The 57,458-nt window shown below is 26.6% G+C and carries 64 protein-coding genes, 1 tRNA gene and 1 other RNA gene (1 of these 66 running past the window's edge); 40 read left to right on the top strand and 26 right to left on the bottom strand.

Annotated features, from left to right (window positions below; translation table 11 throughout):
* From N3D74_01210 to N3D74_01195, 4 genes are all read left to right on the top strand, one after another.
* Positions 1-228, top strand: the 3' end of a protein-coding gene (locus N3D74_01210) for a folate family ECF transporter S component (GenBank protein MCX8094798.1). It extends 300 nt beyond the left edge of the window; 228 of the gene's 528 nt are visible here — the last part of the coding sequence; its start codon lies off the left edge, out of view; it ends in the stop codon at positions 226-228.
* A 14-nt stretch (positions 229-242) separates the two neighbouring features.
* Entirely contained in the window at positions 243-1,472 is a 1,230-nt protein-coding gene (locus N3D74_01205) for a 2,3-bisphosphoglycerate-independent phosphoglycerate mutase (GenBank protein MCX8094797.1), read from the top strand.
* A gap of 376 nt (positions 1,473-1,848) precedes the next feature.
* Positions 1,849-3,003: an alanine--glyoxylate aminotransferase family protein gene (locus tag N3D74_01200; protein MCX8094796.1), complete on the top strand. Its 1,155-nt coding sequence runs from the start codon at positions 1,849-1,851 to the stop codon at positions 3,001-3,003.
* 31 nt (positions 3,004-3,034) lie between these two features.
* A complete protein-coding gene (locus N3D74_01195; GenBank protein MCX8094795.1) occupies positions 3,035-3,484 on the top strand; it encodes a nucleoside deaminase in 450 nt (149 codons plus the stop codon).
* Here N3D74_01195 and N3D74_01190 read toward each other — a convergent pair.
* Entirely contained in the window at positions 3,481-4,410 is a 930-nt protein-coding gene (locus tag N3D74_01190) for a hypothetical protein (GenBank protein ID MCX8094794.1), read from the bottom strand. The genes N3D74_01195 and N3D74_01190 overlap by 4 nt on opposite strands.
* 8 nt (positions 4,411-4,418) lie before the next feature.
* Positions 4,419-5,819, bottom strand: a complete 1,401-nt coding sequence (locus N3D74_01185) for an MATE family efflux transporter (GenBank protein ID MCX8094793.1) — start codon at positions 5,817-5,819, stop codon at positions 4,419-4,421.
* A gap of 126 nt (positions 5,820-5,945) precedes the next feature.
* On the opposite strand from N3D74_01185, the gene N3D74_01180 reads away from it, so the two are divergent.
* The 4 genes from N3D74_01180 to N3D74_01165 are packed head-to-tail and all read left to right on the top strand — an operon-like array spanning position 5,946 to position 9,579.
* Complete coding sequence (locus N3D74_01180) at positions 5,946-6,578, top strand: TetR/AcrR family transcriptional regulator (GenBank protein MCX8094792.1); 633 nt, start codon at positions 5,946-5,948, stop codon at positions 6,576-6,578.
* A gap of 54 nt (positions 6,579-6,632) precedes the next feature.
* On the top strand, positions 6,633-7,496 hold the full coding sequence (locus N3D74_01175; GenBank protein MCX8094791.1) for an ABC transporter ATP-binding protein: 864 nt from the start codon (positions 6,633-6,635) through the stop codon (positions 7,494-7,496).
* Complete coding sequence (locus tag N3D74_01170; protein MCX8094790.1) at positions 7,493-8,530, top strand: ABC transporter permease; 1,038 nt, start codon at positions 7,493-7,495, stop codon at positions 8,528-8,530. Before N3D74_01175 ends, N3D74_01170 begins: the two co-directional genes overlap by 4 nt.
* A complete protein-coding gene (locus tag N3D74_01165) occupies positions 8,527-9,579 on the top strand; it encodes an ABC transporter permease (protein ID MCX8094789.1) in 1,053 nt (350 codons plus the stop codon). Before N3D74_01170 ends, N3D74_01165 begins: the two co-directional genes overlap by 4 nt.
* Before the next feature lie 8 nt (positions 9,580-9,587).
* Here N3D74_01165 and N3D74_01160 read toward each other — a convergent pair whose 3' ends face one another.
* The 5 genes from N3D74_01160 to ssrS form a co-directional block, all read right to left on the bottom strand.
* Positions 9,588-11,816 (bottom strand): DEAD/DEAH box helicase, encoded by a 2,229-nt coding sequence (locus tag N3D74_01160; GenBank protein ID MCX8094788.1) that lies wholly within the window; start codon positions 11,814-11,816, stop codon positions 9,588-9,590.
* A complete protein-coding gene (locus N3D74_01155; GenBank protein ID MCX8094787.1) occupies positions 11,795-12,505 on the bottom strand; it encodes a hypothetical protein in 711 nt (236 codons plus the stop codon). Before N3D74_01155 ends, N3D74_01160 begins: the two co-directional genes overlap by 22 nt.
* Positions 12,506-13,330, bottom strand: coding sequence for a DUF4388 domain-containing protein (locus tag N3D74_01150; protein MCX8094786.1), 825 nt, complete (start codon positions 13,328-13,330; stop codon positions 12,506-12,508).
* A gap of 44 nt (positions 13,331-13,374) precedes the next feature.
* A complete protein-coding gene (locus N3D74_01145) occupies positions 13,375-13,824 on the bottom strand; it encodes a SoxR reducing system RseC family protein (protein ID MCX8094785.1) in 450 nt (149 codons plus the stop codon).
* Between the two features lie 4 nt (positions 13,825-13,828).
* Positions 13,829-13,996, bottom strand: a non-coding RNA gene (gene ssrS, locus N3D74_01140) — 6S RNA.
* An 83-nt stretch (positions 13,997-14,079) separates the two neighbouring features.
* Here ssrS and N3D74_01135 point away from each other — a divergent pair.
* Positions 14,080-14,814: a class I SAM-dependent methyltransferase gene (locus tag N3D74_01135; protein MCX8094784.1), complete on the top strand. Its 735-nt coding sequence runs from the start codon at positions 14,080-14,082 to the stop codon at positions 14,812-14,814.
* Here the strand turns inward: N3D74_01135 and N3D74_01130 are convergent.
* Genes N3D74_01130 through N3D74_01100 form a run of 7 tightly spaced genes read right to left on the bottom strand, consistent with a single transcriptional unit; the run spans position 14,775 to position 22,216 of the window.
* Positions 14,775-16,955, bottom strand: a complete 2,181-nt coding sequence (locus tag N3D74_01130) for a DNA internalization-related competence protein ComEC/Rec2 (GenBank protein ID MCX8094783.1) — start codon at positions 16,953-16,955, stop codon at positions 14,775-14,777. The genes N3D74_01135 and N3D74_01130 overlap by 40 nt on opposite strands.
* On the bottom strand, positions 16,952-17,521 hold the full coding sequence (locus tag N3D74_01125) for a helix-hairpin-helix domain-containing protein (protein ID MCX8094782.1): 570 nt from the start codon (positions 17,519-17,521) through the stop codon (positions 16,952-16,954). The genes N3D74_01130 and N3D74_01125 overlap by 4 nt, the downstream gene beginning before the upstream one ends.
* A gap of 19 nt (positions 17,522-17,540) precedes the next feature.
* On the bottom strand, positions 17,541-18,461 hold the full coding sequence (gene argF, locus N3D74_01120; GenBank protein MCX8094781.1) for an ornithine carbamoyltransferase: 921 nt from the start codon (positions 18,459-18,461) through the stop codon (positions 17,541-17,543).
* 12 nt (positions 18,462-18,473) lie between these two features.
* Positions 18,474-20,051: a M2 family metallopeptidase gene (locus tag N3D74_01115; protein ID MCX8094780.1), complete on the bottom strand. Its 1,578-nt coding sequence runs from the start codon at positions 20,049-20,051 to the stop codon at positions 18,474-18,476.
* Between the two features lie 28 nt (positions 20,052-20,079).
* The gene (locus tag N3D74_01110; GenBank protein MCX8094779.1) at positions 20,080-20,604 is read right to left on the bottom strand and encodes a chromate transporter; all 525 of its coding nucleotides are present in this window, start codon (positions 20,602-20,604) and stop codon (positions 20,080-20,082) included.
* Positions 20,601-21,125, bottom strand: a complete 525-nt coding sequence (locus tag N3D74_01105) for a chromate transporter (protein MCX8094778.1) — start codon at positions 21,123-21,125, stop codon at positions 20,601-20,603. Before N3D74_01105 ends, N3D74_01110 begins: the two co-directional genes overlap by 4 nt.
* Positions 21,122-22,216, bottom strand: a complete 1,095-nt coding sequence (locus N3D74_01100; GenBank protein MCX8094777.1) for an alanine racemase — start codon at positions 22,214-22,216, stop codon at positions 21,122-21,124. Before N3D74_01100 ends, N3D74_01105 begins: the two co-directional genes overlap by 4 nt.
* A gap of 119 nt (positions 22,217-22,335) precedes the next feature.
* Here N3D74_01100 and N3D74_01095 point away from each other — a divergent pair, with 119 nt between their 5' ends.
* From N3D74_01095 to N3D74_01050, 10 genes are all read left to right on the top strand, one after another.
* Entirely contained in the window at positions 22,336-23,262 is a 927-nt protein-coding gene (locus tag N3D74_01095) for a branched-chain amino acid transaminase (GenBank protein MCX8094776.1), read from the top strand.
* Between the two features lie 16 nt (positions 23,263-23,278).
* Positions 23,279-24,283: a tRNA (adenosine(37)-N6)-threonylcarbamoyltransferase complex transferase subunit TsaD gene (gene tsaD / locus N3D74_01090; GenBank protein ID MCX8094775.1), complete on the top strand. Its 1,005-nt coding sequence runs from the start codon at positions 23,279-23,281 to the stop codon at positions 24,281-24,283.
* A gap of 49 nt (positions 24,284-24,332) precedes the next feature.
* Positions 24,333-25,682, top strand: a complete 1,350-nt coding sequence (locus N3D74_01085; protein ID MCX8094774.1) for an aspartate aminotransferase family protein — start codon at positions 24,333-24,335, stop codon at positions 25,680-25,682.
* A gap of 71 nt (positions 25,683-25,753) precedes the next feature.
* On the top strand, positions 25,754-26,356 hold the full coding sequence (locus N3D74_01080; protein MCX8094773.1) for a PAS domain S-box protein: 603 nt from the start codon (positions 25,754-25,756) through the stop codon (positions 26,354-26,356).
* A 745-nt stretch (positions 26,357-27,101) separates the two neighbouring features.
* Entirely contained in the window at positions 27,102-28,139 is a 1,038-nt protein-coding gene (locus tag N3D74_01075; GenBank protein MCX8094772.1) for an L-erythro-3,5-diaminohexanoate dehydrogenase, read from the top strand.
* Between the two features lies 1 nt (position 28,140).
* The gene (gene ablA / locus N3D74_01070; protein ID MCX8094771.1) at positions 28,141-29,421 is read left to right on the top strand and encodes a lysine 2,3-aminomutase; all 1,281 of its coding nucleotides are present in this window, start codon (positions 28,141-28,143) and stop codon (positions 29,419-29,421) included.
* Positions 29,390-30,370: a hypothetical protein gene (locus tag N3D74_01065; GenBank protein ID MCX8094770.1), complete on the top strand. Its 981-nt coding sequence runs from the start codon at positions 29,390-29,392 to the stop codon at positions 30,368-30,370. Before ablA ends, N3D74_01065 begins: the two co-directional genes overlap by 32 nt.
* Positions 30,371-30,372: 2 nt before the next feature.
* Positions 30,373-31,911, top strand: a complete 1,539-nt coding sequence (locus N3D74_01060; protein MCX8094769.1) for a lysine 5,6-aminomutase subunit alpha — start codon at positions 30,373-30,375, stop codon at positions 31,909-31,911.
* Positions 31,912-31,920: 9 nt separating this feature from the next.
* Positions 31,921-32,682, top strand: coding sequence for a cobalamin-dependent protein (locus N3D74_01055; GenBank protein MCX8094768.1), 762 nt, complete (start codon positions 31,921-31,923; stop codon positions 32,680-32,682).
* A 2-nt stretch (positions 32,683-32,684) separates the two neighbouring features.
* Entirely contained in the window at positions 32,685-33,503 is an 819-nt protein-coding gene (locus N3D74_01050; GenBank protein MCX8094767.1) for a 3-keto-5-aminohexanoate cleavage protein, read from the top strand.
* Between the two features lies 1 nt (position 33,504).
* Here N3D74_01050 and N3D74_01045 read toward each other — a convergent pair whose 3' ends face one another.
* Positions 33,505-34,152: a 3-oxoacid CoA-transferase subunit B gene (locus N3D74_01045; protein ID MCX8094766.1), complete on the bottom strand. Its 648-nt coding sequence runs from the start codon at positions 34,150-34,152 to the stop codon at positions 33,505-33,507.
* 1 nt (position 34,153) lies between these two features.
* Positions 34,154-34,816: a CoA transferase subunit A gene (locus N3D74_01040; protein ID MCX8094765.1), complete on the bottom strand. Its 663-nt coding sequence runs from the start codon at positions 34,814-34,816 to the stop codon at positions 34,154-34,156.
* Between the two features lie 95 nt (positions 34,817-34,911).
* On the opposite strand from N3D74_01040, the gene alaS reads away from it, so the two are divergent.
* The 15 genes from alaS to N3D74_00965 all read left to right on the top strand — a co-directional run bounded on the left by alaS (position 34,912) and on the right by N3D74_00965 (position 47,877).
* Positions 34,912-37,512, top strand: coding sequence for an alanine--tRNA ligase (alaS, locus tag N3D74_01035; GenBank protein MCX8094764.1), 2,601 nt, complete (start codon positions 34,912-34,914; stop codon positions 37,510-37,512).
* 12 nt (positions 37,513-37,524) lie between these two features.
* Positions 37,525-37,944 carry a Holliday junction resolvase RuvX gene (gene ruvX / locus N3D74_01030; GenBank protein MCX8094763.1) on the top strand — a complete coding sequence of 140 codons (420 nt, stop codon included), beginning with the start codon at positions 37,525-37,527 and terminating at the stop codon, positions 37,942-37,944.
* Positions 37,941-38,927 carry an endolytic transglycosylase MltG gene (gene mltG, locus N3D74_01025; protein MCX8094762.1) on the top strand — a complete coding sequence of 329 codons (987 nt, stop codon included), beginning with the start codon at positions 37,941-37,943 and terminating at the stop codon, positions 38,925-38,927. The genes ruvX and mltG overlap by 4 nt, the downstream gene beginning before the upstream one ends.
* Positions 38,924-39,538, top strand: coding sequence for a uridine kinase (gene udk / locus N3D74_01020; GenBank protein ID MCX8094761.1), 615 nt, complete (start codon positions 38,924-38,926; stop codon positions 39,536-39,538). The genes mltG and udk overlap by 4 nt, the downstream gene beginning before the upstream one ends.
* A gap of 5 nt (positions 39,539-39,543) precedes the next feature.
* A complete protein-coding gene (locus N3D74_01015) occupies positions 39,544-39,780 on the top strand; it encodes a hypothetical protein (protein MCX8094760.1) in 237 nt (78 codons plus the stop codon).
* A complete protein-coding gene (locus tag N3D74_01010) occupies positions 39,773-40,270 on the top strand; it encodes a YqeG family HAD IIIA-type phosphatase (protein ID MCX8094759.1) in 498 nt (165 codons plus the stop codon). The genes N3D74_01015 and N3D74_01010 overlap by 8 nt, the downstream gene beginning before the upstream one ends.
* A 7-nt stretch (positions 40,271-40,277) precedes the next feature.
* Complete coding sequence (locus N3D74_01005; GenBank protein MCX8094758.1) at positions 40,278-41,993, top strand: ATPase, T2SS/T4P/T4SS family; 1,716 nt, start codon at positions 40,278-40,280, stop codon at positions 41,991-41,993.
* Positions 41,990-43,075 (top strand): type IV pilus twitching motility protein PilT, encoded by a 1,086-nt coding sequence (locus N3D74_01000; protein ID MCX8094757.1) that lies wholly within the window; start codon positions 41,990-41,992, stop codon positions 43,073-43,075. Before N3D74_01005 ends, N3D74_01000 begins: the two co-directional genes overlap by 4 nt.
* The gene (locus N3D74_00995; protein MCX8094756.1) at positions 43,056-44,273 is read left to right on the top strand and encodes a type II secretion system F family protein; all 1,218 of its coding nucleotides are present in this window, start codon (positions 43,056-43,058) and stop codon (positions 44,271-44,273) included. Before N3D74_01000 ends, N3D74_00995 begins: the two co-directional genes overlap by 20 nt.
* Before the next feature lie 6 nt (positions 44,274-44,279).
* Entirely contained in the window at positions 44,280-45,053 is a 774-nt protein-coding gene (locus tag N3D74_00990; GenBank protein MCX8094755.1) for a hypothetical protein, read from the top strand.
* Positions 45,054-45,142: 89 nt separating this feature from the next.
* On the top strand, positions 45,143-45,550 hold the full coding sequence (nikR, locus tag N3D74_00985) for a nickel-responsive transcriptional regulator NikR (GenBank protein MCX8094754.1): 408 nt from the start codon (positions 45,143-45,145) through the stop codon (positions 45,548-45,550).
* An 8-nt stretch (positions 45,551-45,558) separates the two neighbouring features.
* Positions 45,559-46,188: an energy-coupling factor ABC transporter permease gene (locus tag N3D74_00980; protein MCX8094753.1), complete on the top strand. Its 630-nt coding sequence runs from the start codon at positions 45,559-45,561 to the stop codon at positions 46,186-46,188.
* A gap of 2 nt (positions 46,189-46,190) precedes the next feature.
* Positions 46,191-46,466 carry a PDGLE domain-containing protein gene (locus N3D74_00975; protein ID MCX8094752.1) on the top strand — a complete coding sequence of 92 codons (276 nt, stop codon included), beginning with the start codon at positions 46,191-46,193 and terminating at the stop codon, positions 46,464-46,466.
* Complete coding sequence (locus N3D74_00970; GenBank protein MCX8094751.1) at positions 46,463-47,176, top strand: energy-coupling factor transporter transmembrane protein EcfT; 714 nt, start codon at positions 46,463-46,465, stop codon at positions 47,174-47,176. The genes N3D74_00975 and N3D74_00970 overlap by 4 nt, the downstream gene beginning before the upstream one ends.
* Positions 47,173-47,877 (top strand): energy-coupling factor ABC transporter ATP-binding protein, encoded by a 705-nt coding sequence (locus N3D74_00965; GenBank protein ID MCX8094750.1) that lies wholly within the window; start codon positions 47,173-47,175, stop codon positions 47,875-47,877. The genes N3D74_00970 and N3D74_00965 overlap by 4 nt, the downstream gene beginning before the upstream one ends.
* A gap of 3 nt (positions 47,878-47,880) precedes the next feature.
* On the opposite strand, the gene N3D74_00960 is transcribed toward N3D74_00965, so the two are convergent.
* Both N3D74_00960 and N3D74_00955 read right to left on the bottom strand, forming a co-directional pair.
* Positions 47,881-48,201, bottom strand: a complete 321-nt coding sequence (locus tag N3D74_00960) for a YbjQ family protein (GenBank protein MCX8094749.1) — start codon at positions 48,199-48,201, stop codon at positions 47,881-47,883.
* 10 nt (positions 48,202-48,211) lie between these two features.
* The gene (locus tag N3D74_00955; GenBank protein MCX8094748.1) at positions 48,212-48,427 is read right to left on the bottom strand and encodes a hypothetical protein; all 216 of its coding nucleotides are present in this window, start codon (positions 48,425-48,427) and stop codon (positions 48,212-48,214) included.
* A 59-nt stretch (positions 48,428-48,486) separates the two neighbouring features.
* On the opposite strand from N3D74_00955, the gene N3D74_00950 reads away from it, so the two are divergent.
* Positions 48,487-49,032 carry a DUF6512 family protein gene (locus N3D74_00950; GenBank protein ID MCX8094747.1) on the top strand — a complete coding sequence of 182 codons (546 nt, stop codon included), beginning with the start codon at positions 48,487-48,489 and terminating at the stop codon, positions 49,030-49,032.
* On the opposite strand, the gene N3D74_00945 is transcribed toward N3D74_00950, so the two are convergent.
* From N3D74_00945 to N3D74_00930, 4 genes are all read right to left on the bottom strand, one after another.
* The gene (locus N3D74_00945) at positions 49,029-49,229 is read right to left on the bottom strand and encodes a copper amine oxidase N-terminal domain-containing protein (protein MCX8094746.1); all 201 of its coding nucleotides are present in this window, start codon (positions 49,227-49,229) and stop codon (positions 49,029-49,031) included. The genes N3D74_00950 and N3D74_00945 overlap by 4 nt on opposite strands.
* Positions 49,230-49,240: 11 nt before the next feature.
* Positions 49,241-49,408 (bottom strand): hypothetical protein, encoded by a 168-nt coding sequence (locus tag N3D74_00940; GenBank protein MCX8094745.1) that lies wholly within the window; start codon positions 49,406-49,408, stop codon positions 49,241-49,243.
* 231 nt (positions 49,409-49,639) lie between these two features.
* On the bottom strand, positions 49,640-49,816 hold the full coding sequence (locus N3D74_00935) for a hypothetical protein (GenBank protein MCX8094744.1): 177 nt from the start codon (positions 49,814-49,816) through the stop codon (positions 49,640-49,642).
* A gap of 128 nt (positions 49,817-49,944) precedes the next feature.
* Complete coding sequence (locus N3D74_00930) at positions 49,945-50,622, bottom strand: peroxiredoxin (protein ID MCX8094743.1); 678 nt, start codon at positions 50,620-50,622, stop codon at positions 49,945-49,947.
* Between the two features lie 80 nt (positions 50,623-50,702).
* On the opposite strand from N3D74_00930, the gene N3D74_00925 reads away from it, so the two are divergent.
* From N3D74_00925 to N3D74_00915, 3 genes are read left to right on the top strand one after another with little or no spacing between them, the layout of a single operon-like run.
* A complete protein-coding gene (locus N3D74_00925; protein ID MCX8094742.1) occupies positions 50,703-51,572 on the top strand; it encodes a UTP--glucose-1-phosphate uridylyltransferase in 870 nt (289 codons plus the stop codon).
* Between the two features lie 41 nt (positions 51,573-51,613).
* Positions 51,614-52,639 carry a cobalamin-dependent protein gene (locus N3D74_00920; GenBank protein MCX8094741.1) on the top strand — a complete coding sequence of 342 codons (1,026 nt, stop codon included), beginning with the start codon at positions 51,614-51,616 and terminating at the stop codon, positions 52,637-52,639.
* Position 52,640: 1 nt separating this feature from the next.
* Positions 52,641-53,552 carry a GGDEF domain-containing protein gene (locus N3D74_00915; GenBank protein MCX8094740.1) on the top strand — a complete coding sequence of 304 codons (912 nt, stop codon included), beginning with the start codon at positions 52,641-52,643 and terminating at the stop codon, positions 53,550-53,552.
* On the opposite strand, the gene ppcA is transcribed toward N3D74_00915, so the two are convergent.
* The 3 genes from ppcA to N3D74_00900 all read right to left on the bottom strand — a co-directional run bounded on the left by ppcA (position 53,549) and on the right by N3D74_00900 (position 56,118).
* The gene (gene ppcA / locus N3D74_00910) at positions 53,549-54,988 is read right to left on the bottom strand and encodes a phosphoenolpyruvate carboxylase (GenBank protein ID MCX8094739.1); all 1,440 of its coding nucleotides are present in this window, start codon (positions 54,986-54,988) and stop codon (positions 53,549-53,551) included. The two genes, N3D74_00915 and ppcA, sit on opposite strands and share 4 nt — an antisense overlap.
* 71 nt (positions 54,989-55,059) lie before the next feature.
* Positions 55,060-55,392, bottom strand: a complete 333-nt coding sequence (locus N3D74_00905; protein MCX8094738.1) for a hypothetical protein — start codon at positions 55,390-55,392, stop codon at positions 55,060-55,062.
* Between the two features lie 54 nt (positions 55,393-55,446).
* Positions 55,447-56,118: a M48 family metallopeptidase gene (locus N3D74_00900; protein ID MCX8094737.1), complete on the bottom strand. Its 672-nt coding sequence runs from the start codon at positions 56,116-56,118 to the stop codon at positions 55,447-55,449.
* Positions 56,119-56,160: 42 nt separating this feature from the next.
* Here N3D74_00900 and N3D74_00895 point away from each other — a divergent pair, with 42 nt between their 5' ends.
* Positions 56,161-56,652 (top strand): MGMT family protein, encoded by a 492-nt coding sequence (locus tag N3D74_00895; GenBank protein ID MCX8094736.1) that lies wholly within the window; start codon positions 56,161-56,163, stop codon positions 56,650-56,652.
* 248 nt (positions 56,653-56,900) lie between these two features.
* Positions 56,901-57,050, top strand: coding sequence for a hypothetical protein (locus tag N3D74_00890; GenBank protein MCX8094735.1), 150 nt, complete (start codon positions 56,901-56,903; stop codon positions 57,048-57,050).
* Positions 57,051-57,259: 209 nt separating this feature from the next.
* On the opposite strand, the gene N3D74_00885 is transcribed toward N3D74_00890, so the two are convergent.
* Positions 57,260-57,334, bottom strand: a tRNA-Asn gene (locus tag N3D74_00885).
* Positions 57,335-57,458 lie beyond the last annotated feature (124 nt).

Genomic DNA, 57,458 nt, shown 5'->3' with positions numbered 1-57,458 from the left:
ATAAATAAGAAGAAATTAATAAATATAATTTTTATATTTGCAATAACAAAATTAATAACATCCACCATTATTATATATTTTATTAATTTATTATTTAAGCTTCCTTTATATGTTCTTATTCCTCCAAGAATAATAAGTTTATTAATTGAGGTTCCTGTATATACAATTATCACTTATCCTTTATTATTACAATTAAAAAATATTTTTAATATAAGTACTGAAAATTAAAATGGAGATTTAAAATGGATAGAATTGAAATTTTAAAAGAATTGATTGAAGAAAATAATACAAAAATTTTACTTATTGTTCTTGATGGTTTAGGTGATATACCAAGCAAAAATGGAAAAACACCGCTTGAAAGTGCAAATACACCAAATTTAGATAAATTAGCTAAAGAGAGCGCACTAGGTATGCAAATACCTGTTTTACCAGGAATAACACCAGGAAGTGGACCTGGACATCTTGCTCTTTTTGGATACAATCCTCTTAAATATGAAATTGGAAGAGGAATTCTTGAAGCACTCGGGGTAGGCTTAGATGTTACTGAAAATGATATTTGTATTAGGGCAAATTATGCTAAAGTAGATGAAAAAGACGGAAAACTTATTGTTATTGATAGAAGAGCTGGAAGATTGTCAACTGAAGAAAATATTTTATTAACGGAAAAAATAACTAAAAATATAAGTGAAATTAATGGAGTAAAGATTTTTATGAAACCTGGAATGGAATATAGATCAGCAATAGTATTAAGGTTCCCATACAAAGTTAATGAAGAGATGTGTAAAATTTTAGAAACTGACCCACAAAAAGAGTACAAAGAGATAATTTCTCCAGAACCGATGAATGAAAGTTCAAAACCTACCTCAGAAGTTTTAAAAGAATTTTTAAGAAGAATAAGAGAATTGCTAAGAGAAGAAAAAGGGAATTTCCTTCTTTTAAGGGGTTATTCATCTCCTCCAGATATTCCAAAGTTTAATGAGATTTATAAATTAAGAGCACTCTCAATTGCGACATATCCAATGTATAAAGGGTTAACAAAACTTCTTGGAATGGAAGTTATTAATTTTAATGGATATTCAATAAAAGATGAAGTTGATGTTTTAAAAGAGAATTATAAAAATTATGATTTTATTTATTTCCATATTAAAAAAACAGATTCTTATGGAGAAGATGGAAATTTTGAAAACAAAGTTAAAGTAATAGAAGAGTTTGATAGTTATCTTCCAGAAATTTTATCATTAAATTTTGATGTAATATGTATAACAGGAGATCATTCAACACCAGTTCCAATGAAATCTCACTCATTCCATCCAGTACCTGTTTTATTAAATTCACCATTTATCTTTAAAGGTTTTTCAGAAAGATTTACTGAAAAAGAATCTTTAAGAGGAGAATTAGGTATAATTAAGGGAGAAGATATAATGTCACTTTTACTGGCCCACTCGAGAAGACTAAAAAAATTTGGTGCATAAATTTATTTAATGTAATAGAAATAAAAAGAGATTTTTATAATTATTACATAAAAAATTTATGAATAGAATTAAAAATTAGTTTGTTTGGAAGAAATTTATAAATGAGGAACTTTATTTCTTAATTTACAGTTTAGGATTTACTCAATGGTTTTGTAAAATTAAGTAATGAAGATTTTGTTATGCTTTTAATAAAGAAGAGATATTTGATTTCTTTTGTGATTAGTTTAATATTAAAACAGAAGAATGAGAAGTTATTTTCTTGGGTATCAATTTATTAAATACATTAAAAAATTTTTAAACTTTGATTCCATCATAACACTAAATAATAGAAAAATTGAGTTTTATTTAAATAATTTTTTAAAAAAGGAGGGATAATATGATAGACAAAGAATTTTTAATGATACCTGGCCCAACACCACTTCCACCAAAAGTTGTTGCTGCAATGACACAACCTATGATTAATCATAGAGGACCTAAATTTAAAAAAATATTTCTTGAATCAATTGAACTATTGAAAAAGATGTTAAATTGTGATGATGAAGTGTATATGTTTGGGTCGTCTGGAAGTGGAGCAATGGAACTTGCAGTACAAAATTTTTCATTAAGAGGTGATAAAGTTTTAGTAATTGATACAGGATTTTTTGGACAGAGGTTTTATGAAATTTGTTTATCTTACGAGAGAGATCCAATTAGATTAAAATTTCCATCTGGAAAAAGTGCAAATATAAATGAGATCCTTGAAGTTGTTAATAAAAATAAGGATATAAAAACAATTTTTATAACACACAACGAAACCTCAACTGGTATTATAAATGATATTAAAAATATTTCTAAAAAATTAAAAGAGAAAACAGATGCTTTAATTGTTGTTGATGCAGTAAGTTCAATAGGAATTTCTGAGATAAATATGAAAGATTGGGAACTTGATGTTGTGGTTGCAGCATCTCAAAAGGGACTTATGTCACCACCAGGCATTGGAATTGTTGCTGTAAATAAAAGAGCCCTTGAATTTACTTTGAATAATAAAACAGATTCATATTATTTTAATATTAAAGAACTTAAAAAGAGACATGATTTAGGAGAACCATTTACAACATTTCCAGTTTCAGTTTTATTTGGCTTAAGAGAAGCATTAAATATACTTTTTGAAGAAGGGCTTCAAAATGTCTATCAAAGACATGAAAATTTTAAATATCTTATAAGAGAGTCACTCAAACTAACAAACTTAAAATTTCTTGCAAACGATGAAGATTCATCTCCTTGTGTTACTGCTATTCTTCTTCCAGAAAATATAAATGGAGAAAATTTTGTAAATAGATTAAGAGAAAGATATAATATTGAACTTGCAGGAATGTTTGGAGATCTAAAAGGTAAAGGTTTTAGAATTGGACATATGGGATTTATGAATTCAAATGATTTGCTTGTGACTATTTCTGGAATTGAATGTACCTTGAAAGATTTTAATTATAATTTTAATTTTGGTGAAGCAACAAAAAGATTTCTTGATTTAAGAAGAGAAATGAATATTTAAAACAATAATAAATTTATAATAAAATTAAAATATGAGAAAGAATCTTGATCAATTTATGGAAATTGCAATTCAAGAGGCAAAAAAGGGTTTAGAAGAAGGTGGAATACCAATTGGTTCAGTTTTAGTGAGTAAAGATGGAAAAATTTTAGGAAAAGGTCATAATAGAAGAGTTCAAGATAATGATCCACTTGCACATGCTGAAATTGTTGCAATAAGAAACGCAGGAAGAATAAAAAGTTATAAAGACAAAATTTTATACACAACTCTTATGCCATGTTATTTATGTTCTGGTGCAATTGTTCAATTTGGAATTAAAAAAGTAATTGTTGGAGAATCAGAAACTTTTTCTGGAGATAGAAAATTTCTTGAAGAACATGGAGTTGAAGTTATTGATTTAGATCTTGATGAATGTAAAGAGTTAATGAAAAAATTTATTAATGAAAAACCTGAATTATGGCTTGAAGATATAGGAGAACTTTAAGAACTATTTTTATTTTTTGTTAAATATAAAAGAATATTCAAAGGTATCAACATAGTTGGCCAAGGTATTTGACCTAATATAACTATTAAACTACTTTTAGGATCTAGAAATTGGAGTGAAAGAACAGTTGCTATTGCAATATTATTGAATGTCTTTGAATTAGAAATTGCTATTCTATCTGGAATTTTTAAAAAGAAAGGTGCAAAAAAGTTTATAATTTGAAATAAAATAAATTCAGAATATAAAATTAAAATATATTTTATAACTAATAAAGGATTATTTCTAATATATTGAGCTGTAATTGAAATAATTCCAAGAGATAGAAGAGTAACAAAAATCAAAGTAATTATTTTGCTATTGTTTCCTATAAAATTTGTAAAACCTTTAAAATATTTTTTTATCGGAAATGATAATATCAATGGGATGAAAATTAATCTTGAGATTGTTATAAAAACTTGAAAATAATCTAATTTTATTACTTTTCTAAAAAGTATAAAAAAGAAAATTGGAATTAATATTGGTGCTAAAATATGAGTTAAGATAGTTATTAAAACAGAGAGAAGAGTGTTTCCATTTGATAAGTCTGTCATCGCAGATGCAGCAACACCAGTTGGAACAAGAGCTAAAAGCATAAGCGCACTTAAAAAATAGTAATCTGAGGTGAATGATCTATATACAAGATAAATAATTATTGGTGTTATGATTGAATTTATTAAAAGAATATATAAGACTAAAAGAGGTTTTTTTATATAGATTCTTATACAATTAAAATCAACTTTCAAAAATGTTATTAAAAGAATAATCATTAAAAAATATGTAATATATTTGGAAAAAATTTCAAAATATGGAAATAAAATTCCAAAAATTACAACTAAAATCAAAAAATAGGAACTATACTTCTCTATTAAATTTATTAAACTCTTCATAATTATTTTTAAACCAAAACCTCAACTTTTTCTTCAATGACCTTCTTTTTCCAACCACCTTTTAGAAATAGAAATGTTGCAACAAGAGCAGTTATAAAATTACTTAAAGTCATTCCAATCCATACACCTGTTGAATTCATTTTTAGTGTAAAACCAAAAATATAACTTAAAGGAACTCTTAATCCCCATAATCTTAAAAATGCAATAATCATATTTGGAGTGTTATGTCCAGATGCTTGAAATGCTGACATAATACCTCTTATCACTCCAAACAATGGAATTGCTGGTGCAAAATAAAGCATAAATCTTCCACCTTCTTCAATAATTTCTATCTCATTAGGAATAAATAACATCACTAATTGTTTTCTAAATAAAACTAACACAAAAGTCTCTATACATAAAACAATAAACATAAAAAACATTCCCCTTTTCGCTGCAAAAGATGCTCTATCAATTCTATCTGCACCAAGCGATTGTCCAATTATTGTTGTAAGACCTGTAGCAAGCCCATCAATTGCAATAAAAGAAAATGAGAGTAGTCTATCGCCTATTCCATATGCTGCAATTGCAACTCTTGCATGTTGTAATCTTCCAATAATTCCAGTTAAAACAACAAAACCAAATGCTTCAGCGCTTTGCCCTATTGCAGCAGGAAGACCAATCTTAAATATTTTTTTAATCCAAATAAAATCTGGTTTTAAATATTCTTTTTTAACATGAATTCCCCTTTTTCCACTCATAAGATAGTACATTGCAATTGCAGATGCAATAAACATTGAAAATATTGTTGCAACAGCTGCACCAACTATTCCCATTTTAGGGAATGGGCCAAGACCAAAAATTAAAACTGGGTCTAAAAAAATATTTAAAATATTTGTAAAGACAGAGACATACATAGGAGTGAGGGTATCTCCATAAGAAACCATAACTGCTCTAAAAATTCCATTTAAAAACATAAAAGGAAAACCTAAAAAAATAACTTTAAGATAAGTATTTGCAACTAAGGTCAACTCTTTTGCATTTGTTAACACATTTATTAAAAATGGGATAAAAAAGAATCCAAATATTCCAAGAAGTGTTCCAAAAATAAAAGTTAAAGTTACAACTTGAGATGCTGCAATATTTGCTTTTTCATGTTCTCTTGCTCCTGTATATTGAGAGACAAGAGCAACTCCTGCCATTGCAAAGCCAGACGCAAAAGAAATTAAAAACCACATACTAGGAAATGCAAGTTGAAGACCTGCTACAGCATTTCCACTTTCTCCCTGTGGTAGATGTCCTAGCCAAAATGTATCAGCAAGGTGGTAAACAGTTTCAAGAATAGAAGAAATCATTACTGGCCATCCAAGTTTCCACATAATAGGAAAAAGAGGCTTGTTTAATACTTCATCAAGTGTTACCTTCTTCATTCTTAACTTCCTCCAACAATCTATAATAATTTATCATAAATTTTAGTAAAAGTAAAACTTGAATTTGTAGTTTTTGATTTGAATATGACTAATGAGTTATAATTTTAAAAGAAGGAATTAAAATTTATGCCAAAAAATACTTTTTTTAATTTAAGTGCTAAAAAGAGGAAAAAGATATTAAAAACACTTATAAAATATTTTGGAAAAAATCCATATGATAAGGTCGACATAGATGATGTTGCAAAGGAATGTAAAGTATCTAAAGGCAGTATGTATCAATATTTTGTTAATAAAAAAGATATGTATTTTTATGCCATAAAAGAGGCAATAAAGAAAATGTTTGAAATTTCAAAGAAAATTGATTTTGAAAAAATAAATGTTTTTGATTATCTTATTGAATCCTTTGAATCAAATTGGAAACTTTTCTTAGAATATCCAGATGAATATCTTCTTCTTGAAAGAGCACTTTTTGGTTTTGATATTCAATTTAAAGAAGAGATAAATAAACTTTTTTTGAATAAATTTAGAGAGAGCTTGAAATTAATAATAGAAAAAAACCAAAAGAATGGGTTTGTAAGAGATGATATACCAATAGATTTGATTCTTATTTTTATGGAAGGCGCTGTAATGAATTTCAAAAAATATATAATAGATTATGCATTAAATAAAGGAATTTCATCAAAAGAACTTCCAGTTAGTTTTTTGAAAGAACTTCAAAATTATTTTGTTAAATTATTAAGAAACGGATTATCTAAATAACATGACTTGATAGTCATATGACTAATCAGTTATAATTATCCAAAAGGAGGTTTTATGGAAAAAGTTATAGAAGCAAATAGAATAACATATAGTTATGGAAAAAATCTTGCAGTTGATCATATAAGTTTTTTTGTTAACAAAGGAGAGATATTAGGTTTTCTTGGGCCAAATGGTGCAGGGAAAACAACCACTTTTAAAATGTTAATAGGGCTTCTTAAACCAAATGAAGGTGAAGCAAAAATTTTAGGAATTGATGTATCAAAAGAGCCTAAAAAAGTTCAAAAGCATATTGGTGTTTGTTTTGAATATACAAATTTGTATGAAGATTTATCTGCAAAAGAGAATCTTATTCTTTTTGCAAATTTATTTGGAATAAAAAATTTTAAACCAGATGAACTTCTTGAAAAAGTTGGATTAAAAGGAAAAGAGAAAGATTTAGTTAAAACTTTTTCTAAAGGCATGAAACAAAGATTAATGGTTGCTCGCTCTTTAGTAAATGATCCAGAGATTCTTTTCCTTGATGAACCAACGCAAGGTCTAGACCCAGTTTCTTCTGAAGATATTAGAAAAATAATTATTGAAGAAAAGAAAAAAGGAAAAACAATATTTTTAACAACTCATGATATGTATGAAGCAGATGTTTTATCTGATAGAGTTGCATTTATCAATAATGGAAAAATAGTCGCTATTGATAATCCACTAAATTTAAAAACTAGATTTGGAAAAAGAGGCCTTAAGATAATACTTCAAAAGGAAAATGGAGAAATTTATGAAAAAGAAATAATACTTGATAGAGATGAATCTATTGAAGAAATATTAAAAACTTTTAAAAGTGAAAAAGTAGTTACAGTTCATAGTGAAGAAGCCACCCTCGAAGATATTTTTATACAAATAACAGGAAGAGGTCTAAAGGAATGAATTTAAAAAATATAATAACACTTACAAAAAAAGATTTAACACTCTTTTTCAAAAACAGATTTTTTTCTTTAATTACAATTCTTGGGCTTGTCGCTTACTTGATTATATATTTTGCTCTTCCAAAAACTCAAGAAGATAAAATAAAGATTGGGATTTATTCAGAGGTTCCTCTAACAAGAGTCTATTATTTTCTTGAAAAGCAAAAAGTAATGATTTTACAAGCAAAATCAGTAAATGATTTACAAAAACTAATTGAAAGAGGAGAAATTTCATTTGGCTTATATTTTCCAGAAAATATAGAAAGAAGTAAACTTATAAAAATTTTTATAAATTCAAATACAGAAGAGGAGATGAAAGAAGCATATGAATATATAGCAAAAGAACTTTATCATACAGAATTTGGATATTTTTTGAATATAGAGAGCGAAAATGAGATTATAGGTGTTGATATGGCAGGAAAACAAATTCCAACATCTAAAAGATTAATTCCTGTTTTTGCATTTTTTCTTATTGTTACTGAAACTCTTGGTTTAGCAAATTTAATAAGCGAAGAGTTAGAAAATAAAACGATCTTTGCTCTTCTATCAACTCCTGTTACAATTGGAGAAATTTTCTTTTCTAAATCTATAATAGGTTTAATAACAACTTTAATTCCTTCTATATTATTCACAATAATTACTACAGGATTTAAAAGTTTCCCATTGATATTTTTAATTCTTTTTTTAGGAAGTTTGTTCTCAATAAGTATCGGTTTTTTAATAGGTTCAATAGCAAATGACATGATGTCTATAATTGGATATGGATTTCTTGTTTTTGTTATTTTTTTAATTCCCTCTTTTAACATCTTAGCCCCAGGTTCTTTAACAGGTTGGGTAAAATTAATTCCATCACATTATATTACAGATGCTCTTCATAAAATTATTAATTTTTCTTCTTCTTTAGAAGAAATAAATTTAAATATCTTAATATTAATATTTACTTCGGCAATTTTATTCTTATTTGGTTCTTTTTTTCTTAAAAGGAGATTAACATGAGTTTTAAGAGAATATTTATTTTATTATTAAAAGAATTTAAAATAGGCTCAAAAAGATTTATTATTATTTGGTCCCTCCTTGCCCCATTTTTAATATCAATTGTTCTTTCTTTACTTCTTGGCTCTTTTTATATAAGAACACCAAGATTAGGTATTTATTTTGAAGGAGAGTCAGACATTAAGAATATAATATATGAAACAAAATCAATAATTACTAAAGAGTATAAATCAATTGATTCTTTAAAATCAAACGTTAGTAATGGAATAATTGATATAGGGATAGTTATTCCAAAATATTTTGATGAAAAATTAAAGAGTGGCGAAAAGGTAATTTTAAAAAGTTATATATTTGGTGAAAGTTATGCAAGGAATAGAGCAATAATTGTTGTTACTTTAGGAAATATAATTCGAAAATTGTTTCAGAAAGATATTAAAGTTAATATTGAAACTGAAGAGATAGGAGAAAAAGGACTTTCAATTAAATTAAGAGTTTTTCCATTAATTGTAATGATAGCTATATTTTTTGGTGGATTGTTTATTCCATCAACATCGTTAATTGAAGAAAAAAGAAAAAAAACTCTTGATGCATTAAAGGCTTCATCACTTCAGTTAAATGAAATATTATTTTCAAAGTGGTTATTTGGTTTTATTGTAAGTTTATTTACTGGGATAATTATTTTAATTATTAATAATATTTTTATGATTAATCCTCTTATGTTGCTAGTTTTAACATTTTTAGGTACAATTATGGCGACATTTTTGGGAATAATTCTTGGGATTTATCTAAATGACTTTGCGACTCTTCTTTCATTTTGGAAAATTGGAGGAATAGTTCTTTTCTTTCCAGTAATTCAAACTCTATTTCCAAAAATTCCAGAAATTATATCAAAAATTTTTCCTACTTATTACCTTATTAAACCAATTCTTGAAATAGCAGAAAAAGGGAGATTAGAGAATTCTATATTTTATATATTAATTTTAATATTAATGAACTTAACACTTTTTATAATTTTAAGCCTTTCAATAAAAAGGAGAGGTGAATTTTTGTAAAATTAACTCTATAAATTCAAAATTTTCTCTAAAATTAAAATAGCACCTTTTTTATCGAGTGGTTTATTTTTATTTCCACATTTTGGAGAGTAAATACAAGATGGGCAACCATCTTCGCATTTACAATTTTTAATTACATCAAGTCCAAAAGTTAATAATTTTTCGATATAATCAAACCCTTTTTTTGAAAATCCAACTCCCCCAGGATAAGCATCATAAATAAATATTGTTGGTTTATCTGTATCTGGATGAATTGGGTGAGATAGGCCTCCAAGGTCTCTTCTATCACAAATTGCAATAAGTGGAAAAACGCCAATTAGAAGATGTTCTAGTGCATGAATTGAGCCATTAAAATCAAAATGGAACTTTAAGACATCTTTTTTAATTTCTTCGATTATAGTAAACCAAAATCCTTTTGTTTCAAAAACTATTCTTGGTAAGTCAAGTGGAAATTCACCTATAAGGTCATTTGTAAAATGTTTCCTTTTCTGATAACCATAAATTTGTGAAGTTACTTCTAATTCTCCGTAAAATATTTGAAGAGACCTTTCTTTTTTGTTATTCATCTCCTTTAGAATTTTTGTTGAAACAATTTCAAGAGATTGAGTATAATAATCAACCTCCTTTTTTATTAAATAAATTTCCTTATTTCTAATATCAAAATCATTTACAACAAATGAGTCTCCTTCAAAATAGTAAACTGCACCAGGATGTGCCTCTGAATATGCTCTTCTTTCATCAATTCTTTCAATTTCTTTTTTATCTTCATCATAAAGAATAAAATCATCTTCTTCAAAACTTCTAAGGGTGACATTTTTATGAGGAAAATTAAGAGAATTTGGAATTAATCTACCATCAACTTCTTTTAATTTATCTTCTTTTTTTAAATTTTCACATACATCTTTAAAATAAAAATCATCGTTTTTATGAATTGGAATTTCAAATGATGCACATAAAATATGTTTTTTTAATAAATGTGGATTTTCTGGATCAATAATTAAATTTTCTGACCCCTTTTCAAAAATTTCCTCTGGGTGATTCACTATATATTCATTTAAAGGATCTTTATCAGCAATAAATATTGTGTACCCCTCTCTTTTTCTTCCTGCTCTTCCACTTTCCTGCAAAAATGAAGATATTGTTCCTGGATAACCTACAATTAAAACTATATCAAGGTCACCAATATCAATTCCAAGTTCTAATGCATTTGTTGAAATTACAAAATTTATATCTCCTTGAAGGAGCTTTTTCTCAATTTCTCTCCTTCTTTCTTTTGAATAACCTGCTCTATAAGGTAAAACTTTTTTAGTTAATTTTTCATCTAATTTCTCTCTTAAATATCTATATAAAAGTTCTACCCCTTTTCTACTTCTCATAAATGCAATTCCTCTATAATCTGAATTTACTAATAGTTCTGTTATCCACATTGCTTCAATAAGAATTGATCTTTCATCTGGTGTTTTAATAAAAATGAACTTTTTCTTTTTTCTGGGAGTTTTATCTCCTCTAATTATTTTTATTTTTTCACCAAAAAGATTATAAAAAAACTCCTCTGGATTTCCAACTGTTGCTGAGGAAAAAACAAATTTAACATCTTTTTCATAAAACTTGAAAATTCTTTTCATTCTTTTTATAAGAGAAGAGATATTTGAACCAAAGACTCCATTATAGATATGTGCCTCATCGAAAACAATATAAGAAAGTCTGCTTATAAATCTACTCCAATTTGTGTGGTAGGGAAGAATAGAATAATGAATCATTTCTGGATTTGTAAATAAAATTTGTGCTTCCTCCCTTATTTTCTTTCTTAACGAAATATCTGTATCTCCATCATAGACACCACATTTAATTTCTTCTGTGAGATTTAAAATTTGCCTTTCTTGATCTCTTGTTAGCGCTTTTGTTGGATAGATATAAATTGCTTTTTCACCATTTTTTATAAATTCATATATAGGTAAGTGAAATGCAATTGTTTTTCCTGATGCAGTTGGAGATATAATAGCTATATTTTCTCTATTTTTAATTGAGTTGTAAACTTCCTTCTGATATTCATAAAAAAAGTTTATTCCGATTTTTTCTAATTTATTTTTTAAATTTTCATTTAAAAAGTCAAGTGGAATTAAATTTGGTTTAATTTCATCTAATTCAACAATATTTCTTATATTATTTTTATAATTTTTTGAATTAATTATTTTTTCAATTAGCGGATCTTTAATTATTCTTTTCCTTTCACCCAACCCCAGAGAATAAATGTTATAAAAGATAAAATTATACCAACAAAAGCTAAATGATAAAAAACACCAAAGAACATTTGTGGAACATAGAAAAATAGTGGAAAACTAACACTCATCAGATTAACTAAACCTCCAACAAAAATAGAAATTATTGAAGCAATAAAGAAAGGTAATTTAACAGCTCTTAAAAGTGCATAAATAAGAAAAGCAACAAAAATTGCTCCGATAAAGAATGCAAGAGTTATTAAAATTTGCGTTGGCTTACCTGTTATAAGATAAACATAATCAAAAACATTTTTTAATTGAAATTTTTCTGTTCCTAAAGAAGATAATAAATATTCAATGAAAACAATAGAAAAGAAAAGGAGAATAACAAGAATTCTTCCAAAAATTAAAGAAATTGTATAATTTCTACTAATTTCAATATCAAACATTTCAAATATTATAAAGATCGAAATTATAACAATTGAGATAAAATAAACAGGAATAAGAGGTATACCTTGAATACTTAAACCTCTTAATAAAGCAAGATATCCAGGAAAACTTACAAACTGAATTATAGAGAGAATTCCACCTATCAAAAGATAGAAGAATGCTAAAGATACACCTCTTCTAATTTTTAAAGCAATTAAAATGAAAAAGTGGAATATTAAAACAAGAATTGCAGGATACAAAAAATTCTCTAATCTCATTTACTCCTCCTTTGTTAATCTTTCTATTACTTTTATTTTTTCAAGAGATATATTGGCTATAATTTTTGTTTCTTTCAGAAGTTTTATAAAACAACTCAAAATTTCTTGTTTTGAAATTTTTAATTCATTTGCTATATCTTGTAGACTTCTAACTCCATCAACTTTAAATAGAACTTTTTCACAAATTGTTCTTGGTTGAGAAAGTCCTAAAATTGATAAAGCATCTTTTACAGGAGTGATAACCCTTTTTGGAATAATTTTTGATAAATCTATCTCAATTTCTTCTGCTTTTGTTAAAAGATTAAATGAAAGCAAAAGATAAATTGATTTTAAAGTTTCAAACTCAGAAAATGGTGAAATTTTAAGTGCCTCTTTTATGCTTTTTTTATCTTTAAATAAGTTTAGTACTTGCCATTCATCAGAAGAAAGACGTATTTCACTTGCTTCAACATTTGGATTTGTTTCTAAAACAGTTGCAAGATCTGGTATTTTTGAATATAATACTTTAATTTCATCCGCTTTTCTTATTGCTTCAAGTAAAAGATTATCAAAACTTTTTTCGATTTTTGGTGTTATATTTATATTTTGTGTTTTAAAAGTAAAATTACCTTCACTCATCAAAAAAATAGAATAAAATGCTTCTTCTCCCCTTTTATTTCCACAAATTGCATCAACTATTTTTCCACCCATAAAATAGATTTCTCCATTTAATAGTTCATCATTTTTTTTACCTGATATAACAAGAACTCCTGTCTTTGTTCCGAAGGAGAGAAGGTTCAACACATCAATTAAAGGAAAGTCTTTAATATTACCTTCAATTCCCATAATTTATCTCCTTGAATTTTAATATATCAACTTTTAATTTTAAATCAAGAATTTTCATCTGTTAGATTTTTTAAGAAATCTTCATTAATTACCTCTTCTATTTTAGGTCTTAACAAAAGGAATTTATTGAAAACCCGAATTAATAGGATAGAAAAAACTAAAAATATAAATCCTGACAAAATTGGAGTAATGTTTTCTCCTTTAAAATAAATATTTTTAAATATATATTCACCTAATATAGAACCAACAAACATAGAGATTATCGGAATTAAATAAATAACGAATGTAATAAAAACATATTTTTTTGGTGGAACTTCCAAAAGAACAATATCTCCTGGTTTTGCATTTATTTTATTTTCTGCTTCAACCAATTTCTCTCTTTCTCTATGAAATAAACATTTTTCTTTGCTTATACAACTTTCACAATAAGAACCACCAACTTCAACTATAGAAAATTTGTTTTTATTTTCTAATACTTTTCCAATTTCTTTCATTTAAAAAATCCCCCAGGCTACGTGAGTCAGGATAGGATTGAACCTGCATCCAAGCAGGTGGGATTCTCATTTATAACTCTTCCATCCCAGAAGAAGTTATAAAGATATTGAATCCCATTTTTTACCGTGTTGGCCCAACCCATCCTTTTCAACACGATAGCCCGAGGGTCAATTTAATAATATCAAAATTTTTAATTTTATTCAAACAACTTAATTTTTTTAAAAATTTTTGTAAGATTTAAATTAAGAGGAAATATGGAAGAGTGGTATTTTGATTTTTTTGATGATAATTATCTTGAGCTTTATCTTAAAAAGCAAAAAGAAGAACTTACTTTTAAACAAGTTGATTTTATAATAAATGCTCTTTCTCTTAAAATGGGTGATAAAGTTTTAGATTTAGGTTGCGGAATTGGAAGACATATTTTAGAACTGGGAAGAAGAGGAATTTCTGGTCTCGGAATTGATTTTAATGAAAAATATATTGAAATAGGAAAAAATTTAAAAGGTGATTTAGAAAATATTGATTTTAAAAAAATAGATATGAGAGAAATTAATTTTCAGAATGAATTTAATGCAGTAATATCAATTTGGACAAGTTTTGGTTATTTTTCAGACGAGGAAAACCTATTTTTGCTTAAAAAAGTCAATAACTCCTTAAAAGATAATGGAAAGTTTTTACTTGATCTTGAAAACATTTATTATATGTTAAAAAATCTTCCAAAAGAAAGATGGGAAAAGGAAGGAAATTTCTATATTCTAGAGAGAAATGAATTAAATATTAAAACAAGTAGATTAAAAACTGAAAGAGTTATTATTAATAATGGAAATAATAAAAGTTATATAAGAATATATAGAGTTTTTACATATAAAGAAATAGAATTTTATCTTAAAGAAGCAGGTTTTAGAATTATAAAATGTTTTGGTGGGTATAATTTCGAGGAGTACTCAATTCATTCAAAAAGATTAATAGTTATTTCAGAGAAATTATAACTTTTTATATTATAATTTTTATTATTATCTATTTCACATTCAACTGCTCCATCTTTATCTGTTCTATAAATTTTAGAATTCAAAGAATTAAGATAATTTATAACATCATCTGATGGATGACCAAAATTATTTGATCCAACAGAAATTACTGAAATTTGAGGATTTAAAATATTAAAAAAATTTTCATTATAGGAATTTTTACTTCCATGGTGAGGAACTTTTAATATAAAAACATTCTTCAATTTATCAGGATAAAGATTATATATTTCTTCTATTGCTTCATTTTCAATATCACCACTTAAAAAAAATTTAAAATTTTCATATTCTACAATTATAGAAAGTGAATTGTTATTATCATTTGCTCTCAAATATTCTTTTCCATTAGGATAAGGATTTAAAACAAAAAATTTTACCCCACATATTTCAAATTCATCTCCTCTTTTCAATTTATTTATTAATATTTTTTCTTTTTGAAGAATTTTTGCTAAATCTATTCCATAATTAGACAAATTTATATCAGGATAAAGTAAATTTTTAATTTTTACTCTTTTTATTACATGAAAAAGCCCTTCAATATGATCACTATCTTCATGAGTAAAAATAACATAATCAATTTCATTTATTCCCAATCTCTTTAAAGAATTTAAAACTCTCATTCCAGGGCTTTTTTTCTCTTTATCTGAGGTTCCTCCACCATCAACTAATATAGTTTCATTTTTTGGTGTTTTGATCAAAATTGAATCACCTTCTCCAACATCAAAAAAAATTATTTTAAAGTTATTAAAATCTTTTAAATAGGGAAAAGAAAATGTAATCAAAGTTATAATTAAAAAAATAATAAAATATTGTTTTACTTTTTTTAATTCAATTTCTTTTAAAAAAATTAAAACAACAATAAAATAGATAATAAAATAAAAGATAATAAAAAGAGTAGTAGGTTTTTTAATACCAATTGAAGATAAAGGAGTGTTTGAGAAAAAAGAAACTAATTTTTCAATTATATAGCAAATTGGTTTAAGTATTAATATTGACTCTTTGAAAATTATAGATATTAACGAAAAAAAGAAAATAACCGGAAGAAACAATGAAATTAAAGGAATTATCACTAAATTTGATATTAGTGTTATAAAAGAGAAAAAAGGGAAGAAATATATAAGAATAGGAAAAGAACCAAAGATAATAAAAGAAGGTAGCATTAAAAATTTTAGTAATCTATTTTTAAATTTTTCTGAAATTGTTATTATCGAGAGGGTAGATATAAATGTTAATAAAAAAGATGGAGAAATTAAATTAAGTGGATTTATTAAAATTAGAATTATTGCTGAAAATAGAAGTGAATTTAATGTATCAATCTCTCTTTTGAAAACCTTGCCAATTAAAAAGAATGAGTACATAAAAAAAGCTCTTAATGCTGAAACTGGAAAGAGAATTATAATAAGATATATAAAAAGAATAATAATAACAATCAAAGGATTGAGAAAGATTGAGAAAAATCCACCCAAAATTGAAAGATGAATTCCTGAGATAGCAAAAAGGTGAATTGTTCCACTATATTTAAAAAGTTCTTTTATTTCACTATCAACTGTTTTGCCTCCAAAAATAAAACCTTCGAAAATTTCAGAATTTTTTCCGAAAATGTTTAAATTATTGTAAATTTTTTCTCTTAATTTTGAAATTAAACTTTGATTTTTTTCGATAATTTCTATTTTATTTGCATAAAAATTCCCTCTTATTCCTTCGGTTAAAGAATATATATAATAACTTTCTTCTCCAGGGTTTCCTTTGAGACTATTTAGAAAAAATCCCTCAATCGAAATTTTATCACCCGGTTTTAGAAAAAAATCACCATTTTTATACACTAAAAATTTTCCCAAATTGTTTTTTAATACAAAACTATTTTCATTTTCATATGAAACTACTTCTCCCTTAATTATGTTTTCTTTAAGTTCTAAAAAAGATGGAGTTTTAAAAAAATAAACTCTTGTTAGTCCTAAAATTATAAAAATTGAATAGAAAATAAAAAAATCCCTTCTTCTGATAAATAAAATTGGGATAAATAAAAAAATAATTAAAAATGGATACTTAATAGAGAAAAGGGATAGGAGAAAGAAAATAAAAATTATCCTAAATAGTTTTCTCAAGGACCAACTGTAATTAAATTTTTAATAGCCTCAAACTTCTTATCTCCTATCCCTGAAACTTTCTTAATATCTTCAATTGTTTGAAAATATCCATTTGTTTCTCTATAATCAATAATTCTTTGGGCGAGAGTTGGACCAATCCCAGGAAGTGATTCAAGTTCTTCTTTTGATGCAGTGTTTATATTAATAAGATTTGATTTAGGTTTGGTTGATGATATTCCAGATTGAGTAGTCTTTGAATCATCTTCAGTTAAAGATTTTTTTGCAAATACAGTTATTTTTTCACCATCAATTAGTTTTTTTGAAAGATTTATAGAATTAATATCTGCATTTTCAGAAAGACCACCTGCTTTCTCAACAAGTTGAAAAACTCTATCACCATTCTCCATTTCATAGACACCTGGATATTTTATCTCTCCTACTATCTGAACATATATCTTTTCTTTTGTTTCATTTAAAGTTAATGTCTCTTTTGAACTGAGTTTTGATGAGTAAAAACCTATAATTATTCCTAAGACAAATGCAACAATAGTTATTATTATCCATTCCCTTTTTTCTAAAATCAATTTTTAAACCTCATCAGTTTTATAAAAGCAAAGATAAAATTCCCTTTTGAATATGTAATCTATTTTCTGCTTGATCAAAAACAACTGAATTAGCACTATCTATAACTTCATCAACTACCTCTTCTCCTCTGTGAGCAGGTAAACAATGCATAAAAATAAAATCTTCTTTTGCATATTTTACAAGTTCTTTATTTACTTGATAAATCTCTAGTTTTTTCTTTTTAATTTCACTATCTTCCTGACCCATAGAAACCCAAACATCAGTATATATAACATCGCTATCTTTAACTGCTTCAATAGGATCTTCAATTAATATGAGTTCTCCACCATATTTTTCACCTTCTTTTGCCATTTTTACAACTTCTGGATTTGGTTCATATTCTTTTGGAGTTGATACAACAACTTTAAGCCCCATTTTAACACCACCAATCATTAAAGAGTGACAAACATTGTTTCCATCTCCAACATAAGTTAGTTTTATCCCTTCTAATCTTCCCTTCTTTTCTTTAATAGTTAAAAGATCACCTAAAACTTGACAGGGATGAAACATGTCAGAGAGTCCATTTATAACTGGAATTGAAGCATATTTTGCAAGTTCAACCAAATCTTTATGAGAAAAAACTCTTGCCATAATGCCATCAAGATATCTTGATAAAACTCTTGCTGTATCTGCAATTGTTTCACCTCTTTTAAGTTGTAGTTCACTAGATGAAAGATAAATTGCATGTCCTCCAAGTTCATACATTGCAACTTCAAAAGAAACTCTAGTTCTTGTAGATGGTTTTTCAAAAATCATTCCAAGCTTTTTACCTGAAAGAATTGGTGTTTTTTCTCCCATTTTTGATTTTAATTTTAGCTCTTCACCTGCTTTTAAAAATAAATTTAATTCCTCTTTTGTAAAGTCATAGAGAGTTAATAGATCTCTTCCCTTTAAACTCATATTTCCTCCTTATTAGATTATTGAAACTTCTTTTACAAGATAATCTGGGTTTAGTGTTTCACCAGTTGATTGAATTAAAAGTTCATCCCATCTTAAACTTGCCCCTGGTTTGAATATTTTATTTATAAAAAATGCACCGACTTTTTTGTTAAAAATATCATCTGATATATTCTCTTTTAAATAAAATCTCATTTGAGAAGCCATCATTTCACCTAGAAGATAATTTTGATAATATACTGGATTTGTTCCAAAATGGATTTTTGCAGCCCAATCGGGTTTTCCTCTTCTTTCTTCTGGAATATTTAAAAATTGATTTTGAGAAACGAAATCATACCAAAGTGAATCTATATTTTCTTCTCTTTCATAAAGTTCTCTTTCAAAGAAAACAAAATTAATTATCCACCTTGCTGATATCATAAGTTGATCTCTCAAAGAAATGTGTAGTTCGTTTTCAAACTTTTCAACCTCACTCTCATCTAATCTTACAATTTTTTTATACCACTCTGGTCTTCTTGATAATCTTCCAAAAAACATAGCTACTGCTTCTGTAGTAAATATGTGAGAGGGAGTTCTTAAAATAACAGGTAAAGTTTTATCTATATATTTATCGTAAACTGCATGACCCATCTCATGAAGCATTGTTTCAGCCCATTTTTCATTTGGTCTTATATTAGCAAGAATTCTTACATCATCTTCTCTATCTATAAAAATACAAAAAGCATGTTGATTTTTGCCTTTTCTTTCATAAAGATCACTTCTTTTTAAAATTTCTTCCACTTCCATTCCAATTTCTAAATAGGTTCTTTTTGTTAAATCTTCAATATTTCTATTTTTAAATATTACATCAAAAGGAATATTATATACATTAGGTGCCTCTTGGAAAAATCTATCACTATAATGCCAAGGCATTAAATTTTCTTGTGAAACTCCTAGTTTACTTGCAACTCTTTCATCTACCTCATCTTTAATAATCATAAAAGATGTATCTGTTTTGGATTTAAAATCTTTAAACATTTTGTGAACTTCATTTACATTTAGTTCTTGTAATTCAAACATCATCTCATAATAATTTGAATAACCAAAATCTCTTGCTATTGAATTTCTAAGTTTAACTAAGTCATATATTTTTGGAGCAACAACTTCTCCTATTTCTTTACTAGCTTCCCATGCCTTTTTTCTTAAGTTTGAATCTTTTTCATTTCTTAAAATTTCTACAATTTCATTATCACTGACTTCCTTTCCATCAATTTTTCCTCTAAAATTTACAAAAATTGATTCAATCTCAATTTCTTTTGTTGATAACTCTTTTAATTTGTCCTCACTAATTTGATTTGGAAGCATCTCATTTCTTAAAAGAAGAAGCTCTCTATATTCAATTTTTGATAATGATGTATCTTTTAAATATTTTTCAACTAATTTAAATTTCTCTTTGTCTGAAAGATATCTTCTCAATTTTAAGTCACTTTCTTTTAATTTTTCTTCCCATTCTCTTTGACCAGTTGTTGCGAGATTCCAATAATTTAGACTAACTTCTTTAATTAATTCCTTTAACTCACTGTTTACCTTATCTAAAAATTCCTTTATTTCCATTTTTTCCTCCTTTCAACTTTTTAAAAAATTATATCATTTTAATAAGCATAACACCTATACCACCAAGAAAAACAACAATAAGTGGATGAATTTCTTTTTTTATAAAAATTAACATTAGAAGAGTTAAAAAAATTATAAATGTTTTTAAATCTATTATTGAATTTGATGTAATTAGATATGTTGCAAATAAAACTAAAACAGCAACTCCTACTCTTAAACTTTTATAAAAATTTGAAAGATCATACTTTTTATTTAGAAAATTTAAAATTGTTTCTAATAGAATCAATATAATTATTCCAGGCATAATCAAACCAATTGAGGCAAAAAATCCACCAGTGAATGAAGCAAATTTATTTCCTGTATAAGTTGCTATATTTAAAGCAATAGGTCCTGGTGTTATTTCGGCTATTGAAACCATATCAAGAAACTCTTTTAGAGTTATTAATTTGTAAACATTTACAAGTTCATCTTTTATTATTGATAAAGCACTCCAACCACCACCATAAGAAAATAAACCTATTTTAAAAAATATAAAAAATAATTTTAGAATCATTTTTTATTCCTTTTGGATGTAAAAACAAAATAAAAAAAGGTTATTAAAACGAGTGTATAAATTGAGTGAAGTTTAAAAAGAAAGATTAATAAAAACCCAAATAAAAGAAAAATTGCTTCAATAATTTTAAAGTTTTTTATTATCCCTAATAAAAAGTTAATCAATATTATTGAAATTCCAACTCTTATTCCCTCTAAAAAATGTTGGACATATAAAATATCAATATATTTTTTGAAAAGTGAAGCTACTATTAAAATAGCAAAAAATGGAGGAATAAAAACTCCTAAAACATAATAAAGTCCAAGCATAACTCCGCCAAGTTTCATTCCAACCATAAATGCAGTGTTTACTGCAATAGGACCAGGTGAACTTTGTGCTTTTGAGAAAAGGTTCAAAAATTCTTCTTTTTCAATTACATTTTTCTTTATGATTTCTCTTTCAATTATTGGAACCATTGCATAACCACCACCCAAAGTTAATGTGCTTATTTTCAAAAATGTGAAAAATAGTTTATATTTCATTCTTCAATGTAAATTTTTTCTATATAAGGAGAAGTCATTGCAGATAAAACACCTGAGTAATTTAACCTGAACGAAATTACATCTCCAACTTTTGAAAAGTATCTTTTATTTAAATTGATAACCATATGATCACTTGATGCACCAACTATTTTAATATCTTCGTCGTTTTTTATTCCACCTAAATTTACATCTTGTCTTCCAAGAGAAAGAATCCCCCTTATCATTTCACCTTCATCTTTAAATTCAACTTCTTCTCCAAAAGCATCTTTTGTTCTCTCTCCCCATGGTTTTGATGGTTTTCTTTTAACTTCAATTAACTCTGCTTCAAGTAAAAATGTATCTTCTCTTAAACCAGGAAGTCTCTCTCTTTTTATTGCTTCAACTCCACAAAATATGCCTTCTCCAACTCTTACTTGGTTTATAAAATTAGGTAACTTTTTATCCCATATCATTTTTAGTAAATTTGATCCACCTCCTGAAATAATTTTTACAGGAATCCCTTCATCTTCGAGTTTTATCTTTAAATCATATAAAACTTTTAAATTTTTTTCATCTGGAATGATTCCAGAAAAACATGTTGTATTTGTTCCAAGACCAAGAAATTCAATATTTGGAAATGTTATCAACTTCTTCACAAAAGGAATAACTTCTTCTGGCATAACTCCCTCTCTTAATTCTCCAACTTCCACCATAACAATTACTCCATGTTTTTTACCTTTCTTTTTTAAAGAGAGTGAAAGTTTTTCAATTGTAGAAAGTTCTGTTTCTAAAGAGATATCAACCAAATCAGATGTTTCTTCTATCTCTGAAAAAGAAGGTGCTCTTAAAAGAAGTGTATTTACTTTAATATGAGAAAAATTTTTTATATTTTTAACTCTTGAATCACCTATAACTTTAGCACCAAGAGAAACAAGAGTTCTAACTATGTTTTCATCACCTCTAACAACTTTTGTTACAGGAACAACTTCAACTCCTAACTCCTCACATTTTTTCTTTATTTTTAAATAATTCTCACCTATTGCTTTTATGTTAATAATTAGTCTTGGATACATAACTTTAAAAATTATAACTCTTAAAAAGATTTCTTTCAAATAAAGTTAATTATTTCAATTTAAATTATTTTATGCTTTGATATAAAAATTTATTGAATTAAATTAAATTTATCATAAAATATTGTTTAATTATATTTATCATATAAAAAGGAGGAGCCATGCCGATTAAGGAGGCTAAATTTATTTGGATGAATGGTGAATTTGTTAACTGGTGGGATGCAAAAATTCATATTCTATCACATGTAATTCATTATGGTTCTGGTGTTTTTGAAGGTATAAGGTGTTATAAAACAGACAAAGGTCCAGAGATTTTTAGATTAAAAGACCACCTTATTAGATTAAAAAATTCTGCAAAAATTTATAGAATGGAGATTCCTTATTCAGTTGAAGAATTAAGGGAAGCAACAAAAGAGTTGATAAGGAAAAATGATTTAGAATCTGCATATATAAGACCTATAGTTTATAGAGGATATGGAACTATTGCACCAAATCCACTAAATGTTCCAGTTGAAGTATCTATTATTGCTTTTGATCTTGGAAGATATCTTGGAGATGAAAATATAAAAAAAGGGTTGAATGTAATGGTTTCTTCATGGAGAAAATTTGCACCTGATACTTTACCTGCTATGGCAAAAGCAAGTGGTAATTATCTAAATTCTCAACTTGCTTTAATGGAAGTTGTAAGTTATGGATTTCAAGAGGCAATTCTTCTTGATTATTTTGGTTATATAAGTGAAGGAAGTGGAGAAAATATCTTTCTTGTAAAAAATGGTATACTTTATACGCCACCTCTATCTTCATCAATTTTGGAAGGAATAACAAGAGATTCAATTATTAAGTTGGCAAGAGATCTTGGAATTGAAGTTAGAGTTGAATTCATGCCAAGAGAAGCACTTTATATTGCTGATGAGATATTTTTAGTAGGAACTGCTGCTGAAGTAACACCAGTTATAAGTGTAGATAAGATTAAAGTTGGAAAAGGTGAGATTGGAGAAATAACAAGATTGCTTCAGGAAAAATATTCTAACATAGTTGAGGGCAAAGAAGAAGATAAATATGGATGGCTCGATTATATTGATATATGATAAAATTTAATTACATATGAAAGTTTTAGGAGTTGAAACATCCTGTGATGATACATCAATGGCAATAGTTAGTGATGGAAAACTAATTTCCATGGTAAGAGCTACATCTGAGGATTTTCACAAAAGTTATGGGGGAGTAGTTCCAGAAATTGCTGCAAGAAAACAACTTGAAATTTTCCCATTTGTTTTAGAAGATCTTGAAAAGAAAAGTGGAATTTCTCTTGATAAAATTGATGGTGTTTCTGTAACCATAGGTCCAGGTCTTGTTGGTTCACTTCTTGTTGGTGTTGAATTTGCTAAAACCATTTCTTACTCTCTTTCAATACCATTAATCGGTGTTAACCACCTTGAAGGGCATATATATTCAATTTTTTTTGATCATAATTTAGAATTTCCATTTTTATCACTAATTATTTCAGGAGGACACACGATTTTATTAATTGTTGAAGAGAATCTTAAATATAAACTTCTCGGTGAAACAGTTGATGATTCAGCAGGTGAAGTTATTGATAAAATTGGAAGAAGATTAGGTTTTGATTATCCTGCTGGAAAGATGCTTGATGAACTTGCTCTTAAAGGAGATCCAAATAGATTTAAATTTTCAATTCCAAAATTCAAAGATAAGAAAAAAAGATATTCTTTTTCCTTTTCAGGTTTAAAAACAGAAGTGTTAAATATAATAAATAAAGGTGATTACAAAGTTGAAGATTTAGTTTCATCTATGTTTTATTCTATCTATGAATCTTTAATGAGAAATATAAAACTTGCTTATGATGAATTTAGAATAAATAAAGTTTCAGTTGTTGGAGGAGTTTCAGCAAGTAAATTTTTGAGAAAATATTTTAATTTAAACTCTAATTTTGAATTTTATTTTCCTTCATTTGAATTTTCAACTGATAATGGAGGAATGATTGCTCTTGTTGGGGAAAAATATTTTCTTGAGGGTTATTTTTCAGATTATAATCTTGATGCAATTGCATCTTTACCAATTAATAAAAATCCTTATCTAAAGAAAAAATAAGTTAGATGTTATAATTTTTTTGAATAGTTTAATAAAATAGGAGGTTATTATGGATAAAAATGAACTCATAAAAATTGCTGAGAGCAATGTTTTACCTCATTATGCTTTTGTTAAAGAGATAAGAGAGAAAGGGCCAAAAATTATTGTAAAAGGAGATGGTGCAAAAATTTATGATATTGATGGAAAAGAGTATATAGATGGTTTGTCTATTCTTTGGACAGTAAATATAGGCCATGGAAGAAAAGAGATAATTGAATCCCTTAAAGAACAACTTGAAAAAATAAATTATGCAAGTTTATTTGGAGGTTATTTTAATGAACCAGCAATAAAACTTGCTGATAAATTAAGTAAAATAACTCCATCAACACTAAAGACAACATTTTTTATCTCTGGTGGATCAGAGGCAGTTGAATCAGCTATTAAATTTGCAAGACAATACTGGGCAATTAAAGGTTATCCAGAAAAAAAGAAAATTGTTTCTAGAAGAGAATCATATCATGGGGTAACTTATGGGGCACTTTCTGCAACAGGTTTAAGAATCTATAGACAACCATTTGAACCTCTTCTTCCTTTTTTTATTCATATCTCTCCTCCATATTGTTATAGATGTGATTTTGGAAAAGAGCCAAACTCATGTAATGTAGAATGCGCCAAATGTTTTAAAGATATTGTCTATTATGAAGGAAAAGGAACAATTGCAGCAATAATAATGGAACCAGTTATGAGTGCAGCAGGTGCTCTTGTTCCACCAAAAAAATATTTTGAGGAGATTCAAACTATTGCAAGAGAAAATAATATTTTAATAATTGCAGATGAAGTTATAAACGGATGGGGAAGATGTGGTGAACTTTTTGGTTCTTCACTTTTTAATTTAGACCCTGATATTATGGTTTTTGGAAAAGGGATAACATCAGGTTACGCACCTCTTGGTGCAATGATCGTTAAAGAAGAATTATTTGAAGTTTTTGTTGATAATATGTTTGTCCATGGACACACATTTGGAGGACACTGCCTTTCAACTGTTGCTGCTCTTAAAAATATAGAGTTAATTGAAAAAGAAAATTTACCTCAAAAAGCAAAAGAAAAAGGAGAAAAATTAGGAAAACTATTAAATGAGTTAAAGAAACACAAAAGAGTTGGTGATATAAGAGGCGTTGGGCTTCATTGGGCAATTGAGTATGTTAAAGATAAAAGCACAAAAGAGAGAATTCCTTCTAACATAAGATTTGCTATGAGAGTTGAGGAAGCTGCATATAAAAGAGGTTTATATCTTTGTAGAGCATCAGTTGATAAAACTTATATTGCACCACCACTCGTAATTGAAGATAAAGATTTAGAAAGAATAGTTCAAATTTTAGATGAAGCAATTGATGAAGCAACAAAAAGTATAGAAATTTAATTTTTTTTTTTATTAAATATGCTAAATTTTAGGCAAAATTTCTATTTTAAAAATATGATATAATTTTAACAATGGAAAGGATAAAATATTTTCCTTGGGAATCATTAATTGATATACTTTTAAATTATGTTGATATAGGAATTCATATCATTGATAAAAATGGTGTTACGCTTTTTTATAACAAAGCAAATTCAAAACTTGAAGGACTATCTGAAGATGAAGTTATCGGAAAAAATATTCTTGAAGTTTTTCCATCTTTAACACCAGAAACATCAACTCTTCTAAAGGTTTTAAAAACAGGCGAACCAATAATAAATAAACTTCAAGTTTTTTTAACATATAAAGGAAAAGAAATAACAACTCTTAATACAACTTTTCCTTTATATTATGGAGGAGAACTAATTGGCGCAATTGAACTATCAAGAGATATAACAGAAGTTAAAAAATTAAGTGAAAAAATAATTGAACTTCAGAGTGGAAAAAAAGAAGAAAAAAATCAATTAATGGCAGAACAAAATTATAAAGTTGATTTAAAACAAGAAGTATTATTGGAACAAATTTATCAGAAAATGAATAAATTAGAAGAAGATATTAAAAAAATTGAAGACTCATTAATACTCCTATACTACTTGTTGGTGAACCACAGGTTGGAAAAAGATTACTTTCTCAAATAATTCACTCAATATCAAAAAGAAAAGAAAAGAAATTTTTATATTTAAATTGTTCAACTTATGAGGAGTCACTACTTGAAGAAATAATCTTTGGAATATATGATTCAAAACAAAAATTAATTAAAGAGGGTTTTATCCACATATTAGATGGCGGAACTCTTTATCTTGCAAATATAGATTCTCTTCCACTAAGATTACAGGATCAATTAACAAATCTTTTAGAAAGTAGTAAATTTGGAGGAAGATTAATAACATCAATTGAGACCTTACCAATTTTTTCAATAAAAGAAGGAAAACTTAAAAAAGATTTATATTATGAAATTTCAAAAATTGAATTTGATATTCCACCTTTAAGAGAGAGAAAAGAAGATATTAAACTTCTATCAGATTATTTTCTAAATAAACTCAATAAAAAATATAAAAAGGAAAAAAAATTTAGTGATGATTTTTTAGACTTTCTTCTTTCTTATAACTTCCCAGGAAATGTTGGAGAATTATTTTACATAATTGAATCGTCATATTTAAATTCTCATGGAAAAATAATAAAAAAATCATATTTACCAAGATCAATTTATTTTAAAGAGTCGAGTTTATCTGAGTTATCATCTGAATTTGAAAAAAAGATAATTGAGGAAGTTTTAAATATTTCAAACAGAAATATATCTAAAGCAAGTAAGATTTTAAAAATACCAAGACAAACCCTTCAATACAAAATAAAAAAATACAAATTAGGAGAAAGGAGAAAAGTATGAGAGGAGATAAATTTGGAAGACATAGAGTCTTAGAGCCAGAAGGTTATCTTCCTCAACCTGCTAAGAAATTAAATAATGATTTTAGAATTATTTATTCAAATGAGATTTTAGTTGATGTTAAATTTTTAAATATAGACTCTTCATCATTTACTCAAATAAAAAATGAAGCAAATGGTGATTTGAAAAAAATTGAAGAGATAATTTTAAAAATTGTTGAAGATAGAGGAAAGATGCATAATCCTATAACTGGCTCTGGTGGTATGTTTGTTGGTGTTATTGAGAAAATAGGAGATGACTTAAAGGAAAAAGTTGAAGCAAAGGAAGGAGACCTTATTGCTTCTCTTGTTTCGCTTTCATTAACTCCATTAAAAATTGAAAAAATAAAAAGCATAGATATTGAAAAAGAACAAGTTGAAATTGAAGGAAAAGCTATAATTTTTGAAAGTGGAGTTTTTACAAAAATTCCATCTGATTTCTCTTTAAGAACTTCACTTTCTCTTCTTGATGTTGCAGGTGCTCCAATTCAAGTTTCAAGAATTGTGAAAGAGGATGATAAAGTTTTAATTATTGGTGCAGGTGGAAAATCTGGCCTTCTTTGTACATATATTGCAAAAAAATATGCAAAAAATGGAATTGTAATTGCTCTTGCACATTCAGAAAAATCAAAAAAAAGAATTGAAAGATTAGGTTTTTATGATTATTTAATAACTGGAAATGCACAAGACCCAATTGAAATATATGAAAAAGTTAATGAAATAACTAAAGGAGAATTATGTGATAAAGTAATAAATTGTGTAAATGTTCCAGATACAGAGTTGTCATCAATTCTTTCATGCAAAGAGAGAGGCTTAGTTTACTTTTTTAGCATGGCAACATCATTTACAAAAGCAGCTCTTGGCGCAGAGGGGATTGGAAAAGATATTGATATGTTGATTGGAAATGGTTATGCAAAAGGTCATGCTGAATTTGCATTTAATATTTTAAGAGAAAATTCTCACTTAAGAAAAATTTTTGAAGAAGAGTTTGGAGGGTAATATGAGGGATTATAGAGAGATAGATATATGGAAAGATGTTAAAGAAGAGGAGTGGTATGATTGGCATTGGCAATTAAGAAACAGAATAATGAATCTTGAAATTTTAAAAAAAGTTATAAATTTAACTCCTCATGAAGAAGAGGGGGTAAAAAATTCTTTAATAAAATTAAGAATGGCTATAACTCCATATTGGATTACACTTATTGATAAGGATGATCCAGAGGATCCTATAAGAAAGCAATCTGTACCAACAATTAAAGAATTAGATATAAAGGAAGAAGATATTTTAGATCCTCTTTTTGAGGATGTTGACTCTCCAGTCAAGGGATTAACTCATAGATACCCAGATAGAGTCCTTTTTTTAATTACAGACCAATGTGCTATGTATTGTAGGCATTGCACAAGAAGAAGGTTAGCAGGTGAAAGAGATAGAGCTCGAACAAAAGAAGAATTATTATTAGGGATTGAATATATAAGAGAACATACAGAAATAAATGATGTTTTATTATCTGGTGGCGATGCACTTCTTGTTTCAGATGATACACTTGAATTTATTCTTAAAGAGTTAAGAAAAATTCCACATGTTGATGTTATAAGAATTGGAACAAGAGCGCCATCAACTCTACCTATGAGAATAACTGATAAATTAGTTGATATGCTTAAGAAATATCATCCAATTTGGCTTAATACTCAATTTAACCACTATAAAGAAATTACAGATGAAAGTAAAAAGGCAATTTTAAAACTTGTTGATGCAGGAATTCCAGTTGGAAACCAAAGTGTACTTCTTAAAGGAATTAATGATTGTCCTGTAATTCAAAAGAAACTAGTTAATGAACTTGTAAAAATAAGGGTAAGACCTTATTATCTATATCAATGTGATCTTTCACAAGGTATATCTCATTTTAGAACATCAGTTGGAAAAGGTATTGAGATAATAGAAAACTTAAGAGGACATGTTTCTGGTTTTAAAGTTCCTACATATATTATTGATACTCTTGGTGGTGGTAAAATTCCAGTTTTTCCAAATTATCTTATATCAATGTCAGATAGGAAGGTTGTTTTAAGAAACTATGAAGGTGGATTTTTCTCTTATACAGAACCTGAAGATAAAATTTCAAACTGTCCAAAAAATTGCGATTTATGTGAAAAAGAGAAAAATTTAATAAGTAAAGATGGCCCAGCATCAATACTTTCTGGTAATAGACTTTTAATTGAACCACCAGATTCAGAGAGAATCAAAAGAAGAAATGGATATTTTACAAAAACTAAAAGAGAATAATATAAAAATTTTATCAATTATAGGACTTTCAAAAAATTGTGGTAAAACTACAACTTTAAATAAAATAATTGAAATTTTAGAGAAAGAGGGCAAGAAAGTTTGTATTACTTCAATTGGAATTGATGGGGAAAGTTTTGATTACCTTTTTCTTTTTGAAAAACCAAAAATTCATCTAAAAGAAAATTTTTATGTGATAACTTCTATTGATTCTCTTGAAAATAGTGATGCTAAAATTTCAATAGTTAAAAAATTTAATATATTTACTTCAAAAGGTGAATTAATTTTAGTGAAAATCGAAAAAGAAGGAGATGTTGAAGTATCTGGTCCATATATTGGAAAAGATTTAGAAAAAATATTAAATGAAATTAAAGAACTAGATTTTGATTTCATTTTAATAGATGGAGCAATTGATAGAAAAGTTAGTATAAGATATTCTGATGGAATAATTCTTCAAACTGGTCTTAATATTATGGATAAAAAAGAAGAGATAATTGAAGAAACTCTATTTTATAAAGAACTTTTTTTGCTCCCTGAGATAGATGAAGAAATAAAAAATATAATCTATAAAATAAAAAATCACCATAAGTTCATCTATATTCTTAATAATGATTTCATTAAATCAGACACAATTAAAAAATTTAACGAGAAATATTTATTTATAAATGGTGCTTTAACTGATGCTATTTTAGATGAAATAATAAAAGAGGATATTAAAAAAATTATTGTTGAGCATCCCTATAATATTCTCACATCAAGAAAAATATACTTTGATTTTAAAAAAAATGAAGGAGATATTTATGTTATTAATCAAGTTAAACTTCTAGGATTTTCATTTTCCTCTTTTAATCAAGAAGGAGTTTTTAATTTAAAAGATGAGGAGGAGGTTTTTGAAACATTGAAAGATAGATTAAAACCATTTGAAATTTTTGATCCAGTTAAAGGAAGGTAAATATGGAAAAGGGAATTTTAAATTTAAATGAAGAGAGAGTTTTATATGCAAAAGAAATTGCAAAGAAAATTTCAGAAAAAGTTATCAATGAAATTAAGGATTATTCAACAGTTTCAATTGAAAGGGGCATTTTAAGATTATTGGGCATAAAAGGTGTAGATTCAAAAGGTGTTCCCATTGTAAATCTTTTTGTTGAAAAATTAAAAAAAGAAAATCTTTTATCTAAAGGAGTTTTATTTGTTATTTCAAATGGAATTTTAAACTACAACTCTTTGAAGCCAGAGGATTTTGTTAAAGGAGTTCTTGATGGAAAAATTAGTTTAAATGAAATTAAAATTTTAGAAAAAGAAAAGGTTGAAAAATTAGCAAAAAATTTAAAAAAAGAATGTTTAGAGAGAATAAATAATAGAAAAAAAGAGAGAGAAGAACTTTTTCAAAAATATACTCCATTTGAAAAACCATACTTTTATGTAATTGTTGCAACTGGAAATATTTATGAAGATGCAAAACAAGCATCTTCTGCTGCTTATCTTGGTGCCGATTACATTGCAATAATCAGAAGCACTGCTCAATCTTTGCTTGACTATGTTCCTTATGGTTTAACAACAGAAGGATATGGCGGAACTTATGCAACACAGGAAAATTTTAAATATGTAAGAGAAAAACTTGATGATGTGACACAAAATACAAAAAGATACATAAAACTTGTTAACTATTCTTCTGGTTTATGTATGCCTGAAATTTCAATAATTGCAGCTCTTGAAAGGTTAGATCTTATGGTAAATGATGCTCTATATGGAATTTTATTTAGAAATATAAATCCAATTAGAACTATGATTGATCAGAAATTCAGTAGATTTATCTTATCACTTGCAGATATACCAATTGTAACTGGTGAGGATAATTTGATTAAAACAGTTGATTCATTTGAATTTTATTACACAGTTATAGTTTCTCAACTAATAAATGAGCAACTTGCTAAATTTTCTTCTATGAATGAAAACCAAATTGGTCTTGGACATGCTTATGAACTTGATCCAAACTTAGAAAATTCTTTTTTATATGAAGTTGCACAAGCACAACTTGTAAGAGAACTTTTTCCGAAATCTCCAATTAAATATATGCCACCAACAAGATATAAAACAGGAAATATCTTTTTCTCTTATGCAATGGATACTTTATTCAATATTGTTTCAATTTTAACGGATCAAGAGATAGTTTTATTAGGTATGTTAACTGAAGCACTTCACACCCCTTTTGTTCAAGATAGATATCTTGCAATTGAAAATGCAAAATATATAAGAAGAGCATTAAGAAACATTTCAAAAGAATTTGTAATTAGAAATGGTGGTTTGATAGAAACGAGAGCAAAAACTATTTTTGAGAAAGCAGTTCAAACTCTTGAAGAAATAGAGAGTTTAGGTTTGTTTAATGCTTTAGAAAAAGGTTATTTTTCTAATGTAAAAAGACCTAAGTTTGAGGGAAGAGGATATGAAGGAGTGTTTAAAAAAGATAAAGATTATATTGAATTTGAAATTTAGGAGAAGAATATGAAAGAAAAAGAATTAATAATAAAACCATATGGTGATTTACCAAATGATGGTATGGTACAAATTTCTTTCACTTTACCACTTAAACTCTCCAATCTTTCAAGAGAAATTGCAAGAAAAATTGCAAGAGAAATGAATCTTACAGATGAAATAATTGTTTTTGAAAAAGATCTTTATGAAGATTTTTCCTTTTACATTATTTATGGAAAATTTAAGAAAGGAGTTCTTATTTCAAAAATAGAAGTTAAAGAAGAAGAGAAAAGAAAACATGAATTTCATGAAGTTTTAGAATTAGGTGAAAAGATTTTAGATAAAAGAAAGATTAAAATAATTGCTGCAACAATTGGTTCAGATGCTCATACTGTTGGACTTGATGCAATAATTAATGCAAAGGGTTATAAAGGTGATTCTGGACTTGAAAGGTATCCCTTTTTTGAAATTTTAAATTTAGGAGCACAAGTTCCACATGAATTTTTAGTTTCAAAAATTTTTGAATTTAAGCCTAATGCGATTTTAATTTCTCAAACAGTTACTCAAAGAAACATTCACCTTAAAAATTTAACATATCTTGTTGAACTTCTTGAAGCTGAAAATATAAGAGACAAAGTTATTTTAATTTGTGGTGGATTTAGAATTACAAAAGAACTTGCTCATGAACTCGGATATGATATGGGATTTGGAATTGATACATATCCATCTGATGTTGCATTTTATATTATTAATGAAGTTGTTAGGAGAAATTTATTTGATAAATGGAGTTAATTATGGAAAAATTAATTATCACTGTTGCCCCAGTAGGGGCTGAAGTCACAAGAAAAGAAACGCCTTACCTTCCTTTAACACCAGAAGAAATAGCAAATGAGGTATTAAGGAGTTATAATGCTGGAGCATCTGTTGTTCATCTTCACGCAAGAGATGAAAGAGGGGCACCAACACAAAAAAAAGAAAGATACCAAGAAATTATTGAAAAAATAAAAGAAAAAGTACCAGATATAATAATTCAAATTTCCACAGGTGGAGCTATTGGTATGAGTTTTGAAGAAAGAGCTGAGCCACTTGAACTTAATCCTGAATTTGCATCTTTAACTTGTGGAACTGTAAATTTTGGCGATGGAGTTTTTTATAATCCACCAGATTGGATTAAAAAGTTTGCTTTAATTATGAAAGATAGAAAAATAAAACCAGAAGTTGAAATTTTTGAAGCAGGAATGATTGATAATGCTTTAAGACTTTTAAAAGAGGATCTAATTGAAGAACCAATACATTTTGATTTTGTTTTAGGAGTACCAGGAGGTATGAGTGGTGATCCTAAAAATTTAATTTTTTTAATCAACTCTATTCCTAAAAATTCAACTTGGATGGTTGCAGGAATTGGAAGATATGAATTTACTCTTGGAATAATTGCAGTTACTCTTGGTGGAAATGTTAGAGTAGGGTTTGAAGATAATATTTATATAAAAAAAGGAGTTTTGGCAAAATCAAATGCTGAACTTGTTGAAAGAATCGCAAAATTTAGTTTAGAATTTGGAAGAGAAATTGCAACGCCTGAAGAAGCAAGAAAAATTTTAAATATTAAAAAATAAATTAAATTTCCATAATTTTTAGATCTTTTGATACATTAAGTTTTGCTTCTGTTTTAGAAATTACTTCTTCAAGAGTTGTGAATGGACTAATCTCCTTTAAAATGAGTCCTTCTTTATTTACTTCAATAACTGCAAGTTCAGTAACAATTAAATTTACTCTTTTCTTTGCAGTCAATGGGTATGTACATTTTTTTAAAATTTTTGGTTCACCTTTTGCAGTATGTTCCATTGCAACAATTAATCTTTTAGCTCCAACTGCAAGGTCCATTGCCCCACCTATTCCAGCGATCATTTTTCCAGGTATTATCCAATTTGCCAAATTCCCTTCTTCATCAACTTGAATTCCACCAAGTACTGTAACATCTATATGTCCACCTCTAATCATTGTAAAAGACATAAATGTGTCAAAAAAGGAGGAAAATGGAAGTGTTTTAACTGGAACATTTCCTGCATTTGTTATTTCAGGGTCAGGTTTTTCTTTATTAACTTCTCCAATTCCTAAAATTCCATTTTCACCTTGAAAAATAACTCTAACTCCTTGAGGAATATAATTTGATACAAGAGTTGGAATTCCAAAACCTAAATTAACTATATCTCCATCTTTTAACTCTTTCGCAACTCTTTTTGCAATAAGCTCTTTTGGATCCATTTTATTTTCCTCCTTTTACGATATAATCAACAAAAATTCCAGGTGTCTCAATTTCATTTGGATTCATCTCACCTATTTCAAGTAAATTTTCAACTTCAACAATTACTTTTTTTCCTGCAAGAGCCATAATAGGGTTAAAATTTCTTGCTGTTCCATAATATTTTAAATTTCCAAATTTATCTCCCCATTTTGCTTTTAATATTGAGATATCTCCTCCAAGAGGCAATTCAAGCAAAAATTCTTTTCCATTTATAGAAAATTTTTGTTTTCCTTCTTCAACAATTGTTCCAACTCCAACTGGTGTTAAAATTCCACCTAAACCTCCTCCATATGCTCTTAATCTCTCAATTAAAGTTCCTTGTGGTACAAATTCAACTTCAAGTTCTTTATTTAAATATTGCCTTTGAGTTTCAGGATTAGTTCCAATATGAGTTGTTATAACTTTTTTTACTCGCCTCTCTTTTATTAACTTTCCTATACCTTTATCTGGAAATGATGTATCATTACATATTATTGTTAACTCTTTTACTCCTAATTCTAAAATTGTATCTATTAATATTTCACTTGTACCATTTGCTAAAAAACCAGCTATAAGAAGAGTTGAACCATCTTTAAGTCCAGATAATAGAAGTGCCTCTTTTGGTTCTCTAACTTTATCAAACATTTACACCTCCCAAAGAAGATTTTAAATCTATTTTATCAAAATTTATTATGATATAATAATTAGAAAAGTTTTTTGAATTTTCATTAAGGAGGTATATGAGTCTGACTTCAAGTAGTATAAGGAGTGAATTTTTAAAATTTTTTGAAGAAAGAGACCATATTATTCTTCCATCATTTTCTTTAATTCCAAAAGATCCTACACTTCTTTTTACAGCAGCAGGTATGGTTCCACTTAAATCTTACTTTCTTGGAGAAGAAGAGCCTCCAAAAAAAAGAATTGCAACATGTCAAGCTTGTATTAGAACTAATGATATTGAGCAAGTAGGCAGAACAATAAGACATCATACTTTTTTTGAAATGTTAGGTAATTTTTCGATTGGTGATTATTTTAAAGAAGAAGCAATTTCTTGGGCATATACTTTGTTAACAAAGAATTGGGGTTTAGATAAAGAAAAAATATGGGTTTCTATTTATCCTGATGATGATGAGGCTTTAGATATTTGGAAAAAAGTTGGAATTCCTGTAGAGAAAATTGTAAGACTTCCAGATAATTTTTGGCAGATGGGAGAAGAAGGTCCATGTGGACCAGATTCAGAAATTTACTATGATTTGGGGGAGGAGTTTTACTGTAGTGATCCTTCTCTCGGTCCAAAATCAGAAGGAGATAGGTTTTTAGAGGTATGGAATCTCGTTTTTACACAATTTGATAGAAAAAAAGATGGGACTCTTACTCCACTACCAAGAAAAAATATTGATACTGGGATGGGCTTAGAAAGAATAACAATGGTACTTCAAAATAAAAAAAGTAATTTTGAAACAGACCTATTTTCAGGAATTATAGAAAATATAACAAAAGTATTATCTTGTGATTATGATGAAAAAACAAAAATAAATATAAGAGTTATTGCAGATCATATAAGAGCAATAACATTTTTAATTTCAGAAAATCTCTTTCCCTCAAATGAAGGAAGAGGATATGTTTTGAGAAGATTAATAAGAAGAGCATTTTCATCTGGATGGGCTCTTGGTGCAAGAGATCCATTTTTATATAAAATTTATCCATCAGTTGTTGAAAAGTTTAAAGAACCATATTCTTTTTTAAGAATTGATGGAAAAATTGAAAGAGTAATTTTGAGTGAAGAGAGAAATTTCATTGAGACTCTTGAGAAAGGGATAGATATTATTGAAAATTTAATTAAAAAAGCATTAGAAGAGAAAAAAAGAGAAATTTCAGGTAAAGATATATTCTATATTTATGATACCTTTGGATTACCAGCAGAAGTAGTTGAAGATATACTCTCTTCAAGAGGACTAAATTACAATAAAGAGGAGTTTGAAATTGCATTAAATGAATCAAGAGAAAAAAGTAGAAAATTAGCAAAGGGTTTAAAATTATACGAGGAGAGTTTAGATTTTATAAAAATTAAAGAAGATGTTGGTGAGACAGAATTTATTGGATATGAAAGAATTGAGGGAGAAGCTGAAATACTTGTTTTAATGAAAAATGGTGAAAGGGTTGAAAAACTTAAAGAAGGAGATGAAGGTTTAATTATTTTAAATAAAACACCTTTTTATGGAGAGAAAGGTGGACAAGTTGGGGATACAGGAGAAATTAAAGGGGAAAATTTAATCATTTCTGTATTAGATACAAAATCACCTGTTGAAAATTTTATAGTTCATGTTGCAAAGGTGATAAAAGGTGAAGTAAAAGAGAAAGACAAAGTTTATACATTTGTTGATAGAAAAAGAAGAGATGGAATAAAAAGAGCACATACTGCAACGCACCTTCTTCATAAAGCACTTAGAGAGATACTTGGAGAACATGCTACGCAAAAGGGTTCATTAGTCTCAGAAGATTATTTAAGATTTGATTTTTCACACTTTTCAGAACTAACTGAAAAGGAAATTACTCAAATTGAGAATAAGGTAAACAATTGGATTTATGAAAAATTACCAGTTTTAGCAGAAATTAAAAATATTGAAGAAGCCAAAAAAGAAGGTGCAATAGCCCTCTTTGGAGAAAAGTATAGTCAAATTGTGCGAGTTATTTCAGTTGATGAAATTACAAAGGAATTTTGTGGTGGAACTCATGTATCAAATTCTATAGAAATAGGTGGGTTTAAAATTATTTCAGAAAGAGGAATTGGAACGAATTTAAGAAGAATTGAAGGTATAACTGGTCTCAAGGTTTTAGATTATTTAAGTAAATTATCAAATGATTTTAAAAATCTATCTATTTCTCTTTCTGCAAAAGAAGATGAAGTATTAGCAAAGGTCGATAGATTAAAGGAGAATATTAAAGAACTTGAAAACACAATAAAAACTTTAAAAGAGAGATATTTTGAAAAAATTCTTGAAGATGCAATGAAGAATGTAATAAAAATTAAAGATACAAAATTAATTTTTATTGAAGATAAAACTTTAAATCCCCAAGATGGATTTTATATATTCGATAAAATAAAAGTAAAAGATAATAATTTTATATTTATTTTTATTTCAAGTAAAGATTTGAAAAATATATCAATTTTCATTTCTGATTTAGTAAGTGAAAAAATTAATGCAAAAGAAATTCTTAATTTCATAAATTCAAAGTATGGAGGAAAGGGAGGAGGAAAAGAAAAAACAGCACAAGGGAAAATTGAAAGAATAGATTTAGATTTGAAAGAAATTTCTGATTATATAAATGAAAAAATTTAAATTGAGGAATAGATGAAAAGAATTTTAGGAGTTGATTGGGGTGATAAAAAAATGGGGGTTAGTGTATCAGACCCACTTAAAATTTCTGCAAATGGTGTTGGAATTTTTTATGGAGATTTTGAGGAAAAAATGAATGTTTTAAAAGATTTAATAGAAAAATATAATATTGAGAAAATAATTCTCGGACTTCCAATATCTCTTTCTGGAAATATTGAAAAAGAAGGTGAAAAAATTTTAAAAGTAAAAGAAGAAATTGAGAAAAGATTTTCGATTCAAGTTGAACTTATCGATGAGAGATTCACAACAAAAATATCAAAACAAAGATTTTCTTTTGAAAAAAAGAAAGGAGAAAAAATAAAAGAGAAAAAAACTCAAGATGATCTTTCAAGTGCTATAATTATTTTAAATTCTTATCTTGAGAGGCTAAAATGAAAATTATTAAAATGATAACATTAATTTTTTCAATTTTTCTTTTAATTTTCCTTTCATTGGGTTTATATGCTTATGAAGAGTTTAAACCACCAATGAATTTTGAACCAAAAAAAGTTTATATTAAAGATGGAATGACGCCAAGAGAGATTGGAAAGAAACTTAAAGAGGAAAATATAATTAAAAATGCTGAACTTTTTGTTCTTTTTGCAAAATATTACGAAATTGATGAAAAATTAAAATCAGGTATTTATGAATTTAATGAAAAGATGAATTTAAAAGAAGTTCTTTTTAAACTAACTCAAGGTGGTCTTCCTCCATTTATTAAAGTAACAATAAAAGAGGGTTTCACTTTAAAAGATATTGCTAAATCTTTTGAAGAGAATGGTTTATGCACAAAAGAAAGATTTTTTGAAGAGGTGAATAAAATCGAAGAATATAAAAGTTATATTTTTGAAGAAGCTAAATCACTTGAGGGTTTTTTATATCCTGATACATATTATTTTGAAAGAGAAAATTTAAAAAATAATATTTTAATGATGCTTGAAAACTTCAAAAAGAAATTTTTTGAAGTTTATAAAGATTATAATGGAAAACTAAACAAATATGATATTTTGAAACTTGCATCAATTGTTGAAAAAGAGGCAATGGTTGATGAAGAAAGAGATATTATTGCTGGCGTATTTATTAACAGATTAGAAATTGGTATGCCACTTCAGGCAGACCCAACGCTAAAATACATCCTTGATAACCCATCTTACACACTTTCATCAAAAGAACTTGAGATTGACTCTCCATATAACTCTTATAAATATAACGGTCTTCCACCTACTCCAATTTGTAATCCATCAATAAAATCAATTATAGCTGTTTTAAATCCAAAAAAAACAGATTATCTTTATTTTGTTGCTGATGGTAAGGGAAGACACATTTTTGCTAAAACTTTTGAGGAACATTTAAGAAACATTCACAAGGTAATGCCATGAGAATAATGTTAATTGGAATTGCTGGTGGAACTGGTTCTGGCAAAACAACAGTAGCTCAAAATATAAAAGAAAAAATAGGTGAAGATATTTTAATTTTAGACATGGATTCATATTATAAAGACAATTCAAATATTCCATTTGAAGAGAGGCTAAAAATAAATTATGATCATCCAGATGCATTTGATATTCCTCTTCTTAAATCTCACATAGAGATGCTTTTAAAAGGAGAAGTTGTTAAAAAACCCATATACTCTTTTGTCGAATATACTCGTCTAAAAGATTATGAAGAGGTTAAACCAAAAAGAATTATAATTCTTGAAGGAATTTTTGCTCTATTTTTCGAAGAGTTGAGAAGAGTAATGGATATTAAAATTTATGTTGATACTGATGCTGATATAAGATTAATTAGAAGACTTCTGAGAGATATAAAAGAGAGAGGGAGAACAATTGATTCAGTCATAAAACAATACACTGAAGTTGTAAGACCAATGCATATTCAATTTGTTGAACCAACAAAAAGATTTGCTGATATAATTATTCCAGAAGGTGGTTTTAATGTTGTTGCAGTTGATATTGTTGTTAGTAGAATCAAGGAATTTTTCAGGGAGTGATATTAATGAATGAGTCTATTTTAAGAATATTTTTTCCAAAAGAAAACATTATGATACTTCAAACCTTAATAGAATCACTTGAAGGTAAAGCAATGATTTTATACACCTATGTTGATGACAATTTAGGGATAATGGATATTTCTTTTGATAAATCTTTAATGAATGATGTTCTCTCTTTTTTAAAAGAAGTTTCTGAAATAGTTCCTTTACTATATGAACCATTAAATTACGGTAATGCTTAAAATTTTATATCCAAAAGAATTTTATAAAAAAGTAGAAGATATAAATTTAGATAAATATTCATCTTTTAAAGGAATAATTTTAGATCTTGATAACACTTTAACGAAAAGAGGTGAATATATTTTAGAGAAGGAAATTATTAATTGGTTAAAATATGCAAAAGAAAAATTTAAAATAGGAATAATTTCAAATAATAGAAAGAAAAGAGAAATTAAAGAAATTAAAGAACTAAATATTCCTATAATTTTTAATGGTTTAAAACCTCTTCCATTTTCATTTCTTAAAATTCTTAAATTATTAAAATTAAATAAAAATAATATTATTTTAATAGGAGATCAAATTTTTACAGATATTTTAGGTGGAAATTTTTTAGGTTTTTATACAATACTTGTTGAACCAAAAGATAAAAAAAGAGATTTTATTTTAACTAAATTTCAAAGAATTTTTGAAGAACCTATTTTAAAAAAAATCAAAAATTTTGTTATGTTATAATTAGTTTATGGATAAATATTCACAAATTGGAAATAATTTAATAACAGACGGAATTGTAACTGAAGAACAACTTAAAGTAGCTCTAGATGAAAGTAAAAAGAGTGGTGAACCTCTTCTTGACACATTAAAAAAATTAAAATATATAAATGAAGAAACATATGCAAATCTTTTAGCGAGACAGTGGGGTTTTCCATATATAGATCTTTCAACAGTTGAGATTGATAAAGAAATAGTTCGTATAATATCTGAAGAAGTTGCAAGAAGATATAAAGCAATTCCTTTTGGAAAATCAAGAGATGATAAAATTATGGTTGCAATTGCTGATCCAACAGATATTGTCGCAATAGATTATCTAAGAAATTTTATACCAAATATTAAAATTTTTGTTGCATCCTATGAATCAATTTTAAGAAATATAGAGAAATATTATGCTATGGAAACAACTGTTAAAGAGGCTGTTAAAGAAATGACTGGTAGTACTCCAATTGAAGTAGAAAAAGAAGAAGTAAAAGATGTTGAATTATCTATAGATGAAGCAAAAAGTTTAGCAGAAACAGCACCTATAATTAGACTTATGAACCAAATTATTACAGAAGCAATTACATCAAATGCTTCAGATATTCATATTGAACCCCAAAAAAGGTTTTTAAGAATAAGATATAGAATTGACGGAGTTTTAAGAGATGCAATGAATCTTCCAAAAAATATTCAACCAGGTTTAATTTCAAGAGCAAAAATTATGGCAAATCTAGATATAGCAGAGAGAAGAAGACCTCAAGATGGAAGAATAAATTTAAAATTTAGAGGAAGAGAAGTAGATTTAAGAGTATCTGTACTTCCAGGAATTTTTGGAGAAAAAGTTGTTTTAAGAATACTTGATAAAGAGAGGTCTTTAATTCCACTAGAACAACTTGGGTTTTCAGAAACAAGTCTTGAAATTTTTAAAACTCTAATAAAACAACCATACGGAATGATATTAATAACAGGTCCAACTGGTTCTGGTAAATCTACAACACTATATGCAATTTTAAGAATATTAAACACACCTGAGGTAAATATATTGACAGTTGAAGATCCAGTTGAATACCAACTTGATGGTATAACTCAAGTACAGGTTAATCCGAAAATCAATTTGACATTTGCAAATGCTTTAAGATCCTTTTTAAGACAAGACCCAGATATTATTCTTGTTGGTGAGATAAGAGATAGAGAAACAGCACAAATTGCAATGGAAGCAGCATTGACTGGTCACCTAGTTTTTTCAACACTTCATACAAATGATTCTTTCTCTGCACCAACAAGATTAATTGATATGGGAATTGAACCATATCTTATAGCATCATCTTTAATTGGAGTTACAGCACAAAGATTGGTTAGAAAGATATGCAATGAATGCAAAGAAGAGTATAAACCTAATAAATTTATTTTGAAACAAATTGGATTAGAAGATTATGATGGAGTGTTTTATAAAGGTAAAGGTTGTATTACCTGTGGGAATAGTGGATATAAAGGAAGAATTGCAGTTCAAGAAGTTTTAAAGATAGATGATACAATAAGAGAAATGGTTCTTCAAAGAAGATCATCAACTGAAATTAAAGAGTATGCAATAAAAAATGGAACTATATCTTTGCTTCAAGATGCAATAGATAAAGCAAAAAAAGGTATAACAACAGTTGAGGAAGTTATTAGAGTTATTTCAACTGTTGAGGTGCTTGAAGGATGATTTATAAATTAGATGATTTGCTTAAGATTTGTAAAGAAAAAAATGCTTCTGATTTGCATTTAACAGCAGGTTTACCACCTGTTTTTAGAATTAAAAAAAATTTATTACCGTTAAAAGGTGATCCACTCACACCTGAAGAGATAGAAGAATTAATTTATCCAATAATGAATGATGAACAAAAAAGAATATTTAAAGAAAACTGGGAAATCGACTTTTCTTTTGGTGTTGCTCATGTTGGAAGATTTAGGGTAAATGTTTTTAGACAAAGACAAACTGTTGCAGCTGCATTTAGAGTAATACCTTGGGATATCCCAACTTTTGAAGAACTCGGTCTTCCACCTATTATGAATAAAATTGTTGAATTAGAAAAAGGTTTTGTTTTAGTAACTGGAGCAACTGGTGCTGGAAAATCCACAACTCTTGCTTCAGTGATAGACAGAATAAATGCAACTAAAAGTGTTCATATTATAACAATAGAAGACCCAATTGAATATCTTTTCAGACACAAAAAAAGTATTGTAGTTCAAAGAGAACTCGGCTCTGACACTAAATCTTTTCCTAATGCATTAAAGAGCGTTTTAAGAGAAGATCCTGATGTTATTCTTGTTGGTGAGATGAGAGACCTCGAAACAATTTCTGCTGCAATTACCGCAGCAGAAACAGGTCATCTTGTTTTTGCAACTCTTCACACAAATACTGCGGCACAATCTATAGATAGAATAATAGATGTCTTCCCACCACACCAGCAACAACAAATAAGAATACAACTTTCAAATAACTTATCAGCAATTTTTTCACAACAACTACTTCCAAGAAGAGATGGTGGAGGCTTAGTTCTTGCAACTGAAGTATTAATAGTAACACCTGCTGTTAGAAATCTTATTAGAGAAAACAAAACATATCAAATTAATACTATTATTCAAACTTCAAGAGATCTTGGTATGCAAACAATGAATCAATCATTAAAAGATTTATATGATAGAGGTTTAATTACTTATGAAGATGCAATAAAATATTCTTATGATAGGGATGAATTAATTAAAATTATAGGAAGAGAGAGTTATGGCAAAGTTCAAATATAAAGGAAGAGATAGTTATGGAAAAGTAGTTGAGGGGGTTTTAGAAGCACCTAATGCAGAAGACCTTGAAGCATCTCTTAAAAAAAGAGGTTTAATTCCAATTAAAATTGAAAAAAGTGAAGAGAGTGGAATTGCTGGAATACTATTTAAGTTTTTTGGCAAAAGGGGAGTTAGTATTAAAGACCTCCTCTTTTTCACTAGACAATTCACAACAATGCTTAAAGCAGGTCTTCCCTTGACAAGAATTCTTGATATTCTTTCATATCAATCGCCAACAAAAAAATTAAGAGAGGTTGCAAAAGAATTAAAGAGAAATGTTGAGTCAGGAATTCCTCTTTCTACAAGTTTAATGAATTATCCAACTATTTTTTCAAATCTTTATGTAAGTATGGTAAGAGCAGGAGAAGTCGGTGGAACTCTTGATAGATCTTTAGAGAGGATTACAGAATTTCTTGAAAATGATTATAGATTAAGACAAAAAATTAAAAGTGCAATGAGTTATCCTTTATTTGTGCTTTTATTTGCATTTACTCTTGGATTTTTTATGTTGACAATTTTTGTTCCAAGATTTGCTGGTTTTTTTGCAGATTTAAATGTCCCATTGCCTGCAATGACAGCTTTTACATTAAATCTTTCAAGAGCATTAACAAGATATTGGTGGGTTTTATTAATAGTTTTTGTAGTTGGATATTCTTTATATAATGTTTATAAATCAACACCTTTCGGAAGAGAAAGAGTTGATAGAGGAAAACTTAGAATGCCAGTTCTTGGTAAGGTGAATCATTTAACAATTATGGCTAGATTTGCAGGTACTCTATCTTCACTTCTTTCAGCAGGAGTTCCTCTTCTTCAAGCATTAGATACTGTTGCTTCAACTGTTGATAATGTAATTATTGAAAGAGAGATTACAAAAATTGAGGATAGAGTAAGAAGGGGTGAGACTTTATCAAAACCAATGGAAGACTCAGGTCTTTTTACTCCAATGGTTGTTCAAATGACAGCTGTTGGTGAAGAAACAGGAGAATTGGAGGGAATGCTTAAAAAAGTTTCCGAATTTTATGAAGAAGAAGTTGATAGAGCAGTTGGACAACTAACATCAATGATTGAGCCACTTTTAATAATTTTTGTTGGAGGAATTATAGGATTCATAGTAATTTCTTTATATCTTCCAATATTTTACATGGTTGGCCAGATTCAATAAGATTCATTGGAGGAAATAAAAATAAAAGATAAAGATTTCCTTGGCTCACAAGGTAAATTAATTGATATTTTAGAATATATTTTTTTAAAAGATGAAATTTTTGTAGATATAAATGAGATATCAAATCTTTTTAAACTAAGCAAATCTGGAAGTTATAGAATTTTAAGTGTTCTTTTAAAAAAAGGTTTTTTGGATCATAAAAAAGGAGATTCTAAATTTTATTTAAATAATAAAATTTTTGAACTTTCTAAAAAGATACTTTTCAAAGAATTAATTTATTTTCTTGGAGAAAAAATGGTTTCAGAATTAGGAGAAAAATTAAAAGAAGATGTATTTCTTTTCAAACTTGAAAATGGGGATTTAAAATTAGTTTATTCTAATTCAAAAAAGAGCAATTATCAATTTTTTCCAATACATTCAACTTCTTTTGGAAAAGTTATAGTCTCTTTTCTAAATAAAGAAGAAGCAATTAAATTACTTGAAAATTTAAATTTAGAAACATTTACAAATTTTACAAAAATTAACCTTAAAGATCTTTTTGAAGAATTTAAGAAAATAAAAAAAGAAGGCTTCTCAATTTCAATTGAAGAATTTGCTTATGGGTTTTTTGATATATCTGTTCCTATTTTCGATATAAATAAGAATTCGATTTATTCTCTTGGAACAATTATTTCTAAAACAAAACTCTCAGAATTTTATATAAAAGAGATAATAAAAAGTTTAAAAGAGACTAAAAGAAAAATAGAGAAAGACCTTTCATATTTTTATAAATTTCAATAATTAAATTTTAAACTTTAACTTGACAAAATATTTCTATTCATTTAATATTGTGTTATGAATTTTAAAAAATGTGTTACAAGGAGTAATTTATGGGAGAACTTGCTCGTTTTGGTGTATCTTTAGATAAGAATTTATTAAAAAAATTTGATGAATTTATAAAATTAGAAAATTATCCTAATCGCTCAAAAGCAATAAATGATATTATTTTAGAAAGTTTAACTAAAAGAGAATGGATTAATAGTAAGAGTGTATTTGGTTCAATTACTCTTTTTTACAATCACCATAAAAGAGATTTAACAAACAAATTAACTGACATTCAACATGAATATAATGATTTGATTATATCTAACTTACATGTCCATATTGATAAAGACAATTGTCTTGAAGTTATTGCTTTTAGAGGAGATTCAAAAAGAGTTGATGAATTAAGAAAATTTCTAAAAAATATAAAAGGTTTAAACTTCAATATTTCAATTGTGAGAATTGAGGAGGTATAAATATGCATATGCCAGATGGTTTTTTAGATGGAAAAACTGTTGGTGCATTTTCTGGACTCTCTGTAATTTTTCTATCTTACTCAATTAAAAAAATAAGAAAAGAATTAAATGATAAGACAGTTCCTTTAATGGGAGTTCTAGGTGCTTTTGTTTTTGCTGCACAAATGTTAAATTTCCCAATTTTAAATGGAACTTCGGGCCATTTTGTAGGAGGAGCATTGCTAGGTATTGTATTAGGTCCGTTTGCTGGTTTAATAACAATGAGTTCAATTCTCATAATTCAATCAATTCTTTTCGCAGATGGTGGAATACTTGCTCTTGGTGCAAATATATTTAATATGGGGATAATGGGAACTTTTCTTGGATATTATTTATATAGGTTCTTATTAAAGATTTTAAGAAATAATTTTATAATCTCATCATTTTTAACAGGGTTTTTAGTAGTTATATTTGGTGCAATAACATGCTCATTTCAACTTGCAATTTCTAATACAGTCCCAATAAATCTTGGCTTACCTGCTATGACTGGAATACATACTTTAATTGGAATTCCAGAAGGTGTTATTACTTCTCTTATTTTAAATTTTCTTTATAAAACTAAAAAAGATTTAATAAATCTTTATAATCATGGAGTTTAAAAATGAAAAAGTACATAATTTTTGGTTTATTAATTTCAATGCTTATTGTTTTGATTTCGCCTTTTGCATCTTCATTTCCTGATGGACTTGAAAAAGTTAGTGAAATTTTTAATTTTTCACATAAAGAAACTTCTATAATTAAATCTCCAATGCCAGATTATACATTTCCATTAACAAAGAATGAAATATTTTCTACTATTCTTGCTGGTATAATTGGTGCTTTAACAACTTTTGTTCTCCTTTATTTTGCAGGAAATCTTATTAAGAAAAGAAGTTGATTAAAAATCCATTATTAAAATTTTTATTTATAATTTCTTTTATATTTTCAATTATAACAACAAAAATTTTCGATCTTGATAAACTTTTAATACTTTCTTTCTTGTTATCTATTTTTATTTTTACTTATAAAATAGGTTTTAAAAATTATCTAAAAAAATTATTAACTTTAACACCATTTATTCTATCTTTTTCTATAATGTTAATATTTATTAAAAAAGAAACAATTTTAGAAATTAATTTTTTTAATTTTGTTTATTTTTATCTTCCTTTAAATATTTTAAATTTTATTTCAATATTTTCTAAATCAATTTTATCTATCGCTTTAGCAATTACTTTTATTGAAACAACAAATTTTACTCAATTAATATGTAGTTTAAAGTTTTTAAAATTACCAAAAGAATTACTAAATACTATACTTCTTATATATAGATATTTTTATGTTTTATTAGATGAGATAAAAAGAATGGAAATAGCAAGAGATATAAGATATTTTGGAGGATATTTTAAGAGACAAATAAAAGTTTATTCAAATATTATAGGAGTTTTATTATTAAGGTCAATTGAAAAAAGTGAGAAAGTTTATAATGCAATGAAATTAAGAGGATATAACGGAGATATAAGTTATATTATTGATTTAAAATACGAAAAAAAAGAGATAATTATTTTTATTATATTCATAATTATATTTTTAACATTTAAAGTTATATGAAAAAAGTAATTGAAGTTAAAGATTTGAATTTTTCTTATGAAGAAACTAATTTTAAATTAGAAGATATAAGTTTTGAAATTTATGAAAAGGAAATTGTTGGAATTATTGGACCTAATGGTTCTGGAAAGACAACTCTTATATTAAATCTTGTTGGAATATTAAAAGGTGAAGGAGTTATTAAAATTTTTGATATACCATTAAAAAAAGGTAATTTAAAAGAAATTAGAAAAAGAATGCAAGTTGTTTTTCAAAATCCTGATGATCAACTTTTTTCTCCAACTGTTTTTGATGATGTATCTTTTGGTCCTTTGAATCTTGGTTTAAAAGAAGATGAAGTAATAAAAAGAGTTGATGAGGCACTAAAACAAATAGATATGATTCAATATAAAAATTACTTCCCTCATCATTTAAGTTTTGGTGAAAAAAAGAAAATTTCTATAGCAACAGTTATTTCAATGAAACCAGAAATTGTTATATTTGATGAACCTACTCAAGGACTTGATCCTAAATCAAGAAGAGGAATTATTGAGATAATTAAAAAAATTGATGGAACAAAAATTATTGTATCTCATGACTTTGATATGGTAAAAGAATTATGTAATAAAATTATTCTATTAAATAATGGAAAGATATTAAAAATAGGAGAAACAGATAAAGTACTAAATGATAAAAATTTTTTAGAGGAAAATGGATTAATTTAAATTTTAAATATCTTCAAGCTTTACCGCAGTTCCATATGCAAGAAGTTCTGCTGCGCCTTGCATAACACTTGCAGTTACAAATCTTACATTAATTACTGCATCTGCCCCAATCTTTCTTGCTTCTTCTTCCATTCGATAAAGTGCTTGACTTCTTGCTTCTCTTAAAAGATCTGTATATTCAGATATTTCTCCTCCAACTAAATTTTTAAGTGCAGCAGTAAAATCTTTTGCAAAACTTTTTGCCCTAACAGTATTTCCAAGAACAATTCCTAAAACTTCTTTTACTTTTTTATTTGGTACATAATCACATGTAGTTAAAATCATAATAACCTCCTTAATATTTATCTATTCCCTCTTCTTTACCCTTCTTTAATCTTTCTATTATTAATGAAATAAGAATTATTACAAATCCTGTAAAAATTAAAATTATTGCTATTTCTAAAACAATAGGGAGAGTAAATTTAAATAAAAATGTTATTATTGAATAAACTATATAACCCACAAAAAGTGCTAAACCAACAATAAAAACATAAATTCCTAAATTTTTCATTTTATCACCTAATCATTATATTAGCATATTAATGATAAAATTTAATTAAAGGAGATTTTATGAGTGATAAAAAGTTTATATTTAAATGGCAATTATTTGCCTTTTTGTTTACAGTATTTTTAGGGTCCTTTTTGCATTTCTTGTTTGAATTATCTGGAAACTCAATAATTGTTGCATATTTTGCAGCAGTTAATGAGAGTACTTGGGAACATTTAAAACTTGCATTTTTCCCTGCTCTAATCTTTTCAATTATTGAATATCCTTTTGTTAAAAAACATGTAAAAAATTATTTTTTTGGAAAAGTAATAGGTTTTTATATAATGCCAATAACTATTATAGTTCTTTTTTATGGTTATAAAATTTTATTTAAAAGCAATTCATTAATTTGGGACATTTTTATATTTGTGCTTTCTGTTTTTCTTGGTGAATATGTTGCATACAAATTTTTAATTAAAAAAGAAAATTTAGGAAAAAATTATATAATAATTTCAATTATTCTATTTATAATTATCTTTTCTCTATTTTCAATTTTTACCTATTTCCCACTTAAAAATTTTCTATTTAAAGATCCAGTAACTGGTGGTTATGGAATAATTGAGCATTAGAAAAATTCATAAATAATAGTTACTGTTTTTGTTGTTGACTCCCACTCAACTTTACATCCAAGATTTTCAGCAACAAATCTTACTGGAAGCATTGTTCTTCCTTGAATAATCATTGGAACAACCTTTGGATTGTTTGGATCAATTGGAGTATTTATTCCATTTACTCTTGCTATTTTTTCTCCAATCCATAGTTCAATTGTGGTTAATTTTAAAGAAACTTTAAACTTTTAACAGGGCCAAAAGATTCTCCATTAACATAAACATCTTTAATTAAGAAACCACTATCAGGAATAATTATAAATTCAATAGAAGAACCAAATTCAACATTAATCTCTCCAGAAGGAGTAATTTTCCCACCTTCATTTGTTTTTATCAATTTTCACAAACTTTATATCTTGAGTTTCAATTCCCTTATTTATTTCAAAGAAATTTTCGCCACCATTTGTGCTTTTTAAAATACCACCATTTTCTGTTTATATATATAAAATTTTTGGTTTAATTCTATCTATTTCTATTGAATTTAGGTTATAATCAATTAATCCTTTATTTTCCCATGTTTTACCAGCGTCTATTGATTTAAAAAGTCCATAATTTGTTAGATAATAAATTATGTTGGATTTATAGGATCTATTTCAAAATAATTTATATAACCACCATATGTTTCATCAGTTATTTTTACCCAATAACCCTCTTGTGCATTTAAATTTTTATATTTAATTATTAAATTAAAGTTAAACAAAATTAAGTTTATTATTAAAAGCAAAAGAATTTTTTTATAACTCATTTTTAAAACCCTCCAAACTATTCAAAAATAGATTTTAATTATAATAAATTATATTAAAAAATTGCCCTGGTTAACCAGGGCAATAAATTTTGTTAATCAATAAAAGTTTTAAACCAATTTGATTAATTTTACTTTTCAAGTTTTTTATGACATAGCCACCAATCAATACATTCAAATTCACCCTTTTTTGCTCTCTCAAACCTTTCCATTGCTGTTTTTACATCCTTTGCTGGTGGAACTATTACATGATCTTTTCCAACAACTTCACTATCTGGCCACATAGCTGGCATTGCAACTCCATATTTATCAGAAACTTGCATTCCCTCAACTGCTCTTAGAATTTCATCAATGTTTCTTCCAAGTTCTTGAGGATAATAGAATATTATTCTTATTATTCCTTTATCATCGACAACAAAAACAGCTCTTACAGTATTTGTTCCTTTTCCAGGATGTATTAAACCAAGTTTATTTGCAACACTCCCTGTATCTGCAATAATCGGAAATTCAATTTGAATCCCCAATTTCTCTTTTATCCATTCTTCCCATTTAATATGAGAAAATACTTGATCAATAGATAAACCAATTAATTCACAATTTAATTTTTTAAACTTTTCATATCTTTTTTGGAACGCAACAAATTCTGTTGTACAAACTGGTGTAAAATCAGCTGGATGTGAAAATAGAACAAACCATTTACCCTTAAAATATTCTGGCAAAACAATCTCTCCATGTGTTGTTAAAACTTTCATTTCAGGGAACTTATCACCTAGTAAAGGCATTCCATTTTTTTCTTCACAACAACTCATATTTCACCTCCTAATTTGAAATTATACCAAATTGAAAATTATTTTCAAATAAATTTTATAAAATATATTAAAATAAAATTATGAAAATAAAAAAAGGCGTTTTACCTTTGGCTGGTTTAGGAACAAGACTACTTCCTATAACAAAATCACAACCAAAAGAAATGTTACCAATTTATGATAAACCCTCCCTACATCATGTTTTGATTGAAGCAAAAGAGAGTGGAATAGATAATTTTTTATTTATTATTGGAAAAGGGAAAGAATCAATTGAAGCATATTTTGATTATTCATATGAACTTGAGAAGAAACTCGAAAATGAAAACAAGATAGATTTAATAAAAAAACTTAAGGAAATATACGAAATAGGTAAAATTTACTATATAAGACAAAAAGAACCAAAAGGCCTTGCTGATGCAGTTTATTTAGCTAAAGATTTTGTCAACAATGAACCATTTGCCCTACTTCTTGCAGATGATATTTTTTTCTATAAAGAACCACCTCTTTTAAAATTAATAAAAGTGTTTGAAAAATTTAAAGGAATAATTATTGGAGTTAAAAGAGTAGATTATAATAAAGTTCAAAATTATGGAATAATTGAAGGCGATGAAATAGAAAAAGGTTTATTTAAAGCAAAAAATCTAATTGAAAAACCGAATAAAAAAGAAACATCTTCAAATTTAGCTATAATAGGAAGATATATTCTTTTACCAGAGATTTTTGAGGTTATACCAAGTTTAAAACCTGGCAAAAATAATGAATTACAATTAACAGATGCAATCAAAAATTTATTGGGAAATTTAGATATATATGGTTATGAAATAGATGATATACATTTTGATATTGGAAATAAAGTTGACTATTTAGTTTCAAATATTTACTTCTCTTTGATGGATGATGAAATAAAGGATGAATTAATAAATAAAATAAAAAATCTAATAAAGGGTATATAATTAAAGTGATTTAATTTAAATTTATTAAATTGGAGGGTGAAATGTTATTTAGTTTAAGAATTTATGAAGAGTTTCAAAAATTGAAAGATTTAGTATTATCAGAAACTAATGAGAAACTTAAAACTCTATTACCAGAAAATTTCAAAACCCAATATTTAGAAAATGTAACAAAAAGAGATTTAAATTACAATTATGATCATCTTGCTGTGTCAGTCTCTTATAATGACAGAACCATTTTTGTAAGATATTTAAATTGGTTGAAAATTTTATTTGATAATTACAATCTTAATTTTAAAGGCGTTTTAACTAGTTATGAAATTTTGTTAGATTATATTAAAAAATATTTTGAAAGAGATTTAGCATTAAAAACAGAAGAAATTTATAATACTTCTTTAAAAGAATATAATCAAATAAAAGAGGAGGAAGTAAAAACAAAACTTGAAGATTATTTTACCGATTTTCTAAATTATTCATTAAATATGGAAAAAGATAAAGCGTTTGAATTAATTAACAGTTTATTAAAAAAAGGAATAAATATTAAAGATATATATTTAGAGATATTTCAAAAAACCCTCTATAAAATAGGCGAACTATGGCAAAAAAATAAAATAACAGTTGCTCATGAACATTATGTAACAAATCTAATTCAATGGATAATATCAAGAATTTACAGAGAATTTTTAACCTTTGATCCCTATGCTCCTAAAATTGTTGTTATATGTAGTCAAAATGAACTTCACGAACTTGGAGCAAGAATGGTTGCTGATTTTTTAGAATTTGAAGGAATGGATACGATTTTTATAGGTTCAAATACACCTATAGATGCAATAATAGAGTTAATTAAAAATAAAGATTTTAAATATTTTGCACTATCGGCTACTTTAATGTTGAATTTACCTAATTTACAAAAACTAATTGAATTAATAAAAAATATAAAAGAAGATTCAAAAATTATTGTTGGCGGAAGAGGTGTTTTAAATTATTCAATTGCTAAAGGGATTGGTGCTGATGGTTTTGGTTCAGATGCTTCACAAGCAGTTGATGTGATTAAAAGTTTTTTAAATTAAAATGAATTGGATTATATGTTGTTTAGATGAAAATGGTAAAATATTAAAATCTTTTAGTAATTTAAATTTTAATTTAGAATCTGAAAATGTTTTTAATATACTTAACTTTCATGGAAAAGATTATAATAATATTTTAGAAAATTTTAATAAAGATAAATTTTTATCTCCTACAGAAGTATTTATAAAAATAGACCAAATTGAGTTTTTAGCCACTATATCAGGAGTTAAGATATACGATAAAATAATTATTTTTATTATAGAGAATAAAATCAATGAATTCTTCAATTCATATAATTATTTTCTTGGAGATCAAACAGATATAATTAGAGATTATTCAAAGGTCATTGCAAATCTAAAATTTGAGCAAGAGAGATTATTGAAAGAGAGTGCAGAATTATCAAATGAGATAGCAAGATTAAATAGAGAGTTATTAAAAAAGACAAAAGAATTAGAATTTTTATCATATCACGACCATTTAACAAATGCATATAATAGAAAGTACCTAGATGAGTTTGGAATATCAGATTACAAAAGAGCAGTAAGATATGATGAGGATTTAAGTGTTGTTTTTATTGATATAGATAATTTTAAACATATAAATGATAAGTATGGACACAATTTTGGAGATGAAGTTCTAAAAAATTTTGTAAAAATTGTAAAAAATTTAATAAGAAATGATATAGATAAGTTAATAAGATATGGTGGAGATGAGTTTTTGTTATTTTTAATAAATACAAATAAAGAACAAGGAGAAAATATTATAAAGAGAATTGAAGATATACTTAATAAAAATAATATTTATATTTCATACGGAATTGTTAATATAAAAAATTTTAAAGAATTAAATTTAAATGAAATAATAACTTTAGCAGAAGAATTAATGTATCAAATGAAAAATAATAAAAGACTTTAACCTAAAAACTTTCTAATTAATGCTGATTTTAAAATTAAATCTGAAATTACTTCATATTTATTTTTTTGAATTGCATCAATTATAAAATCAGTTATTTCTTTGTGTTCTTTATCAAATTCAAAATCAATTTCTAGTTCATCTAACTTTCTTAATATTTTATTAGGTATATATTTTGAATCAAAATTAATAAATTTTAATGAATCTTTTAAATCTAAATTAAAGTTTTTATAAAAATTTCTTATAAATTTAATATCGTCTTTAGTTAATGAGTTAATTCCCAATATTTCTGGAGGAAAGCCTATAGAATACATAGAACAAACAAATGGTATAGCCCTTGGAAGTTTAACACCAAATTTTTCTCTTGAGTATCCAAACAGTCCAATATGTAGTTTTCTTTTTCTTCTTTTTGGAACATATTTAGATATTAAATTTATAACTGGTGCTAACTCTATTAATTGTTTTTGATATTCATTTGAATAATTTTTTACAACTTCAAAAATCTTCTCTTCATCTATATTTTCTGGTTCAGAACAAATACTTGTTTTAATCTCATTTATTGCATCTCTTACTTTTTCTGGTGGATGGTCGTATTTAAAAGAAGATTGTATTGTAAATGTATAAACTCCTTTGTATTCATTTAAAACCTCTTTTACTCTATCAGGATTTAAGTTTCCTCTGAATGGAGAAGGTCCTGTTCCTAAAATTGGATAAATCTTTATATCAAGTTCTTTAGATAATTCAAATAACTTTTTTAAAGCTATTTTATTAATTAATACAGCGCTAATTAATCCATAATTTAAAGCTGGATCAGACCTTGCAAGAAATACTCTTTGATAATTTATTTTTTTATCTTTTAAATATTCTTTAAGAATTAAATGAGAATTTAACATTTGTTCAATGTCTTCAAATAGAGGAATTACATTAATTTCCTTAGGATTTATTTCTCCTATCCATTCACAAACTTTTATATCACCATCATAAAGACAATATTTTTCCTTACCAACAACAAAATTTTTATAATAATAATAAATTCTATTTAAACTCTCTGAATTAGAAGTCATAGGAAGAATAACTTCAAAAATAGGAGGTTCTTCAGAATTGTAAAATAATTTATTTGCGTCAAATGATCTTGGAATACTTTCAAGTGTTTCTATCAAAATTTTTGACTCAGCCTTTTCTATTTCTGGATTAGGAACTCTTAAAGTTATAAAAACATCTTTTCCTAAAATCTTTTCTTTAAAATAGTTTTCATATTTTGATAAAAGTTTTTTAACTACAAAATTATCAACTTCTTTTCCTTCTGAATCCCACATTTGTTCATCACATCCAAGATGTGAAAAAACATAATAGGCCTCTTTTATCTCATCTTCTCCACCCATTTCTGAATTTTCTGCAAAAAATGGTGGATTAACATTATCAGGATGTTGTGTGCTCATGCACCTCGGAATCTTCCTTATCATAATAAAATTAAATATATAAAAAGAAATATATTATGTCAACTTGAAATTTATTTAATTATTTCTATTTTTATTATTTCGATTGGTGTACCCCACATATAAATTGTCATTACATCATTCCTTATTTTCCCCTCAAATTTAACTCTTAGTCCATTTATTTTAAATTCTTGTGAAAGGTTAATAGGTAAATAATTTTTACCATTATCTCCAACTATTCCATAAAAACCACCCTCAAGGTCAATATATTTTATAGTACCTTTCATTATAATTTCTCCATTTTCAAAATCTCCCTGTTCAGCATTCCTAATTTTAAAATATAATGTTATTGAACCTATAACTAATATTGTTAAAATTAATGTTATAATTAAAAGCTTCTTACTCATACCTTACCTCCTCTATTTAACTAAACTTTAAATTTGATAAAAAGTTTCAAATGTCTATATTTTTAACCTATAACCATTTTCTTTTAGCCAATTTTCCATGTTTTTATAATCTGGTAAGATTTTTGAAACTTCTTCATAAAAAATTTTTTTATGGTTTCTATATTTTGTATGTACCAATTCATGAACAACAATATAATCAACTATTTCTAATGGAGCCATAATAATTCTATAAGAGAAATTTAGATTTCCTTTTGCACCACAGGAACCCCATCTTTTATTTGCACTTGTAATTTTTATTTTATTATATTTAAATCCATATTTATCTGCATAAAATTTTACTCTTTCATAAATTATCTCTTTTGCCCTTTGTTTATAAAATTTCATAAAAAGCTCTTTTGCCTTCAACTTTTTTGATATTTTTAGATAAAATCCATTATCAAATAAAAGTGAACTTCTTTGTTTTTCAACAAGTTTTAATTCATAAAAATTTCCTAAAAAAAGAAATTTTTCTTTATCTATAAATTTTTTCTCTTTATAATTATCTTCTCTTTCTTTAATTATTTTTAATTTCCTTTCAATCCAATTTTTATGTTTAAAAAGAAAATTTATTATCTCCTCACCTTTTGTTTTTAATGGAACTCTTAAAACAATTTCTTTTGTATCAAGAATTTCTATACAAAAGCTCTTTCTTTTGCTTTTAATTATTTTAATACTACTAAAATCCATAAAAAAATTATATTATTTAATTATAATTTTTTGGAGGTAAATATGACATATAAAAGAAAATCATGGAATGAAAAATTACATGAAAATAAAAAATTTCCAAAGATAATTTATTTTGAAGAGAGATTTCCATGTAGCAAAGCACTTAAAAAATTAGGTGCTAAACAAGGAGATTCTGTTGTTCTAGCGCCAGCAATTGATGTATATGAAATAATGAAAAAGGTTCCTGAAGGAAAATTAATTACTTTGAATAGAATATGTGAGATTCTTGCTAATAAATATAATACAAAATATTGTTGTACATTAACAACTGGTATATTTGTTGTTGTATCAGCAAATGCGTCAATTGAAACTCAAGATTATTTACCCTTTTGGAGAACTATAAAAAATGATGGAAGTTTAAATGAAAAATTTTTAATTGGCATTGATAAACAAATTGAACTTCTGAAACAAGAAGGACATGAAATAATTAAAAGGGGCAAAAAATATTTTATAAAGAATTTTGGAATCAAGATTAATATGATAAATATGATATAAATTATTAAGAAAAATAAGTTTAGTTAAGGAAAGTAAAGAGTATTTTGATAAAATAGACAAATATTGGGATATATTGCGAAAAGGTTTTTTTCTTAAACAGTTAGAGAAAAAGCAACTGCAGTTGCCAATATTGAACATGGGATATTAGCAGCAGATATTGGATCAGGGACAGGTTTATAACATAAATTTTTTCCAAAGAGGTTAAGAGAGTTCTTGCTTTTGATCAATCTGAAGCAATGATAAATGAAATGAAAAAGAAGTTTAAAAATTTTAATTCAATTGATTATCTTATTGCAACATCCGAAATATTACAAATAAAAGATGAAACTTTAGATTTTATTTTTGCTAACATGTATTTACTTCATGTAGAATCAATTTCAATAAGATTAAAGAAATAACAAGAGTTTTAAAGAGAGGAGGAAAAATATTAATTACTGATTTAGATGAACATCAATTTGAATTTTTATATTGATTGTTTAGGTGAAAATTGTTGTACAAAATCAGAACAAAATAATCAAGATGTAGAAATTAGTATATTCATTGCTACTGGAGATAAATAAATTATTAACAAATTATATACAAATATAATATTTGTATAAATAAAAACTGGCTCCTCGGGCAGGATTCGAACCTGCAACCTAGTGGTTAACAGCCACCCGCTCTACCGTTGAGCTATCGCGGAACCGTTTTCCCAAAGCTGACACGCTTGTCGCTGATTGAGGAGCAAGCCGGCCATAAAGATAGCATTACCGCCATAATTGTCAACGACCCTCACGGCCAGCTGCGCACGCGGCAAGTATCTCCAC

It is taken from the genome of Caldisericia bacterium (genome assembly GCA_026414995.1).
Taxonomy (GTDB): Bacteria; Caldisericota; Caldisericia; order B22-G15; family B22-G15; genus JAAYUH01.
This window is presented reverse-complemented; position numbering and strand designations above follow the sequence as displayed.

Excerpts from the sequence above, each read along its gene's own strand:
- N3D74_01195 (MCX8094795.1), top strand. The coding sequence starts at position 3,035 with ATGAGAAAGAATCTTGATCAATTTATGGAAATTGCAATTCAAGAGGCA.
- N3D74_01190 (MCX8094794.1), bottom strand. The coding sequence starts at position 4,410 with ATGAAGAGTTTAATAAATTTAATAGAGAAGTATAGTTCCTATTTTTTG.
- ppcA (MCX8094739.1), bottom strand. The coding sequence starts at position 54,988 with ATGAGCACACAACATCCTGATAATGTTAATCCACCATTTTTTGCAGAA.
- N3D74_01005 (MCX8094758.1), top strand. The coding sequence starts at position 40,278 with ATGGATAAATATTCACAAATTGGAAATAATTTAATAACAGACGGAATT.
- N3D74_01135 (MCX8094784.1), top strand. The coding sequence starts at position 14,080 with ATGGAAGAGTGGTATTTTGATTTTTTTGATGATAATTATCTTGAGCTT.
- N3D74_00900 (MCX8094737.1), bottom strand. The coding sequence starts at position 56,118 with ATGGATTTTAGTAGTATTAAAATAATTAAAAGCAAAAGAAAGAGCTTT.
- N3D74_01185 (MCX8094793.1), bottom strand. The coding sequence starts at position 5,819 with ATGAAGAAGGTAACACTTGATGAAGTATTAAACAAGCCTCTTTTTCCT.
- N3D74_00895 (MCX8094736.1), top strand. The coding sequence starts at position 56,161 with ATGACATATAAAAGAAAATCATGGAATGAAAAATTACATGAAAATAAA.
- N3D74_00995 (MCX8094756.1), top strand. The coding sequence starts at position 43,056 with ATGGCAAAGTTCAAATATAAAGGAAGAGATAGTTATGGAAAAGTAGTT.
- N3D74_01045 (MCX8094766.1), bottom strand. The coding sequence starts at position 34,152 with ATGGATCCAAAAGAGCTTATTGCAAAAAGAGTTGCGAAAGAGTTAAAA.
- N3D74_01145 (MCX8094785.1), bottom strand. The coding sequence starts at position 13,824 with ATGAAAGAAATTGGAAAAGTATTAGAAAATAAAAACAAATTTTCTATA.
- udk (MCX8094761.1), top strand. The coding sequence starts at position 38,924 with ATGAGAATAATGTTAATTGGAATTGCTGGTGGAACTGGTTCTGGCAAA.
- N3D74_01115 (MCX8094780.1), bottom strand. The coding sequence starts at position 20,051 with ATGGAAATAAAGGAATTTTTAGATAAGGTAAACAGTGAGTTAAAGGAA.
- ruvX (MCX8094763.1), top strand. The coding sequence starts at position 37,525 with ATGAAAAGAATTTTAGGAGTTGATTGGGGTGATAAAAAAATGGGGGTT.
- N3D74_00915 (MCX8094740.1), top strand. The coding sequence starts at position 52,641 with ATGAATTGGATTATATGTTGTTTAGATGAAAATGGTAAAATATTAAAA.
- N3D74_00920 (MCX8094741.1), top strand. The coding sequence starts at position 51,614 with ATGTTATTTAGTTTAAGAATTTATGAAGAGTTTCAAAAATTGAAAGAT.
- N3D74_01065 (MCX8094770.1), top strand. The coding sequence starts at position 29,390 with ATGGATATTTTACAAAAACTAAAAGAGAATAATATAAAAATTTTATCA.
- N3D74_00955 (MCX8094748.1), bottom strand. The coding sequence starts at position 48,427 with ATGAAAAATTTAGGAATTTATGTTTTTATTGTTGGTTTAGCACTTTTT.
- N3D74_01015 (MCX8094760.1), top strand. The coding sequence starts at position 39,544 with ATGAATGAGTCTATTTTAAGAATATTTTTTCCAAAAGAAAACATTATG.
- N3D74_01165 (MCX8094789.1), top strand. The coding sequence starts at position 8,527 with ATGAGTTTTAAGAGAATATTTATTTTATTATTAAAAGAATTTAAAATA.
- N3D74_00890 (MCX8094735.1), top strand. The coding sequence starts at position 56,901 with ATGAAAAAGAAGTTTAAAAATTTTAATTCAATTGATTATCTTATTGCA.
- N3D74_00960 (MCX8094749.1), bottom strand. The coding sequence starts at position 48,201 with ATGATTTTAACTACATGTGATTATGTACCAAATAAAAAAGTAAAAGAA.
- N3D74_00930 (MCX8094743.1), bottom strand. The coding sequence starts at position 50,622 with ATGAGTTGTTGTGAAGAAAAAAATGGAATGCCTTTACTAGGTGATAAG.
- N3D74_00975 (MCX8094752.1), top strand. The coding sequence starts at position 46,191 with ATGAAAAAGTACATAATTTTTGGTTTATTAATTTCAATGCTTATTGTT.
- N3D74_01200 (MCX8094796.1), top strand. The coding sequence starts at position 1,849 with ATGATAGACAAAGAATTTTTAATGATACCTGGCCCAACACCACTTCCA.
- N3D74_01150 (MCX8094786.1), bottom strand. The coding sequence starts at position 13,330 with ATGGGAATTGAAGGTAATATTAAAGACTTTCCTTTAATTGATGTGTTG.
- argF (MCX8094781.1), bottom strand. The coding sequence starts at position 18,461 with ATGAGTTTAAAGGGAAGAGATCTATTAACTCTCTATGACTTTACAAAA.
- N3D74_00925 (MCX8094742.1), top strand. The coding sequence starts at position 50,703 with ATGAAAATAAAAAAAGGCGTTTTACCTTTGGCTGGTTTAGGAACAAGA.
- N3D74_01205 (MCX8094797.1), top strand. The coding sequence starts at position 243 with ATGGATAGAATTGAAATTTTAAAAGAATTGATTGAAGAAAATAATACA.
- N3D74_00950 (MCX8094747.1), top strand. The coding sequence starts at position 48,487 with ATGAGTGATAAAAAGTTTATATTTAAATGGCAATTATTTGCCTTTTTG.
- N3D74_01155 (MCX8094787.1), bottom strand. The coding sequence starts at position 12,505 with ATGAGATTAGAGAATTTTTTGTATCCTGCAATTCTTGTTTTAATATTC.
- alaS (MCX8094764.1), top strand. The coding sequence starts at position 34,912 with ATGAGTCTGACTTCAAGTAGTATAAGGAGTGAATTTTTAAAATTTTTT.
- N3D74_01085 (MCX8094774.1), top strand. The coding sequence starts at position 24,333 with ATGGATAAAAATGAACTCATAAAAATTGCTGAGAGCAATGTTTTACCT.
- N3D74_01105 (MCX8094778.1), bottom strand. The coding sequence starts at position 21,125 with ATGAAATATAAACTATTTTTCACATTTTTGAAAATAAGCACATTAACT.
- N3D74_01110 (MCX8094779.1), bottom strand. The coding sequence starts at position 20,604 with ATGATTCTAAAATTATTTTTTATATTTTTTAAAATAGGTTTATTTTCT.
- N3D74_01040 (MCX8094765.1), bottom strand. The coding sequence starts at position 34,816 with ATGTTTGATAAAGTTAGAGAACCAAAAGAGGCACTTCTATTATCTGGA.
- N3D74_01060 (MCX8094769.1), top strand. The coding sequence starts at position 30,373 with ATGGAAAAGGGAATTTTAAATTTAAATGAAGAGAGAGTTTTATATGCA.
- N3D74_00965 (MCX8094750.1), top strand. The coding sequence starts at position 47,173 with ATGAAAAAAGTAATTGAAGTTAAAGATTTGAATTTTTCTTATGAAGAA.
- tsaD (MCX8094775.1), top strand. The coding sequence starts at position 23,279 with ATGAAAGTTTTAGGAGTTGAAACATCCTGTGATGATACATCAATGGCA.
- N3D74_00935 (MCX8094744.1), bottom strand. The coding sequence starts at position 49,816 with ATGAGTTATAAAAAAATTCTTTTGCTTTTAATAATAAACTTAATTTTG.
- N3D74_01010 (MCX8094759.1), top strand. The coding sequence starts at position 39,773 with ATGCTTAAAATTTTATATCCAAAAGAATTTTATAAAAAAGTAGAAGAT.
- N3D74_01055 (MCX8094768.1), top strand. The coding sequence starts at position 31,921 with ATGAAAGAAAAAGAATTAATAATAAAACCATATGGTGATTTACCAAAT.
- N3D74_00980 (MCX8094753.1), top strand. The coding sequence starts at position 45,559 with ATGCCAGATGGTTTTTTAGATGGAAAAACTGTTGGTGCATTTTCTGGA.
- N3D74_01170 (MCX8094790.1), top strand. The coding sequence starts at position 7,493 with ATGAATTTAAAAAATATAATAACACTTACAAAAAAAGATTTAACACTC.
- N3D74_01175 (MCX8094791.1), top strand. The coding sequence starts at position 6,633 with ATGGAAAAAGTTATAGAAGCAAATAGAATAACATATAGTTATGGAAAA.
- ablA (MCX8094771.1), top strand. The coding sequence starts at position 28,141 with ATGAGGGATTATAGAGAGATAGATATATGGAAAGATGTTAAAGAAGAG.
- mltG (MCX8094762.1), top strand. The coding sequence starts at position 37,941 with ATGAAAATTATTAAAATGATAACATTAATTTTTTCAATTTTTCTTTTA.
- N3D74_01080 (MCX8094773.1), top strand. The coding sequence starts at position 25,754 with ATGGAAAGGATAAAATATTTTCCTTGGGAATCATTAATTGATATACTT.
- N3D74_01075 (MCX8094772.1), top strand. The coding sequence starts at position 27,102 with ATGAGAGGAGATAAATTTGGAAGACATAGAGTCTTAGAGCCAGAAGGT.
- N3D74_01095 (MCX8094776.1), top strand. The coding sequence starts at position 22,336 with ATGCCGATTAAGGAGGCTAAATTTATTTGGATGAATGGTGAATTTGTT.
- N3D74_01180 (MCX8094792.1), top strand. The coding sequence starts at position 5,946 with ATGCCAAAAAATACTTTTTTTAATTTAAGTGCTAAAAAGAGGAAAAAG.
- nikR (MCX8094754.1), top strand. The coding sequence starts at position 45,143 with ATGGGAGAACTTGCTCGTTTTGGTGTATCTTTAGATAAGAATTTATTA.
- N3D74_00905 (MCX8094738.1), bottom strand. The coding sequence starts at position 55,392 with ATGAGTAAGAAGCTTTTAATTATAACATTAATTTTAACAATATTAGTT.
- N3D74_01000 (MCX8094757.1), top strand. The coding sequence starts at position 41,990 with ATGATTTATAAATTAGATGATTTGCTTAAGATTTGTAAAGAAAAAAAT.
- N3D74_01050 (MCX8094767.1), top strand. The coding sequence starts at position 32,685 with ATGGAAAAATTAATTATCACTGTTGCCCCAGTAGGGGCTGAAGTCACA.